Origin of the sequence: Streptomyces sp. NPDC057302 (assembly GCF_042667685.1) — a bacterium.
Lineage (GTDB): Bacteria > Actinomycetota > Actinomycetes > Streptomycetales > Streptomycetaceae > Streptomyces.
Map to the genome: position 1 here is coordinate 112,946 of NZ_JBHUZJ010000012.1, position 45,589 is coordinate 158,534.

Annotated in this window: 44 protein-coding genes and 1 pseudogene (1 of these 45 only partly in view); 29 read left to right on the forward strand and 16 right to left on the reverse strand. The window is 70.9% G+C overall.

Features of this window, described 5'->3' with window-relative positions:
* A protein-coding gene (locus tag ACFUPX_RS12105) for an NAD(P)/FAD-dependent oxidoreductase (RefSeq protein WP_383320048.1) crosses the window boundary here: on the reverse strand, positions 1-145 show its start. Its footprint begins 1,010 nt before the window's first position; 145 of the gene's 1,155 nt are visible here — the first part of the coding sequence; its start codon is at positions 143-145; its stop codon lies beyond the left edge, outside the window.
* Positions 146-423: 278 nt separating this feature from the next.
* On the opposite strand from ACFUPX_RS12105, the gene ACFUPX_RS12110 reads away from it, so the two are divergent.
* On the forward strand, positions 424-1,338 hold the full coding sequence (locus tag ACFUPX_RS12110) for a LysR substrate-binding domain-containing protein (protein WP_383319964.1): 915 nt from the start codon (positions 424-426) through the stop codon (positions 1,336-1,338).
* A gap of 24 nt (positions 1,339-1,362) precedes the next feature.
* Here the strand turns inward: ACFUPX_RS12110 and ACFUPX_RS12115 are convergent, their stop codons facing one another.
* From ACFUPX_RS12115 to ACFUPX_RS12125, 3 genes are all read right to left on the reverse strand, one after another.
* Positions 1,363-2,559 carry an alanine--tRNA ligase-related protein gene (locus ACFUPX_RS12115; protein ID WP_383319966.1) on the reverse strand — a complete coding sequence of 399 codons (1,197 nt, stop codon included), beginning with the start codon at positions 2,557-2,559 and terminating at the stop codon, positions 1,363-1,365.
* A gap of 300 nt (positions 2,560-2,859) precedes the next feature.
* Entirely contained in the window at positions 2,860-3,414 is a 555-nt protein-coding gene (locus ACFUPX_RS12120) for a DUF2199 domain-containing protein (protein WP_383319968.1), read from the reverse strand.
* A gap of 96 nt (positions 3,415-3,510) precedes the next feature.
* Positions 3,511-4,326 (reverse strand): methyltransferase domain-containing protein, encoded by an 816-nt coding sequence (locus tag ACFUPX_RS12125; RefSeq protein ID WP_383319970.1) that lies wholly within the window; start codon positions 4,324-4,326, stop codon positions 3,511-3,513.
* A 157-nt stretch (positions 4,327-4,483) separates the two neighbouring features.
* On the opposite strand from ACFUPX_RS12125, the gene ACFUPX_RS12130 reads away from it, so the two are divergent.
* The gene (locus tag ACFUPX_RS12130) at positions 4,484-5,110 is read left to right on the forward strand and encodes a TetR/AcrR family transcriptional regulator (RefSeq protein WP_383319972.1); all 627 of its coding nucleotides are present in this window, start codon (positions 4,484-4,486) and stop codon (positions 5,108-5,110) included.
* 69 nt (positions 5,111-5,179) lie between these two features.
* Here the strand turns inward: ACFUPX_RS12130 and ACFUPX_RS12135 are convergent, their stop codons facing one another.
* The gene (locus ACFUPX_RS12135) at positions 5,180-5,701 is read right to left on the reverse strand and encodes a hypothetical protein (protein WP_383319974.1); all 522 of its coding nucleotides are present in this window, start codon (positions 5,699-5,701) and stop codon (positions 5,180-5,182) included.
* Positions 5,702-5,904: 203 nt separating this feature from the next.
* Positions 5,905-6,768, reverse strand: coding sequence for a calcium-binding protein (locus ACFUPX_RS12140; protein WP_383319976.1), 864 nt, complete (start codon positions 6,766-6,768; stop codon positions 5,905-5,907).
* A gap of 294 nt (positions 6,769-7,062) precedes the next feature.
* Between ACFUPX_RS12140 and ACFUPX_RS12145 the strand changes: the two genes are divergently transcribed.
* Both ACFUPX_RS12145 and ACFUPX_RS12150 read left to right on the forward strand, forming a co-directional pair.
* Positions 7,063-7,356, forward strand: a complete 294-nt coding sequence (locus ACFUPX_RS12145; protein WP_383319978.1) for an Atu4866 domain-containing protein — start codon at positions 7,063-7,065, stop codon at positions 7,354-7,356.
* Between the two features lie 20 nt (positions 7,357-7,376).
* Positions 7,377-7,676: pseudogene (locus ACFUPX_RS12150) on the forward strand (SDR family oxidoreductase); the annotation flags it as partial.
* A gap of 12 nt (positions 7,677-7,688) precedes the next feature.
* Here ACFUPX_RS12150 and ACFUPX_RS12155 read toward each other — a convergent pair.
* From ACFUPX_RS12155 to ACFUPX_RS12165, 3 genes are all read right to left on the reverse strand, one after another.
* A complete protein-coding gene (locus tag ACFUPX_RS12155) occupies positions 7,689-8,081 on the reverse strand; it encodes a VOC family protein (protein ID WP_383319980.1) in 393 nt (130 codons plus the stop codon).
* Positions 8,078-8,380 (reverse strand): ArsR/SmtB family transcription factor, encoded by a 303-nt coding sequence (locus tag ACFUPX_RS12160; protein ID WP_383319982.1) that lies wholly within the window; start codon positions 8,378-8,380, stop codon positions 8,078-8,080. Before ACFUPX_RS12160 ends, ACFUPX_RS12155 begins: the two co-directional genes overlap by 4 nt.
* 85 nt (positions 8,381-8,465) lie before the next feature.
* Complete coding sequence (locus tag ACFUPX_RS12165) at positions 8,466-9,548, reverse strand: NAD(P)-dependent alcohol dehydrogenase (protein WP_383319984.1); 1,083 nt, start codon at positions 9,546-9,548, stop codon at positions 8,466-8,468.
* A gap of 97 nt (positions 9,549-9,645) precedes the next feature.
* On the opposite strand from ACFUPX_RS12165, the gene ACFUPX_RS12170 reads away from it, so the two are divergent.
* On the forward strand, positions 9,646-10,233 hold the full coding sequence (locus tag ACFUPX_RS12170) for a TetR family transcriptional regulator (RefSeq protein WP_383319986.1): 588 nt from the start codon (positions 9,646-9,648) through the stop codon (positions 10,231-10,233).
* A 189-nt stretch (positions 10,234-10,422) separates the two neighbouring features.
* On the forward strand, positions 10,423-11,562 hold the full coding sequence (locus tag ACFUPX_RS12175) for an FAD-dependent oxidoreductase (RefSeq protein ID WP_383319988.1): 1,140 nt from the start codon (positions 10,423-10,425) through the stop codon (positions 11,560-11,562).
* Positions 11,563-11,586: 24 nt separating this feature from the next.
* Here the strand turns inward: ACFUPX_RS12175 and ACFUPX_RS12180 are convergent, their stop codons facing one another.
* On the reverse strand, positions 11,587-13,728 hold the full coding sequence (locus ACFUPX_RS12180; RefSeq protein WP_383319990.1) for an alpha-galactosidase: 2,142 nt from the start codon (positions 13,726-13,728) through the stop codon (positions 11,587-11,589).
* A gap of 178 nt (positions 13,729-13,906) precedes the next feature.
* On the opposite strand from ACFUPX_RS12180, the gene ACFUPX_RS12185 reads away from it, so the two are divergent.
* The 10 genes from ACFUPX_RS12185 (at position 13,907) to ACFUPX_RS12230 (ending at position 26,264) form a co-directional block, all read left to right on the forward strand.
* Positions 13,907-15,097: an ROK family protein gene (locus tag ACFUPX_RS12185; RefSeq protein WP_383319992.1), complete on the forward strand. Its 1,191-nt coding sequence runs from the start codon at positions 13,907-13,909 to the stop codon at positions 15,095-15,097.
* Entirely contained in the window at positions 15,094-16,434 is a 1,341-nt protein-coding gene (locus ACFUPX_RS12190) for an ABC transporter substrate-binding protein (protein WP_383319994.1), read from the forward strand. Before ACFUPX_RS12185 ends, ACFUPX_RS12190 begins: the two co-directional genes overlap by 4 nt.
* A gap of 47 nt (positions 16,435-16,481) precedes the next feature.
* Positions 16,482-17,438 (forward strand): carbohydrate ABC transporter permease, encoded by a 957-nt coding sequence (locus ACFUPX_RS12195; protein ID WP_383319996.1) that lies wholly within the window; start codon positions 16,482-16,484, stop codon positions 17,436-17,438.
* 44 nt (positions 17,439-17,482) lie between these two features.
* Positions 17,483-18,361, forward strand: a complete 879-nt coding sequence (locus ACFUPX_RS12200; protein WP_383320050.1) for a carbohydrate ABC transporter permease — start codon at positions 17,483-17,485, stop codon at positions 18,359-18,361.
* 66 nt (positions 18,362-18,427) lie between these two features.
* Positions 18,428-20,212 carry an alpha-galactosidase D gene (locus ACFUPX_RS12205; RefSeq protein WP_383319998.1) on the forward strand — a complete coding sequence of 595 codons (1,785 nt, stop codon included), beginning with the start codon at positions 18,428-18,430 and terminating at the stop codon, positions 20,210-20,212.
* 60 nt (positions 20,213-20,272) lie between these two features.
* On the forward strand, positions 20,273-22,693 hold the full coding sequence (locus ACFUPX_RS12210) for a glycoside hydrolase N-terminal domain-containing protein (protein ID WP_383319999.1): 2,421 nt from the start codon (positions 20,273-20,275) through the stop codon (positions 22,691-22,693).
* The gene (locus ACFUPX_RS12215; protein ID WP_383320001.1) at positions 22,690-23,883 is read left to right on the forward strand and encodes an SGNH/GDSL hydrolase family protein; all 1,194 of its coding nucleotides are present in this window, start codon (positions 22,690-22,692) and stop codon (positions 23,881-23,883) included. The genes ACFUPX_RS12210 and ACFUPX_RS12215 overlap by 4 nt, the downstream gene beginning before the upstream one ends.
* An 80-nt stretch (positions 23,884-23,963) precedes the next feature.
* Positions 23,964-25,076: an NAD(P)/FAD-dependent oxidoreductase gene (locus ACFUPX_RS12220; protein WP_383320003.1), complete on the forward strand. Its 1,113-nt coding sequence runs from the start codon at positions 23,964-23,966 to the stop codon at positions 25,074-25,076.
* 154 nt (positions 25,077-25,230) lie between these two features.
* Positions 25,231-25,647, forward strand: a complete 417-nt coding sequence (locus tag ACFUPX_RS12225) for a DUF6010 family protein (RefSeq protein WP_383320005.1) — start codon at positions 25,231-25,233, stop codon at positions 25,645-25,647.
* 191 nt (positions 25,648-25,838) lie between these two features.
* On the forward strand, positions 25,839-26,264 hold the full coding sequence (locus tag ACFUPX_RS12230) for a hypothetical protein (RefSeq protein ID WP_383320007.1): 426 nt from the start codon (positions 25,839-25,841) through the stop codon (positions 26,262-26,264).
* A 40-nt stretch (positions 26,265-26,304) separates the two neighbouring features.
* On the opposite strand, the gene ACFUPX_RS12235 is transcribed toward ACFUPX_RS12230, so the two are convergent.
* Entirely contained in the window at positions 26,305-26,595 is a 291-nt protein-coding gene (locus tag ACFUPX_RS12235) for a hypothetical protein (RefSeq protein ID WP_383320009.1), read from the reverse strand.
* A 53-nt stretch (positions 26,596-26,648) separates the two neighbouring features.
* Positions 26,649-27,059, reverse strand: a complete 411-nt coding sequence (locus tag ACFUPX_RS12240) for a hypothetical protein (RefSeq protein ID WP_383320010.1) — start codon at positions 27,057-27,059, stop codon at positions 26,649-26,651.
* A gap of 300 nt (positions 27,060-27,359) precedes the next feature.
* Here ACFUPX_RS12240 and ACFUPX_RS12245 point away from each other — a divergent pair, with 300 nt between their 5' ends.
* Positions 27,360-28,772 (forward strand): PepSY-associated TM helix domain-containing protein, encoded by a 1,413-nt coding sequence (locus ACFUPX_RS12245; RefSeq protein ID WP_383320012.1) that lies wholly within the window; start codon positions 27,360-27,362, stop codon positions 28,770-28,772.
* A 7-nt stretch (positions 28,773-28,779) separates the two neighbouring features.
* Here ACFUPX_RS12245 and ACFUPX_RS12250 read toward each other — a convergent pair whose 3' ends face one another.
* Positions 28,780-29,124, reverse strand: a complete 345-nt coding sequence (locus ACFUPX_RS12250) for an ArsR/SmtB family transcription factor (protein ID WP_383320014.1) — start codon at positions 29,122-29,124, stop codon at positions 28,780-28,782.
* 78 nt (positions 29,125-29,202) lie between these two features.
* Between ACFUPX_RS12250 and ACFUPX_RS12255 the strand changes: the two genes are divergently transcribed.
* From ACFUPX_RS12255 to ACFUPX_RS12275, 5 genes are all read left to right on the forward strand, one after another.
* Positions 29,203-30,291, forward strand: coding sequence for a cation diffusion facilitator family transporter (locus tag ACFUPX_RS12255; protein ID WP_383320016.1), 1,089 nt, complete (start codon positions 29,203-29,205; stop codon positions 30,289-30,291).
* 52 nt (positions 30,292-30,343) lie between these two features.
* On the forward strand, positions 30,344-30,760 hold the full coding sequence (locus tag ACFUPX_RS12260) for a hypothetical protein (protein WP_383320018.1): 417 nt from the start codon (positions 30,344-30,346) through the stop codon (positions 30,758-30,760).
* 134 nt (positions 30,761-30,894) lie between these two features.
* Positions 30,895-31,605: a DUF3105 domain-containing protein gene (locus ACFUPX_RS12265; RefSeq protein WP_383320020.1), complete on the forward strand. Its 711-nt coding sequence runs from the start codon at positions 30,895-30,897 to the stop codon at positions 31,603-31,605.
* 106 nt (positions 31,606-31,711) lie between these two features.
* Positions 31,712-32,485 (forward strand): hypothetical protein, encoded by a 774-nt coding sequence (locus ACFUPX_RS12270; protein ID WP_383320022.1) that lies wholly within the window; start codon positions 31,712-31,714, stop codon positions 32,483-32,485.
* Between the two features lie 165 nt (positions 32,486-32,650).
* Complete coding sequence (locus ACFUPX_RS12275; protein WP_383320024.1) at positions 32,651-33,610, forward strand: DNA-binding protein; 960 nt, start codon at positions 32,651-32,653, stop codon at positions 33,608-33,610.
* On the opposite strand, the gene ACFUPX_RS12280 is transcribed toward ACFUPX_RS12275, so the two are convergent.
* Positions 33,587-34,576 (reverse strand): NAD(P)-dependent alcohol dehydrogenase, encoded by a 990-nt coding sequence (locus ACFUPX_RS12280; protein ID WP_383320052.1) that lies wholly within the window; start codon positions 34,574-34,576, stop codon positions 33,587-33,589. The two genes, ACFUPX_RS12275 and ACFUPX_RS12280, sit on opposite strands and share 24 nt — an antisense overlap.
* 106 nt (positions 34,577-34,682) lie before the next feature.
* Here ACFUPX_RS12280 and ACFUPX_RS12285 point away from each other — a divergent pair, with 106 nt between their 5' ends.
* Positions 34,683-35,417, forward strand: coding sequence for a TetR/AcrR family transcriptional regulator (locus tag ACFUPX_RS12285; protein ID WP_383320026.1), 735 nt, complete (start codon positions 34,683-34,685; stop codon positions 35,415-35,417).
* A 132-nt stretch (positions 35,418-35,549) separates the two neighbouring features.
* Positions 35,550-36,032 (forward strand): hypothetical protein, encoded by a 483-nt coding sequence (locus ACFUPX_RS12290; RefSeq protein WP_383320028.1) that lies wholly within the window; start codon positions 35,550-35,552, stop codon positions 36,030-36,032.
* Here the strand turns inward: ACFUPX_RS12290 and ACFUPX_RS12295 are convergent, their stop codons facing one another.
* Positions 36,033-38,312 (reverse strand): FUSC family protein, encoded by a 2,280-nt coding sequence (locus ACFUPX_RS12295; RefSeq protein WP_383320030.1) that lies wholly within the window; start codon positions 38,310-38,312, stop codon positions 36,033-36,035.
* Positions 38,313-38,454: 142 nt separating this feature from the next.
* On the opposite strand from ACFUPX_RS12295, the gene ACFUPX_RS12300 reads away from it, so the two are divergent.
* Positions 38,455-39,969, forward strand: a complete 1,515-nt coding sequence (locus ACFUPX_RS12300) for an MFS transporter (protein ID WP_383320032.1) — start codon at positions 38,455-38,457, stop codon at positions 39,967-39,969.
* Here the strand turns inward: ACFUPX_RS12300 and ACFUPX_RS12305 are convergent.
* On the reverse strand, positions 39,935-40,510 hold the full coding sequence (locus ACFUPX_RS12305) for a TetR/AcrR family transcriptional regulator (protein ID WP_383320034.1): 576 nt from the start codon (positions 40,508-40,510) through the stop codon (positions 39,935-39,937). The two genes, ACFUPX_RS12300 and ACFUPX_RS12305, sit on opposite strands and share 35 nt — an antisense overlap.
* A 231-nt stretch (positions 40,511-40,741) precedes the next feature.
* Between ACFUPX_RS12305 and ACFUPX_RS12310 the strand changes: the two genes are divergently transcribed.
* The 4 genes from ACFUPX_RS12310 to ACFUPX_RS12325 are packed head-to-tail and all read left to right on the forward strand — an operon-like array spanning position 40,742 to position 45,546.
* Positions 40,742-41,296 (forward strand): (2Fe-2S)-binding protein, encoded by a 555-nt coding sequence (locus tag ACFUPX_RS12310; protein WP_383320036.1) that lies wholly within the window; start codon positions 40,742-40,744, stop codon positions 41,294-41,296.
* Complete coding sequence (locus tag ACFUPX_RS12315; protein WP_383320038.1) at positions 41,293-42,285, forward strand: FAD binding domain-containing protein; 993 nt, start codon at positions 41,293-41,295, stop codon at positions 42,283-42,285. Before ACFUPX_RS12310 ends, ACFUPX_RS12315 begins: the two co-directional genes overlap by 4 nt.
* Positions 42,282-44,408 (forward strand): xanthine dehydrogenase family protein molybdopterin-binding subunit, encoded by a 2,127-nt coding sequence (locus ACFUPX_RS12320; RefSeq protein ID WP_383320040.1) that lies wholly within the window; start codon positions 42,282-42,284, stop codon positions 44,406-44,408. The genes ACFUPX_RS12315 and ACFUPX_RS12320 overlap by 4 nt, the downstream gene beginning before the upstream one ends.
* Complete coding sequence (locus ACFUPX_RS12325; RefSeq protein ID WP_383320042.1) at positions 44,401-45,546, forward strand: XdhC family protein; 1,146 nt, start codon at positions 44,401-44,403, stop codon at positions 45,544-45,546. Before ACFUPX_RS12320 ends, ACFUPX_RS12325 begins: the two co-directional genes overlap by 8 nt.
* Positions 45,547-45,589 lie beyond the last annotated feature (43 nt).

Genomic DNA, 45,589 nt, shown 5'->3' on the forward strand with positions numbered 1-45,589 from the left:
CGATGGGCTTTCCCGAGCTGCCGCAGGCGAGCTCGCCGCGTTCGACGACGACGATGTCGCGCACCCCCGCCTCGGCGAGGTGGAAGGCGATGGACGCACCCATCACACCCCCGCCGACGATCACGACATCGGCGGTCGGCGGCAGGTCGTGGAAGGCGGGGCCGGTGGTGGGACGCGAGCCGGGAGACGGATGCGAGCCGGTGGCCGGACGCGGTGAGGAGGACAAGAGGCCGATCCCTTCCAGAGGCCGGCGCCCCGGACCGAGGGGCCTGAAGAGGCGTCAGTTCACGGGTGCGGCACGGACCGTCAGTAAGTCGCGGGACTCTGATCAGCTAGCTGCCCGTCATCGTGACGCAACCCGACCGTTGACGTCCATGAACAGTTTCTGCTCCTGATCTTTGACGGTCTCTATACGGTCGACGCATGGACTGGACGAGTTCGCAGCTGCGGTCCCTGGTCGAGCTGACCCGGCGCGGCACCATCACCGCTGTGGCACAGGCCCTGGGCTACACCCCGGGCGGCGTCTCGCAGCAGATCGCCGCGCTGGAGAAGGCCGCGGGGACCCCGCTGCTGCGCCGGGCGGGCCGCCGGGTGGAGCTCACCGAGGCCGGGGCGACGCTGGCCCGGCACGCCGAGCGGATCCTGGCCACGGAGGCCGAGGCCGTCGAGGAGCTGGAGCGCGGCTGCGGGGAGGTCTCCGGGACCCTGGTGGTCGGCCTGTTCGCCACGGCCGCCGCCGAGATCCTGCCGCCCGCCCTGCGTCAGATGTCCGCGGCCCACGGTGAACTGGCAGTGCACAGCCGTGACATGGACGTGGACGAGGTGTACGACGCCGTCGCATCGGGAGGCGTGGACCTGGCGCTCGGTCTCGACTACCCGGACGTGCCGATCCCGCGCGACGCGTCGCTGCGGGTGACCCGCTTCTGCCGGGAGCGCTTCGCCCTCGCGGTGCCGACCGGCTGGATGGACGGCCGCGACCGGGCCGCCCTCGCCGACACCCGTGACCTGCCGTGGATCCTGCCGTCCGCCGACAGCTACTACGGCCGCGCGGTGCGCACCGCCTGCCGCCGCGCGGGGATCGAACCGGACGTGCGGCACGAAGTCACCGACACGGCGGCGACCCTGGCCCTGGTGGAAGCGGGCATCGGTGTGAGCACGGTGACCGAGCTGATGCTCGGCCTTCGCGCCTCGCGCTTCGACGTGGTGCGGCTGCGCGAGCGGATCGAGCGGCACGTCGTCGTGGTGTGCCGCGCCTGCGCCGAACGCCGTCCGGCGGTCGCGGCCCTGGTCGAGGTCTTGCGGACGGTGGCCGACCAGCGCCGCGACCCACGCGCCTGAGCCCGCACACCGCGGGCCGGGACATCACCCCTGGCGCAGGGCCAGGACCAGGTCGCGCGGCAGACCGTGGGTGTCGTGGAGATAGTGCAGGTCCTCCTCGTCCAGCGGCCCCTGGAACCGGGGCCGGGCCAGCACCTGCCGGCCCCGCTCCAGGAGCTTCCTGAACCGCCGCTCCTCCTCGATCAGCACCCGGCGCACATCATCGGGATCCACGTCCTGGCGGAAGTGGTCCAGCGTGTGCTCGGCCAACTCGTTCGGCAGATCGACGAGTTCACGCGAAGGGTCACCCCGCCACAGGACGGTGAGCATCCGGCGCACGAGTCGGCGCAGCACATAGCCGCGGCCGGTGTTGGCCGGGCGCACCCCGTCGCCGATCACCACCATGGCCGACCGCAGATGGTCGCAGACGAGCCGCAGGGACGGCTCGTCCATCCGCCACAGGGTCGGTACGAGTCGGCGCCAGGGGTCGAAGAGGTCGCCTTCGAACACCGACGTACGTCCCTGAAGCAGCGAGGCCAGCCGCTCAAGGCCGAGCCCGGTGTCGATGTTGCGCTGGGGGAGCGGTACGAGCGACCCGTCGGTGAGCCGGCGGTGGCGCATCATGACGTGGTTCCACACCTCCACCCAGCGGTCGTCGCCGGTCGGCGTCGATTCCGGCGGGCTGTCGCCCATCCACAGAAAGATCTCCGAGTCGGGGCCGCAGGGACCGGTGGGCCCGTTCGACCACCAGTTGTCCTCGACGGTGAGCTCCACCGGCACACCGCGTTCCTGCCACAGCTCGAGCGAGTCGGTGTCGGGCCCCACCTGGTCGTCACCGCCGAACACGGTGGCGTGCAGCAGCCGCGGGTCGATGCCGAACCCGTCGGTGAGCAGCCGGTAACCCCAGTCGAGACTGCGCGGGCCTTCGTAGTCGCCGAGCGACCAGGTGCCGAGCATCTCGAAGACGGTCAGATGGGTGGAGTCGCCGACCTCCTCCAGATCCGTGGTGCGCAGACAGCGCTGCACATTGACGAGCCGTTTGCCCAGGGGATGAGGCTGCCCCTCCAGGTACGGGGTGAGCGGATGCATGCCCGAGGTGGTGAACAGCACCGGGTCCCCGGGCGGCGGCAGCAGGGTCGAGCCTGTGATGCGGCGGTGTCCGCGCTCCTCGTAGTACTCGACGAACGTGCGGCTGACGTCCTCGGTGGTCAGCTTCCGGGTGGGCGTCTTCTCGGTGTACATGGGTGGCTCCTTCGCGTACGTAGCGGGAGGCACCGGACAGCGGGTCCGTACACCGGGACCGGGCGGGGGAGCCACGGAAAAACCACCGGGGACCGTGTCCGGTCGCCGGTGGAAAGGGGGAATACGTCAGGCGGCGGCAACCGGCGAGCTGGTCGCTCGCGCGGTCGCGGTGGAGTGTGAGCCGGTGACGTTCATAGGGCCGAGGGTAACGCGCGCAGATCCGGGGAGCACATGATTTTCCGCCGTGCGGTTTCCGGTCCCCGCACGGTCCGCCACGGCCACCCCTGTCGCTTCACCTGTTCAGTGGTTGTGCCGCTGCGGTGGGCCCGGCGTGTTCCGGTCGTACTCCACGGCCCAGGCCATACCGCCCGTGAGCACCTCGGCAGCGGGCCATCGCCTGCTGAGGATTTCGGTGAGCAGCGGGTCCGGGCTGGACTTGATGTGGGGCGTGCGGCGTTTGCCGTACGTCGGCACGTCGACGCCCGCGAGTAGCGGCAGGCGCAGGAGTCGACTGCCCCATGGATCGAGCTCACTCGCCAGACGGCCCTCGAACTGCATCTGGTCGAAGGGCAGCTTGCCGGACCCCACGGCCATGAAGTGCCTGAAGACCTCCGGGTCCAGCGAGACCCACACACCGATGGTGGTCGTTCGCCCGTCGACAAGGCCGATCGGCAACAGCGCGCGGGCAAAGCCGCCGATGTTGTCGGTGATCACGACCGCGTCCGAAGCGAACCGGACGTGACGGCGGTAGTCCTCGCCGTCCATCTCCAGGACGGGCTGCGGAAGCTCCAGGTCGAATCGCGGGTCCGAGACGTCCAACTCGCCGCTGCAGCAGGCGCACGGCGGCGGACTCATGTCGGCCGATCCGCTCCTCTTCGTCCTGCGCCATATCCCCATGAGGGCACAGTCAAGCAGGTGCCCTCCACACAGGTCGATGTGGAGCTGGACCCCTCAGGGGCGGCGCCCCCACGCGGAGATCAGCGGGGACGTGGTGAGGTCGAGGCGGCCCGCGGTGACGTTCGCGAGGTGCCGGTCGATCTCCTCGTCGGTCGCGAGCCCCGCCCCGACCAGCCGGTCGCGCACCTGGCGGACCGTCGCCGCCTCAAGGACGTCGCAGGCCGGTGACGTGACGGGGAAGTAGGCATCGGCGGCCACATCGGTCAGCCCCGCCTCCCGCAGTAGCCGGGGGACCTTGCGTCCGTACGCCAGGTCGGCACCACGAGCCGCCAGCAGCGAGCGGAAACCGGTCCGCAGCCTGTTGGCCAGGGCCTGCTCGGGCCCGTACTCGTCCAGGCAGATCAGCGGCTGCGATGCGGGATCGGCGTCTTCCACCAGCAGCCACCCGCCCGGCCGCAGCGCGGCGACCATCGCGCGCAGGGCCCGCTCCCTGTCGGTCACGTGCACCAGCACCAACCGGGCGTGGACGAAGTCGAAGCCGCTCACCGGCGGCTCGTCCCGGCCCACGTCGTGCCGCAGCACCTCGATGACTCCTCCCGCCGCTCGGGAGGCCCAGGAGGTGTCGATGTCGGTGGCCAGTACGCGCCCGGCCGGCCCGACCCTGTCGGCCAGCCACGTCACCACCGAGGGGCCGCCCGCACCGACCTCCCAGCACTGCCATCCCGAGGTGATGCCCAGGGCCTCGATGTGCCGGAACGTGGTGGGGTCGAAGAGCTCGCCGAGCGCGTCGAAACGGGTGCCCGCCTCGGACTGCGCGTTGTCGAGGAGGTAGCCGCCGTTGTCGTGGGGGTCCGGTGCGGAGCGCGTCATGAGGTGATTGTCCTCCTCCTGTACGGCCCTTTGGAGCCGCACACCCGTCACTCCTCCACGTCACCTAGTGACATACTGGCGCTTGAAGACACCAACCGAGGACGGGTGACAAGACACCATGGCGACGGAGGCGACGGAGAAGCGCAGTGGGGGAGGGATGAGCGAGCAGCGGCGTGCGCGGCTGCGGCTCGAGATCTCCCGGGAGGCGGCGCGCCTGTTCTGGGAGCAGGGGGTCGCGGCCACGAGCGGCGATCAGATCGCGGAGGCCGTGGGCCTGTCCACGCGTACGATCTGGCGGCACTTCCGCAGCAAGGAGAGCTGCGCCGAGCCGATCGTGATGCGCGGCGTCGTCACCCTGCTGAGCGTGTTGCGCAGCTGGCCCCCGCAGAGCTCCCTCGAGGACCACCTGGCCACCGCGTTGGCCGGGCTCGGCGACAAGGCGCCCGTCGATCTCGCCGACGAGATGCTCGCGATGAAGATGATCCGGCTCGCCGACACCGAGCCGCCGCTGCGCACGGCGTGGCTGATGGCCTGTGACCGGACCGAACAGGAAATGTGCGTGATCATCGGTGGCCGCCTCGGGCGGCCGGTCGATGATCTGGAGGTGCGGATGCATGCCGCGGCAGCCGCCGGGGTTGTGCGGGTCCTCGACGAGCACATCGGAGCCGCCATCCTCGCCGACGCCGATCTCACGGAGTTCGCGGACCTGCGGGCCGTCTCGCGGCGCTACGCCCACGCGATCCGCACGGCGACCGGCGGAGTCGTCGGCGACCCCGTCGCCTGAGACGTCCGGCCCCGAGCCGAGCGGTGCCCGAGCCGGGCCGAGGCGAACCGAACCGACGACGCGGCGGCCTCAGCTCTGCAAGGAGGTGTGCATGTGGCGAAACCGGTCGAGGGAACGGCGGCGCATCCACAGTGCCCAGAGGCAGAGCCCGATCAAGCCGCCGGCGGAGACCAGTGGAATGGCCAAGGAGCCGGTGGTCGCGCCGAGGACGAGCATGCCGACGGCGAGCAGGAGCATGGAGCCCAGCCAGAAGGGCAGCCACCGGCGTCCGCGCTCGATCTGCCCCAACTGCTGGGCGACGAGCCGCCGCATGGTCGCCCTCTCCGCGGGCTCCCTCGGCACCTCACGGTGACGGATCTTGCGGTTGAGCTCGACGATCCCGCGCGCGTCGGTGCCGGCCGCGCGGCTGGCCCTGCGCCGCTGCACGGCCACGAACGTGATGATGGCGGCGGTGTAGAGCACGCCCTGAATCACCCACACGACCGGATGCTCGTTCCGGCGGAACAGCGCGGCGAAACCGACACCCAGTGGGAAGAGCAGGATGGCCTGTGCGGTCAGACTTCGGTCGAACCAGCGCTTGAAGGCGCGCACGGCACGTACCTCCTCGGAATCGACGAATACCGCAGTCGCCCCTCCGAGTACCCCGCAACAGCCGCGCCATGAACGCTACTTGGCATGCCCGCACCGCACGCCCGTGAACTGACGACGTGATCCACAGCGACACAACTGCGCCTACCGCGAAGCTCGGGCCGGGGGTATCGCGCGGACGGTACCCCCGGCGACATGAGCGGGCGTCAGTCCTGGTGGACGACGTTCGTGCCCGGACCACCGGAGAGGGTGTCCTGGCCGGCGCCGCCGTACAGCTTGTCGTCGCCGCTGTTTCCGTAGATCGTGTCGTTGCCGCTGTCGCCGTACAGGGTGTCGTTGCCCTTGCCGCCGTAGAGGTAGTCGTCGCCGGCCCCGCCGCGGATCGTGTCGTTGCCGTCGCCGCCGGACAGGCTCTGCCTCTCCGCGCCGCCCTGGATCACGTCGTTGCCCGCGCCGCCGTCGACTGCGCTCTCGGCGCCGTTCGAGTAGATCGTGTCGTTGTTGTTGCCGCCCTGCGCGATGCTGCCCTCGCCGGCGTGGATGGTGTCGTTGCCGTCGCCTCCGAGCGCCACCCCGGCCACACCCACCGAGAGGCTGTCGTCGCCCTCTCCTCCGCTGACGGAGTTGCCGTCGACGTCCCCGGTGTGGGTCCAGGTGTCCTTGCCGAGACCCAGGTCGGCCGAGGCGAAGTAGTACGCCTGGTCGGTGGTGTTGTCGTAGGCGACGGTGTCGTCGCCGTCGCCGAGGGCCAACTTCAGCGTCGCGTACGGGTCCTGGGTCTCCAGAGTGGCGACCGCGCAGGAGACCTTGGTGCGGTCAGCGCTGTCGGGGTAGGAGCAGCCGTCTCCCGCACGGACCGGAACGGCATCGTCGATCACGTAGGTGATCTTCTCGGTTCCGGCGGACTTCGACGCGGTGACGGTCACCTTGTTGGTCTGGCCGGAGGCTGCCGTGTAGAGAATCCCGTGATCGCTCTCACTGAACGCGGCACTCGCCTCCGGCACCGCGGCAGCGGCGGCCCCCGCCAGAAGGAACGGACCGGCCAGCCCGGCGCCGAGAGCCAGCGTCACCGCCGAAGCGGTTCGGAGGACCCGGCGGCTGATGAGGTGAGAGGGCTGAGAGGGCATTGCATTACCTCCGTGCGATGTATGTGGTCCTTGCAATTACGTGTGACCGCCGGAGTTTGCCGTTGGTTGTAATCATCCTTTTGAGAAAGGCGTCGGCGAATTAGTGAAGCGTCGGGGCCAAGTGCCCGCTGACCAGCGGCGTTTGACGGCGCATCCGCGGCCCGCCAATTCCCTTTAAGGCGCGGTTGGGCTGAAATTCATGAGGGTGAATCAGCAGGAAGAGGAGTTGAGTTGGGCATGGGTGGCACCGACAGCACTCGGAGCATCGCTGGAGCCGCCGATGACGATGCCGCCGACGACGTCGGGATGTGGGTGACCGCCGACGGTCACATCCGCCAAGAGCTGTTGGCCAACGGCCGCTACGACGAGGCACGCGGCGACCGGCGCAGCGCGTACACCGGCCGGTACACGGTGACCGGCAGTCACCTGGACTACGTCGACGACGCCGGGTTCACCGCGACCGGCGACATCCGGGACGGCGTGCTCCACCAGAAGCACCTCGTGCTGTACCGGGAAGGGGCGTCGCTGTGACGCGGGCCGCCCACCCCTGGTGGCTCGGCATGAAGGCGGCCATGCCGCTCCTGCGCGCCACCGGCAGGACCGCCGCGGTCGAGTACGCGCGGCAGGGCGTGTGCGTCAACTCGCAGCACCCAGGGGCGATCGCCACGCCGATGATCCAGGAAGTCCTGGACGAGCAGGGTGATTCGCAGCCGGACATCCGGCGTACCCCGATGCGCCGGGCCGGTCGCGCCGACGAGATCGCACCGGCCGTCCTCTTCCCCGCCCGCGACGACTCCTCGTCCGTCACCGGCTCTGAACTCGTCGTCGACGGAAGGCTCACCGCGTACTGAGCAGCCGATCGCCTACTGCGGCTTGGTCGCGATCTGGATCAGGTTGCCGCAGGTGTCGTCGAAGACGGCGGTGGAGATGGTGCCCATGTCCAGGGGCTCCTGGGTGAAGTGGACGCCGAGGTCGCGCAGGCGCTCGTACTCCGCCTGCACGTCGTCGACGGCGAACTGGGCGAGAGGGATGCCGTCCTTGGCGAGCATGTCGCGGTAGGGCTTGACGGCCGGGTGGCCGGCGGGCTCGAGGAGGAGCTCCGTGCCGCCGAGCTCGTCGGGCGAGACGACGGTCAGCCACCGGTCCGTCCCGGCGATCGGGACGTCGTGCTTCGTCACGAAGCCGAGGATCTCGGTGTAGAAGGCCAGGGCCTTGACCTGGTCGTCGACGAAGACGCTGGTCAGATGGATCTTCATGGGGTGCTCTCCTCCGGTGGGGGTGTGCCGGGCACGGGCCATCGCTCGACGATCTGCCGCAGCGGGGCCGTGTTCAGGTCGTGGAACTTGTAGCGGCCCTCCCGCCTGGTCTCGACGAGCCCGGCGGCCTCCAGTACGGCCAGATGCTGGGAGACCCCCTGTCGGGAGATGCCGAGCTGATGCCGCATGCTCAGCCGCGAGCAGATCTCGAACAGTGTCTGCCCGGACTTCTCCGTGAGCTCGTCGAGGATGATGCGGCGGGTGGAATCGGCCAGGGCTTTGAAGAGTTCGTCGGCCACGGCCCCATGATAGGCAAACGTTCACTTGCCTATCAAGTCGAGCGTCGCCTTCCGCTTCTCCCGTGGTGGGAGTGGCGGCCGTACCTCAGTCCAGGTCGGACATGTCCAGTACGAAGCGGTAGCGCACGTCGTTGCGCCGCAGGCGGTCGAGGGCCTCGTTCACGCGGGATGACGGGAGCAGTTCGATGTCGGCGGTGATGCCGTGCTCGGCGCAGAAGGCCAGCATGGCGGCGGTCGCGGGCCTGCCGCCGCTCCCCGCGGAGCTCAGTCGCTTGCGGCCGATGAGCAGGTCGGTGGTCTCCAGGGTGATGGGTCCGAGGTGCCCGAGGTGGCTGAGTGTTCCGTCCATCGCGACCAGGCGCAGGTAGGGCCCCAGGTCGTGCGGGACGGCGATGGTGTCGATGACGACGTCGAACCGGTCGCGGGCGGCGGCCATGTGGTCCTCGTCGGTGGAGACGATCACATCGTGCGCGCCGAGGCGGCGCGCGTCGTCGGCCTTGTCCGGTGAGCGGCTGATGACCGAGGTCTCGGCGCCCAGCGCCACGGCGATCTTGACGGCGAGGTGGCCGAGTCCGCCGAGGCCCGCCACGGCGACGCGGGTACCCGGCCCCACACCGAGGGCGTGCAGCGGTTCCCAGACGGTGATCCCGGCGCAGAGCAGGGGAGCGGCGGCGGCCGGGTCGAGGCCAGGGGGAAGGTGGTAGGCGAACTCCGATCGGACGACGTACTCGCGGGAGTAGCCGCCCTGGGTGGTCGAGCCGTCGTGGCGGTCGGCCCCGCCGTAGGTCAGCGTCGGGAACGCGTGGCAGAAGTTCTCCTGACCGGCCCGGCACATGGCGCAGGTGCCGCACGAATCGACGATGTTGCCCACCGCCACCGCGTCGCCCACGGCGAAGCCCGTGCCCTCGGAGGCCTCGGAGCGCCCGGGGACCTCGGAGCCCGTCTCGGTCACCACGCCCGTGAACTCGTGCCCCGGCACCAGAGGCTCGCCCGCCTCGCCGTCCTCGCGGGATTCACGCGCTTGGACGGCGTGCAGATCGGTGTGGCAGACCCCGCAGTAGTCCACCCGGATCGCGAGGTCGTCGGGCCGCAGGTCGCGACGCTTCAGCGGAGCCCGGCGCAGCGCCGTCGCCGCGCCGTCGGCCTGCCAGCTCACGGTGGTCCTCATGGGATATCTCCTTAGACAGACTGTTCGGTCTATTTGGAGAGTAGGCGCCTGCGGCTCGCCAGGCAAACCAACTGTTCTGTTTGGTAGCCTGACCGGCATGGCCGACCAGCCCTTGACCACCCGCGGAGCAGCGACCTACCAGCGCATCCTCGACGTGGCGACCCAGGAATTCGCCGAACACGGGATCGCGGGAGCGCGCATCGAGCGGATCGTGGCCGCCGCGCGCACCAACAAGGCGCAGCTCTACGCCTACTTCGGGAACAAGGAAGGGCTCTTCGACGCCATCTTCTTCGGCTCGCTCGAGCGGATCGTGAACGTCGTACCGATCGACGCCACGGACCTCGCGGACTGGGCGGTGCGTCTCTACGACGAATACCTGCGGCGTCCCGATCTCATCCGGCTCGCCACCTGGGCGCGTCTTGAGCGACGCCCCACGGGCCACCTGGTCGACGACCCCGACCGCCTCGACGACCGCAAGCTGCGCGCCATCGCCGAGGCACAGGCCGCCGGTCTCGTGCGCGCGGGTGACCCGTTCGACGTGATGGCCATGGTCATCGCCATGTCCATGGCGTGGTCACCGGTCAGCAACGTCTACGCGGCGACCGCCCAAGAGCCGCCCCAAGTGCACGAGCGGCGCCGGGCCCTGCTCCTTGAGAGCGTCCGCCGCGCCTTGGCGAGCGACTAGGGCTCGGATGGCCACGCGGCCATCCGGTCATGCGCCACGTGGCCATGTGGGTGTCTGCCGTAGGGCTGTTGTCGGTTGTCGATTGTCGGGGGCTGTCGGACCGCTGTCGGTGGCCTGTCGGCGGGGCCTGACACCTTCCGGGAACGGCCGCCGGACATCACTGGGCGGCCCTGATCCGAAGGAGCCACCATGCCCACCCCCGTCACGATCATCGGCGCCGGACTCGGCGGCCTCACGCTGGCCCGCGTCCTGCACGTCCACGGAATCCCGGTCACGGTCTACGAGGCCGAGTCCTCCCCGACGGCACGCACCCAGGGCGGGATGCTCGACATCCACGGCTACAACGGGCAACTCGCGCTCGAAGCGGCCGACTTGATGGACGAGTTCCGCGGCATCATCCTGGAGGGCCGCCAGGCCATGCGGGTCTTCGACCCGGACGGCACCCTCCTGCACGAGATGGCCGACGACGGCACGGGCGCACGCCCCGAGGTGCAGCGAGGCGAGCTGCGACAGATTCTGCTCGACTCGCTCCCCGCCGGTACCGTCCGGTGGGGGCACAAGGTCAGCGGCACCCGCACCCTCGGCGGTGGCCGCCACGAGGTGACGTTCGCCGACGGCGCCACCGTCGTCACCAACCTGCTGGTCGGCGCCGACGGCGCGTGGTCACGGGTCCGGCCGCTGCTCTCCGCCGCCACACCCGCGTACGTCGGCCAGTCGGTCGTCGACACCTACCTGTTCGACGCCGACAACCGGCACCCGGTCGCCGCGAAAGCGGTGGGCGACGGGGCCCTGATCGCACCCACTCCGGGCAAGGAGATCTTCGCTCACCGCGAGAAGGGCGACACACTGCACGCCTACATCGGGCTGTTCGAGCCGCTGGACTGGTTCGACGCCATCGACTTCGCCGATGCCGCCGCGGCCACCGCGAGGATCGCGCAGGAATTCGACGGCTGGGCGCCGGAGCTCACCGCGCTGATCACCGACACCGACGTCCCGCCGGTCCTGCGCCCCCTCTACGCTCTGCCGGCCGAGCACCGCTGGGACCGGACCCCGGGAGTGACGCTGCTCGGCGATGCCGCCCACCTCACGGCCCCGAACGGCGAAGGCGCCAACCTGGCCATGTACGACGGCGCCGAACTCGGTAAGGCCATCGCCGCGCACCCCGACGGCATCGAGCCCGCGCTCGCCGCGTACGAACAGGCCATGTTCGCCCGCGGCGGTGAGCCCGTCACCTTCGAAGGAGTCGAGCTCCACGGGATGGACTCCGAGGACAACACGGCGCAGGCCATGCTCAAGATGCTCAGCGAGCTTGGCCGACAGGCGACTTGAGCCGTGACGGGGGTGCTGCCGTTGTCAGGGGATCCGGACCAGGTGCACCGCCGTGCTCGCCCAGTCGCCGGACGGCAGCTCGGGCAGCAGGCCGTAGTCGCTCAGCACCGCCGCGGAATGCACCGCACCCGTGCGGGTGTCACGGTAACGGGCGCGGGGATCGAGGCCGGTGAGGCGCAGCGGCGGCCGTGGGGAGCCGTGCCGGGGAGCCCGCTGCCACACGAGGAGCAGGGCCTCGCCGCCATCCGTCGCCGTGTACTGCACCGCTGCCGGACCGTCGTCGACCGGCCCGCGCGGCCGGTGCAGGGTCCCGTGCTGCACGAGGTGGCGCACGCGCTTGTACTCGGCCACCAAGGCCGCTCCCTCGGCCAGTTCCTCCTCGGTCCAGCGGGTCAGGTCGCCGCCGAGACCGAGGACCCCGGCCATGGCGACATGGAAGCGGTAGCGCAGCGGCATCGACCGGCCGGTGAGGGGGTTGGGCACGTCGGTCACCCAGGCGGCCATGGTCCGGGCCGGATAGATCTGGCCGTAGCCGTGCTGGATGAACACGCGGTCCGCCGCGTCGGTGTTGTCCGAGGCCCACGCCTGGTCGGTGCGGGAAAGGATGCCCAGATCGACCCGGCCGCCACCGCCGCCGCACGCCTCGATCCGCAGGCCGGGGTGGTCGGCGCGGAGCCGGTCGACGACGTCGTAGAGGTTGTGCACGTACGCCGTCCACACGCTCTCCGTACCGTCGCCGTCACCCTCACCGTCGGCCCGGTCCGGCCAGCCCGCCTCGCTGAACGCGCGGTTCATGTCCCACTTGAGGAAGTCGATGCCGTGGTCGCCCACCAGGCGGGTCAGCCAGCCGTACGCCCAGTCCGCGACGTCACGGCGCGCGAAGTTGAGCACCAGCTGGCTGCGCAGCTCGGTGCGGGTGCGGTGCGGGAAGTGCAGCACCCAGTCCGGGTGCCGGCGGTAGAGGTCGCTGTCCGGATTGACGCTCTCGGGCTCCACCCACAGCCCGAACCCCATCCCGAGCCGGTGCACCTCGCCCACCAGCGGCGCGAGCCCCTTGGGGAAGCGGTCCGCTGACGGCGTCCAGTCGCCCAGCCCGGCGCCCTCGCCGCGGCGTGCGCCGAACCAGCCGTCGTCCATGACGTAGAGCTCCGCGCCGAGCGCAGCCGCGCGGGCCGCCAGGTCCATTTGACCGGCCTCGTCGACGTCGAAGCCGGTGGCCTCCCACGAGTTGTAGAGGACCGGCCGTATCTCCTCGGGGTGGGGCAGGACGTGGGCGAGGACGTACGCGTGCCAGGCGCGGCTCGTCGCGCCGAAACCGCCGTCCGCGTAGAGACCCGCGTGCCGTGGCGTGGTGAACTCCGCACCAGGGGCCAGGGGTTGAGCCATGCCGTCGTGCCCGGCGCCGCCGGTGAAGCCCGCCCGGCCGTCGGGGGTGCGCTGCACGGTCACGCGCCAGCTGCCGCTCCAGGCCAGGGCCCCGCTCCACACCTGGCCGTGGTCCTCGGTCGCGTCGCCCGCGTCCAGCATCACCCAGGGGTTGGCGTGATGGCTGGTGATGCCCCTGCGGCTGGTGAGCACCGTCTCGCCGAACGGGACGCGGTCCCGGTGCAGTTGGGTCTCCGCGGACCACTGGCCCGTGACATGACTGAGCCGGTAGTCGTCCCGCGCCGGAAGCGTCCACGCGGCGGAGTCGGCGCGCAGCAGCGTCACGGCCTCCTCGCCGGTGTTGCGCAGCACGGACCAGCGCTCGATGACGTCGCTGTCGTCGTGGACGCGGTAGTGGAGGGTGATCCCCAGGGGGTAGTGCCGGTCGCGGAACTCCAGGGCCAGTTCGGCCGATCCGGGCGCCGGTTCGTGGACGCGGTGGCCCGACGCCTCCCATTCGAAGGCGCGGGTGCCGTCGGCAAAGCGGACCTGGAGCGATGGGGTCCCGTACCGTGCCCCGCCGTCGACGGGCAGTTCCTCGCCGACCGGGGAACGCCCCTCGAAACTGCTGGCGGGCGGGGCCGGGGGAGTGACGAGCTCCTGCGCCTCCTCCAGGGTCAGCCGTGGTCCCCACGCGAGGTGGCAGGGCGCTGCGGACTCGTCGATCCGGAGCGCGTACGACGTGCGCGGAGTGCAGAGCAGCCAGACCCCGGTCTCAGGGGCGAAGGAGATCACAGGCATGGATCCTCACGTTCAGAGAGCGCCTTGAGAACATGCGGCAGCCAACACTCCCTTCGATCAGCTGTCAACACCTCCCGAAGAACACACATTTGAAAGCTCCAACTGCTCTAAGGAGGCTCCTTGGAAGGCTCCTGCTTCTTTCATTGACAGAGGAAAAGAAGACCCCTACGTTTCGGCCATGCGCTCGACGACCCCTCGGATCGACGTGGTCCCGGCAGCCACACCTGCCGCTTCCCAGGTCTTCACCACTGTTCTCTCCCACGGCCCGCTCACGCGGATCGAGATCTCCCGGCGGACCGCACTCTCCTCGGCCGCGGTCACCAAAGCGGTACGTCCGCTGATGGCGGCCGGCTACCTCGTCGAAGGCGTGGACGAGGAGGCGCGGCCCTCCCTCGGGAGGCCCGCCACCCTCGTACGGGTCGACGGCGGCCGGGCCCTGTTCATCGGCGTCAAGGTGACCGGCGACGAGATCATCGCGGTCCTGACCGACCTGTGCTGCCGCATCCGCGTCGCCCGCCACCTCCCGGTCGCCGACCGCGACCCCGGCGCCGTGCTCGCCTCGATCTCCGGACTCGTCCAGGAACTCCTCACGGAGGCCGAGGGGTTCGGCGTGGAGGTGCGCGGGCTCGGGCTCGCCGTCTCCGGCGACGTGGACCGTGCCGCCGGAGTGGTGCGGTACTCGCCCTTCCTGGACTGGCGGGACGTGCCCCTTGCCGAACTCGCCTCCACCGTCACCGGACTGCCTGTCACCGTCGACAACGACGTCCGCGCGCTGACCGTCGCCGAGCAGTGGTTCGGCGCAGGGGCGGGGATCTCCGACTTCGCCCTGGTGACCGTCGGAGCAGGCATCGGCTGCGGGCTCGTCGTGCACGGCAAGGTGGTCTCCGGGGCACACGGCGTGGCCGGTGAGATCGGCCACCTGCCCATCGACCCGCTGGGCCCGCCCTGCCACTGCGGCAACACCGGCTGCGTGGAGGCGATCGCCGGGGACGCCGCCATCATCCGCCGCGTCCGCGAGGTGACCGGCGCCCCGGTCGCCGACTCCGCCGCAGCCCTGGATCTCGCGCACCGGGGTGATCCCGGCGCACGCGAGGCCTACGCGCGAGCCGGGGAGGCGATCGGCCGTGCCATCGGAGCCGTCGTCAATGTCCTCGGACCGCAGCGAGTGATCATCTCGGGCGAGGGCCTCGCGGCGTACGACCTGTTCGCCGAGCAGATCCGCGACGCGTTCACCGCGTCCGCCTTCGGCACCGCCGCGCAGTGCGACGTGATGACACGTCCGCTGCCTTTCGAGGAGTGGGCGCGCGGGGCCGCGGCCACCGCGATCCAGTCCTTCATCGGCATAGACACGTACAAGGAGTTGCGATGACGCAGCAGAGCCGCAGACCCTTCCCCAGCCGTGAGGCCCGCGAGACCCACGTGCTTCGCGACCCCAGCCGCCGCACCGTGGTCCGCGGATCCCTCGGGGTCGGCGCCGCCGCCGTTGCCGCGCCGCTGCTGAGCGCCTGCGGCGGGGGTCCTGCCGCCGATCCGAAGACGGTGACCTTCGGGTCGAACGGCGCCGATGCCACGCCCGAGAAGGCCTATGCGTCCGTCACCAATGCCTTCACCGAGGACAGCGGTCTCAAGGTCAAGACGAACACCGTCGACCACGACACGTTCCAGAAGAGCATCTCGACCTATCTCCAGGGCACCCCGGACGATGTCTTCACCTGGTTCGCGGGCTATCGCATGCAGTACTTCGCCAAAAAGAAGCTGGCCCATCCCATCGACGACGTATGGGAGAAAATAGGCTCCGGATTCAGCGACGCCGCCAAGCAGCTGTCCAAGGGTGAGGACGGGAAGTACTACTTCGTCCCGCTGTACAACTATCCGTGGGCCGTCTTCTACCGCAAGAGCGTGTTCAAGGAGAAGGGATACGAAGTCCCGCGCACCTGGAGCCAGTTCACCGCGCTCGCCAAGAAGATGAAGAAGGACGGGCTCTCCCCGATCGCTTCTGGCTACGGCGGCGGCGACAGCTGGTCCATCCTCGGGGCCTTCGACTATCTGAACCTGCGCGCCAACGGCTACGACTTCCACAGGGACCTGATGCGGGGCGAGGTCGCGTGGACCGACCGCCGCACCACCAAGACCCTGGACCTGTGGCGCGAGTTGAGCGGCTTCTACCAGCAGGGCGCGGGCGGCCGCTCCTGGCAGGACGCCGCACAGTCGCTGCTCGACAAGAAGTCGGGCATGGCCGTCATCGGACTCTTCCTCGGTCAGCAGATCACCGACGAGAAGCTGCGCGCGGACATCGACTTCTTCCCCTTCCCGGAGGTCGACCCGTCCTACGGCCAGGAGTCCGTCGAGGCCCCCACCGACGGCTTCATGCTCAGCCGCAAGCCGAAGAACCTCAAAGGCGCCACCAAGATGCTCCAATACCTCGGCGGCGCCGAGGCCGAGAACCTCTACATGGGTGTCGACCCGAGCAACGTGGCCGTCAACTCCCGTGCGGACACCGGCAAGTACAACGCCTTGCAGAAGAAGTCCGCCGACCTCATCGCGTCGGCCAAGCACATCACCCAGTTCGCTGACCGCGACAGCGACCCGGGCTTCATCTCCACCGTCGTCCTGCCCGGATTCACCCAATGGCTCGGTCACCCGGACGACGGCACGGCCCTGCTGAAGAAGATCGAGTCCCAGCGTTCGCGCTTTTTCACGGCCTGATGCGGCCGTACGGCCCTACGGCCTGATCAGGACCGGGAAGGTTCACCATGCCCTCTGTGCGCTCAGCGCCCGCGTCCAAGCGTGCCCGGCTCCGGCCCCAAAAAATGCGGCCCCGGCGGCTCGGCACCGGTGACCGCGTCTTCCTCACCGTCATCGTCGGCATTCCGCTGCTCGCCCTGCTGGTCTTCGTCTGGCTTCCCGCGCTCGCCTCCGTGGGCCTGTCCTTCACCGACTGGGACGGCATCGCGCTCTCCGACATCCGCTGGACGGGGCTCGACAACTACAGGGAAATCTTCACCAACTACCCGCCGTTCTGGCCGGCCGTCCAACACAACGTCGTCTGGCTGCTGTTCACGGCGCTCCTCCCCACCCCGTTCGGCATCTTCCTCGCCTACCAGCTCGACCGGAAGATCCGCTTCACGCGGGTCTACCAGACAGCGATCTTCTTGCCGATGGTGCTCTCGCTCGCCGTCGTCGGCTTCATCTGGGAGATCATCTACAACCCCGACAACGGACTGCTGGGCGGCATCCTGAGCGGGGCGGGCTCCGGTCAGCCCATCGACTGGCTCGGAGATCCGGACCTCAACCTCTGGGCCGTGCTCGTCGCCTCCGCGTGGCGGCACACCGGCTACATCATGATCCTCTACCTGGCGGGCCTGAAGGGCTTCGACCCCGCGCTGAAGGAGGCCGCCGCCCTCGACGGCGCCAACGGACGCCAGACGTTCCTGCGGGTGGTCTTCCCCGCGCTCAAGCCGGTCAACATCATCATCCTCGTCGTGACCGTCATGGAGTCGCTGCGGGCGTTCGACATCGTCTACGTACTCGGCGGCGGCACCGGCAGCAAACCCGGCATGGAGCTCCTCTCGCTCCTGATCACCGACAACATCATCGGCGAGTCCAGCCACATCGGTTACGGCTCCGCGCTCGCGGTCGTCCTGCTCGTCGTCTCCCTGCTCGCCATCTGCGCCTTCCTCGTACAGACCTTCCGCAAGGAGGACCAGTGACCGCGACCGTCACCCCGCCGGCCGCCGGGCCACGAACCCGCCGCGTGCCCCCGTCGGGCGACGGCCCGCCGCGCCCCAAGCGGCAGACCGGCCGGCACTTCCTCCTCGGCGGGATCGCCCTCCTGTGGCTCGTCCCGCTGCTGTGGGCGGTCTACACCTCGCTGCGGCCCTACGAGGACACCGCGAAGCACGGCTATCTGTCCTGGCCGCACGGCATCAGCCTGGAGAACTTCTCCGACGCCTGGGGCCAGTCCGGGATGCCGCACTTCTTCTGGAACTCCGTCCTCATCACCGTCCCGGCGGTGCTGGGCACCCTGCTGTTCTCGGCCGCCGTCGCCTTCTTCGTGTCGCGCTTCGACTTCCGGTGGAACATCGCCCTGCTGATGTTCTTCACCGCGGGCAACCTGCTGCCCGCGCAGGTGCTCATCACCCCGCTGTACCGGCTCTACCTCCAGATCCCGCTGCCCGGGTGGATGAGCGACTCGTTCCTGCTCTACGACTCCGTCTGGGGCATCATCGCGATCCACATCGCCTACCAGTGCGGCTTCTGTACCTTCGTCCTCAGCAACTACATGAGGACGATCCCCAAGGAGATCACCGAGGCGTCCCTGGTGGACGGCGCTCCCGTGTGGCGGCAGTTCTTCCAGATCGTCCTGCCGCTGTGCCGGCCCGCGTTCGCGGCGCTCGCCACCCTCGAATCGATCTGGATCTACAACGACTTCTTCTGGTCGCTCGCCCTGATCGACACCGGCGACAAGCGGCCGATCACCTCCGCCCTCGCCAATCTCCAGGGCCAGTACTTCACCAACCCCAACCTCATCGCGGCCGGTGCGCTGCTGACCGCGATCCCCACGCTGCTCGTGTATTTCGCGCTCCAGCGCCAGTTCATCAGCGGACTGACCATCGGTTCCGGCAAGGGCTGACCCGCACAGCCGCGCGTACGTCCCGCACCCCCGACACGCTGCCCCCGACTTCAGGAGGTCCGGCCCATGCGGTCGTCCCTGTACTCCTCCCTGCTCGTCCTCGCCCTCGCCGCCGGCCTGACGACGGCCGTGCCCGCCGCAGCCACCCCCGCAGCCGAGCCGGCGCCCGCCGCGGATCCGGCCCAGAAGCCCTACATGGGCTGGACCAGCTGGAGCATGCAGTCCTCGAAGTACCCCGGGCTCAATCCCGACGGCGACTACAGCTACCTGACCGAGAAGAACGTCCTCAAGCAGACCGGCGCCATGGCGTCCAAGCTCAAGAAGTACGGCTACGAGTACGTCAACATCGACGCGGGCTGGTGGCGCGACATGGCGTGGAAGCCGGAGTTCGACGCCTATGCCCGCCAGGCACCCGACGCGGGCCGCTTCCCGCGCGGCATGAAGCCGGTCGCCGACGACATCCATGCCAAGGGTCTCAAGGCGGGCATCTATCTGCCGGTGGGTCTGGAGAAGGAGGCGTACGGCGAGGGCAAGGTGCCCATCTGGCACGGGGAGGGCTGCACCACCGCCGACATCGTGTACGACGACCTGCGCACCACCAACGGCTGGGACAGCGCCTACAAGCTGGACTTCTCCCGGCCCTGCGCGCAGAAGTACATCGACTCGCAGGCCCAGCTCTTCGCCGACTGGGGCTATGACTTCCTCAAGCTGGACGGCGTCGGCCCCGGCTCGTCCAAGAGCGGCGACAACTACAACAACGTCGCCGACGTGGCCGCCTGGAAGAAGGCCATCGCCAAGGCCGGACGCCCCATCCACCTGGAAATCTCCTGGGCGCTGGACATCAATCACGTGGCCGACTGGAAGCAGTACTCCAACGGCTGGCGCATCGACACCGACGTCGAGTGCTACTGCAACACCCTGGTGTCGTGGGAGAACTCCGTCGACGACCGCTGGGACGACGCCCCCGGCTGGACCCGGCACGCGGGACCCGGCGGCTGGAACGACCTGGACTCCCTGAATGTGGGCAACGGCGAGATGGACGGCCTGACCAAGGCCGAGCGGCAGAGCTACGCGACGCTGTGGGCCATCGCCAAGTCGCCCCTCTACACCGGCGACGACCTCACCCGCCTCGACGACTACGGAGTCTCCCTCCTCACCAACCACGAGGTCATCGCCCTCAACCAGGGCAGCACGCCACCCGCCAGGCCCATCACCGCCTCCGGCAACCGGCAGGTCTGGAGCGCGAAGAACGCCGACGGCAGCCACACCGTCGCCCTGTTCAACCTCGGCGACTCGCCCGCCGCCGTCACCGCGGACTTCTCCACGCTCGGCTTCTCGGGCCGGGGCAAGGTCCGCGACCTGTGGAACCGCGAGGACCTCGGCACGTACAAGGACAAGGTGACGCAGACCCTGCCCGCGCACGGCTCGCGACTGTTCACCGTCGCGCCCCGCGGCCCCGAGCAGCAGATGACGGCGTACGAGGCCGAGTCCGACGCCAATACCCTCAGCGGCAACGCGACGGTCGGCGACTGCGCCGCCTGCTCGGGCGGCAGCAAGGTCGGCAATCTCTACCAGGGCGGAAAGCTCCGCTTCAACGACGTCGTGGTGCCCAAGGCCGGCCGGTACGTGATCGACGTCGCGTACGTCAGCGGTGACCCGCGCACGGTCCAGGTCGCCGCCAACGGCAACGGCTCCACCGCCCTGAAGTTCCCCTCCACCGGGGACTGGGGGACCGCCGAGACGATCGGCGTGCCGGTGACCCTCAGGGCCGGAAGCAACACGGTCACCTTCGACAGCGCGGACGGCTACGCCCCCGACGTCGACCGGATCGACGTACCCAAGCGTTCCTGACGCCGGTCGGATCCCACCCGTACCTCCCGCACGCACCGTCCTGCCGAAATGGAGTGCCTCGTGGACGACGACCAGCACACCGACTCACCCCGCCCCAGACCGAGCCGCCGCGACATCCTCTCCGTGGCCGCCGCCGCGGGCGCCCTCACCGCACTGGGGGGCCTGCCCGCCTTCGCGGCTCCCGCCCCGGTGACCCGCGAGACAAGCTCGCCCCTGCTGGCCGAGGCGGAGACGACCCGCTTCTGGTACCAGGCGCCCGCGTCGGAGCGGGCGATGATCGAACAGGGCCTGCCCGTGGGCAACGGACGCCTGGGCGCCCTCACCGGCAACGACCCCGCCCGCGAACTGCTCCTCATCACCGATGCGACCATGTGGACCGGCGGCCTCAACGCCACCCTCGACGGCGACGGCCAATTTCCCTACGGACGCGACGACTTCGGCTCCTTCACGCTGCTGGCCCGGCTGGCCGTCGACATACCCGACCACGACCTCTCCGCGGTCTCCGACTACCGCCGCGACCTGGACATCAGCCAGGGGATCGTCACCACCTCGTACGTCCGCTCAGGGGTGATGTACCGGCGCCGGATCTTCGCGAGCCACCCCGACGACGCCATCGTCCTGCACTTCTCCCAGCAGGGCGGCGGCCGCTACACCGGAACGGTCACCCTCGCGGGCACCCATGGCGAGACCACCGCCGCGCACGGCCCCCGTGCCGCCTCGTTCGGTGCCGCCTTCCCCGACGGCGGTCTTCGCTACGGAGCCGCGGTGACCGCGTACAGCACCACCGGCACGGTGGCCGTCGACGGCCCGCGGATCTCCTTCGCCGGCTGCAAGGAGCTCACGGTCGTGGTCAGCGGCGGCACGAACTACGCCTCTGACGCGGCCGCGGGCTTCCGCGACCCCACCCTCGACCCGCAGCGCCTGGCGAGGACCAAGGTCCTCGCGGCGGCCCGCCATCCGGCGGCCACGCTCCTGCACTCCCATGTCGCCGACCACCGGCGCCTGTTCGAGCGGATGGACGTCTCGCTGGGCACCTCGTCCAGGGAACAGCGCGGCCTCGACACCTGGGAGCGCGTACAGGCGCGCGCCCAGAGCGACGAGCCGGACCCCGAACTCGAAGCGTCCTACCTCCAGTTCGGCCGCTACCTCACGATCGCCGGATCCCGCGACAGTCTGCCGCTCAACCTCCAGGGACTGTGGCTGGACGGCAACGACCCGGACTGGATGGGGGATTACCACACCGACATCAACATCCAGATGAACTACTGGCTGGCCGACCGGGCGGCACTGTCCACCTGCTTCGACGCCTACGCCGACTACTGCCTGGCGCAGCTTCCCTCCTGGACCGAGCTGACCCGGACCCTGTTCAACGACCCGCGCAACCGCTACCGCAACTCCAGCGGGAAGATCGCGGGCTGGACCGTGGCCATCTCGACCAACATCCACGGCGGGAACGGCTGGTGGTGGCACCCCGCGGGCAACGCCTGGCTGTCCAACTCCCTCTTCGAGCACTACGAGTTCACCCAGGACCGTGCTTATCTCGCCAGGATCCACCCGCTGCTCAAGGGGGCCTGCGAGTTCTGGCAGTCGCGCCTGCTCACGACGACCGTCACCGACGAGGCGACCGGCAAGAGCCGCGAGGTCCTGATCGCCGACAGCGACTGGTCCCCCGAGCACGGCCCTCTCGACGCCAAGGGCATCACGTACGCACAGGAACTGGTCTGGGCGCTCTTCGGCAACTACCGCACCGCCTGCTCGGTCCTGGGCAAGGACACCGCCCACGGCAAGACGGTCGGCGAGCTGCGGAAGCGCCTCTACCTCCCCCAAGTAAGTCCGAAGACGGGCTGGTTGGAGGAGTGGATGTCACCCGACAACCTCGGCGAGACGACCCACAGGCACCTCTCCCCGCTGGTCCAGCTCTTCCCCGGCGACAGGATCCGCCCCGACGATTCGACCCCCAAGGCCCTGGTCGACGGGGCGGCGGCGCTGCTCACCGCGCGCGGTATGGAGAGCTTCGGCTGGGCGAACGCCTGGCGGAGCCTGTGCTGGGCGCGGCTGAAGGACGCGGACAAGGCGTACCAACTGGTCGTGAACAATCTGCGGCCGTCCATCGGCGGGAGCAACGGCACCGCGATGAACCTCTTCGACATCTACGAGGTGGAGAAGGGCCGCGGCATCTTCCAGATCGAGTCCAACTTCGGCACCGCGGCGGCGATGCTGGAGATGCTGGTCTATTCACGCCCGGGACACGTCGAGCTGCTCCCCGCCCTGCCCGAGGCCTGGGCGCGCTCCGGCTCGGTCACCGGTGTCGGCGTGCGCGGCGGCTTCGTCGTCGACCTGCGCTGGCGGGCGGGAAAGGTCACCGAGGCGCGGCTGCGCAGTGTCGGCGGACGCGGCACCACGGTGTCGTACGGGGGAGTGACCCGGAAGGTCGCCGTCGAGCCGGGCGGCTCCATCACACTGCGGGGAGAAGGCAGGTGAGGCGGGCTGCCGGCATCATCTGCGGGCTCCTGCTCGCCCTGTGCTCACCGGCAACGGTGGCGTCGGCGGCGGCAGAGACGTCCCGGCATCAGGTCGTCACGTGGGGAGCGAGCGCCGACCGGCTCGGTCAGGCGGTGGCCGACCGCAGCTACCGCCTCGTCGTCCGCACGAGCGTCGGCGGCGCCCATGCGCGCATCAGGCTGTCCAACGCGTTCGGCGACCAGCCGGTGACCTTCGGGAGCGCCTACGCGGGAGCACGCGAGGAAGGGGCGCGGCTCGTGCCCGGCAGCAACCGGCGGATCACCTTCGGGGGCGCGCGTTCCGTCACGGTGGCGCCGGGCGGGAGCGTGACCAGCGACCCGTTGCCCGGACGGCTGGCGGCACAGAGCGATCTGGTCGTCAGCCTGTACGTGGCCGAGGCCGCGGGCCAGGCGACGGGGCACGGCATGGCCATGCAGACGTCATACGGGGCAGGTGGCGACCACGCCGGTGAGGAGGGCGAGGTGGGCTGGAGCGAGCGGATCGGCTCGTGGTTCTACCTCGACGCGGTGAGCGTGGAGAGCGGGGCGGACACGGGCGCCGTGGTCGCGCTCGGCGACTCCATCACCGACGGCTGGCAGTCCACCGGTGACACGAACCGCCGTTGGCCCGACTACCTCTCCCGGCGGCTCCAGGCTGCGTCCAAAAGCGGCATCAAGGGCGTCGCCAACGAGGGCATCTCCGGCAACAAGGTGCTCGCCGACGGTGCGGGGCAGAGCGCCCTGGTCCGGCTGCAGCGAGACGTCCTGTCCCAACCGGGCGTGCGCACGGTGTTCTTGTTCGAGGGCATCAACGACATCAAGGCGCACACCGGCGTCACGGCTGCCCAACTCATCGCCGGATACCGGCAGATCATCGAGCGGTCGCACGCGGCGGGCAAGTGTGTCGTGGGCGGCACCGTGCTGCCCTTCAAGGGCTGGTCGGAGTTCGACCCAGCGGGCGAGGCGGTGCGCCAGGAGGTCAACGACTTCATCAGGAACAGCGGTGAGCTGGACGCCGTCACCGACTTCGACAAGGCGCTGCGCAGCCCGTACGACCAGGAGCGTCTGCTCCCGGTCTTCGACGGCGGGGATCACCTCCACCCCAACGACAAGGGCATGCGGGTGATGGCCGACGCGGTCGACCTGGGAACTCTGGGGTGCGAGCGGTGAACGCCGGACGGGGGTCTTGGTCTTTGCCGTAACGGCAAAGAAGCTTGCCGTTCCATTGAGGTCGGGCGCACGGTGTCCTCATGACTGAGACGAATGAACGAGACGCCGCCACCGACCTCCAGGCGGACGTCGACGCGGAGGTGGACGTGTTGGTGGTCGGGGGCGGCGCGGCCGGTCTCTCGGCCGCGCTGACCCTGGCCCGCGCCAGGCGCTCGGTGCTGGTGGTCGACTCCGGAGAGCCGCGCAACGCACCCGCCGACGCGGTGCACGGATTCCTCTCCCGCGAGGGCCTCGCACCGGGCGAACTGCTGAAGATCGGCCGGGAGGAGATCGCCGGGTACGGCGGGCGGACCGTGGCGGACCGGGTCACCGGCGTCCGCCGGTCCGGCGAGCGCTTCGTCGTGGAGACCGCGAGCGGCCGGAGCCACCACGCGCGGCGCCTGCTGGTGACGACCGGGCTCGTCGACGAGCTGCCCGATGTCCCCGGCGTACGCGAGCGGTGGGGCCGTGACGTCCTGCACTGCCCGTACTGCCATGGCTGGGAGGTGCGCGACGAGCCCATCGGCGTCCTGGCGACCGGTCCGATGGCGGTGCACCAGGCGCTGCTGTTCCGTCAGTGGACGCCGGAAGTGACCTTGTTCCTGCACACCGCGGGCGAGCTGACCGAGGAGCAGTGGGAGCAGCTGGCCGCCCGTGGCATCGCGGTGGTCGACGGCGAGGTGGCCTCTCTCGATGTCGATGAGGACCGGCTCTCCGGCGTCCGGCTGGCCTCGGGCAAGCGTGTCCCGGTGCGGGCTCTCGCCGTGGCCCCGCGGTTCGAGGCGCGCGGGGCGGTGCTCGCGGAACTCGGCCTGACGCGCGTGAACCACCCCATGGGTGTGGGAAGTTACGTGGAGTCGGACGCGACCGGCCGCACGGGCGTCGAGGGGGTGTGGGTCGCGGGCAACGTCACCGATCTCGTGGCCGGAGTCATGGTGTCCGCAGCCGCCGGCATGACGGCCGCGACAGCGATCAACGCCGACCTCGTGGCCGCCGACACCGCGCGGGCGGTGGCGGCGCGGCGCGCTCAGCAGGCCTTCGGCCCGGCAGCGGAAGCAGCCAACTGCCAGCAGGTGATGGGGGAGCGGCGGCACGGGATCGAGACAGTCCTGACCGGCGGCGAGGCCGTCGGCCGCGAGATCAAGGGGCAGTGAAAGGCCGGGCTCGGGGCCCGCATCGCTGGTGGCGCAATTCCGTTGGGAGCTGTCATTAATGCCACTGGGAGGCGGCCCCCGGGCCGGATAACTTCGGCGGTGATCCCGGAAAAGACCGGACGCGCACCACCACTGAAGGAACTCCATGCAGGTCATGACCTATGTCGCACCGGTACTGATCGGCGTTCTCTACGCCCTCGCCATGTCCCTGATCCGCGAACCCCACCGGCGCCGCTTCAACGCGATCATGCTGGCGGGGGCAGGTGCGGCCTATCTGAGCGGCGGCGGCCTGGGAGGCTGGGAGTTCCTCTTCACCGCCGCCGTGGCCTACTGCGCCTACCGCGGCCTGGAATCCTGGACGTTCATCGGCATCGGCTGGCTGCTGCACACCGGCTGGGACCTGCTCCACCACGTCAAGGGCAACCCGATCATCCCCTTCGCCCACGACTCGTCCCTGGGGTGCGCCATCTGCGATCCCGTCATCGCGCTCTGGTGCCTGCGCGGCGGTCCCTCGCTGATCGGCCTCGTCCGCGGCCGGGCCGCGGACGCGCACGTGACACGAACGCACTGACCCCTCGCGCCGCCACCAGTGGCGCCCTCGCCGGCGGGCAGTTGCGGCGTTGCGGCCGGTTTTATCGGATTCCGTTACGCGCTCTCCGGGTGATCGCAATGTCGGGTGCATACGTTTATGTTCCTCGTTGTGGGGCTCGTCGCACGACGAGGGCCGCGTACTGACCGACACCCAAGGGGATCACTGCCGTTATGCGAAACACCCGCCGCCACAGCCTTCTGCGCACCGCCGCCGTCTCCGCGCTCGCCGGATCGGTGCTGGTGATTCCCGCCACCGCCGCGCTCGCCGCCGGGTCCGGTCCTGAGCCTGTCCCCACGCAGTCAGCGGCCAAGCCCGCCCCCGTCCCCGCCACGCTCACGGCGAAGGCGTCCCTCTCCCACGTCCGCGCGTGGCAGGAGCTGCGCATCACGGGCAAGGCGACCGGTCTCAAGCCCGGAAGCAAGGTGACTCTGCAGCAGAAGCAGCACGGGGCGTGGAAGGCCCTGCCCGCCAGTACGGTCACCAACACGTCCGGGAGCTACGGCCTGCGCGCCAAGCTCGGCCTCAAGGGCAAGAACGAACTGCGCGTCGCCAGCGGCGCCACCGTCTCCCCGGTCGTCACGGTGACCGTGAGCTGACCCGACGGTCCCCTCAGCCCGCCCCCGTACGTACGGCTCGTCACGCCTCGGGGGCGCGCTCGGCCGCCGAGGCGGAACCCTCGGCCTCGGCATGCGCGTCGACCTGCCGCCCCACCTCACGCGCCTCGTCGGTCAGCATCCGCAGTCGTGCCTCGGCCTGATCCGCGCGGGCCTGGAGGCGGGCGGTGTCGTCGGCGATGACCTGGCAGGCCAGATCCGTCGCGGCGTCCACGTCCTCGGGAGATCCGCGCTCGGCCAGTTCCTCCAGCGCGCTCTTGACCGCGGGGATGCCGCCGCGGTGGTGGATGTCGTTCCAGAACTCATAGTCCATCCGGGCAGTTTGCCGGATCGGGGGACCGCGGAGCGAACCGCGGCCGTGCCGCGCTAGGCCCGCAGGCTCCGCATGACCTCACGGCAGGCGGTCGCCGCGCCGTCGGTGGCCTCGGAGCAGAGGCGGCAGTGCTCGTGGTGCGGCGCGTGCCGGGCGCACAGCTCGTGACTGTGCTCGCAGGCCATCACGCATGCCTGCAACTGCGCGGCCAGCAGCGCGTGATCGGAGTCCGTGCCGCGCGTCAGGACGCGCCGTGTGGTGGAGGCGACGTCGGCGCAGTTGAGATCGCGGTTGATGGAGGTCCGCAGTTCGTCGGCCTCCTTCTCGGCGAGCATGCCGACCGCGCAGGCGGTCACCGCCTGTTCGCACGCCGAGAGGGCGTCCACGGCGGTGGCGAGGGTCTGGTTGTCGAGGTGGTCGCCGCGCGGGGCGAGGCTGTCGAACAACTCGCGCGTCTGGAGCATCGTGTCTCCAACGGAGTCTTGAGGGGCCCCGGTTCCGGGGGTTCCCGGTCCTGAGGATGCCCGGTCTCCCGACGCTAGTCCCGCCCCCGCCAACGGTGAAGGGCGCGGGGGCCACCGATCGCAGCCCACGGCCGTCCACCGCGTCTTCTCCCCCGGGAAGCGGACCCCGTTCACCCGGCCGTGTGACGCGCATCATGCGATTCCTGGAGATCGCCGGGAACTTCTGGGCCTCTTCGGCCGACTCCTGCACCGGCCCGCTACGGCTGTTTCGCGCCATCCCTTCCTCCAGGAGAGCAGCTCATGTCCGCCGAACCCACACTCCTCGCCCCGGACGACGGGCAGGAGACCCAGGGGGCGCCGCCCTCCGCAGGACGGTCCGGATGGGCGTCGCTGCGTCCGCTCGTGCTGCGCCTGCACTTCTACGCCGGGGTGCTCATCGCGCCCTTCCTGCTCGTCGCCGCCACCACGGGACTTCTGTACGCCTGCTCGTACCAGGCCGAGAAGATCATGTACTCCCACGAACTGCGTGTCCCCGTAGGCGAGAACAAGACCGAACTGCCGCTCTCGAAACAGGTGTCCGCCGCCCGCAAGGCACACCCCCAGGGCACGGTCAGCGCGGTGCGGCCCTCGCCGGAGGAAGGCGCGACCACCCGCGTACTGCTGTCCGGAACGCCGGGCGTGGACGCCGACCACACCCTCGCCGTGTTCGTGAACCCGTACAACGGCGAAGTGCGCGGCGCCCTGGAGCAGTACGGCTCCACCGGCGCACTGCCGCTGCGCACCTGGATCGACGAGCTCCACCGCGATCTGCACCTGGGGGAGAGCGGGCGGCTCTACAGCGAACTCGCCGCCAGCTGGCTGTGGGTGATCGCGGGCGGCGGTCTGGTGCTGTGGTTCGCACGGCGAAGGTCCCGGCGCAAGCTGCGCGGCGCCACCGGCCGCCGTCGCACCCTCTCGCTGCACGGCTCGGTGGGCGTGTGGGCCGCCGGAGGGCTGATCTTCCTGTCGGCGACGGGTCTGACCTGGTCGACGTACGCGGGAGAGAGCGTCGGCGATCTGCGCGAGGCCATCGGGCAGACGACACCGGCGCTGACGGCGACCGTCGGAGGCGGCGGGGAACACGCGGGGCACGGTGGATCGGGTGCGTCCGGGGCCGCCGGTGGCGACGGCGCGGGGCTCGACGCCGTTCTGAAGGCGGCCCGCGCGGAGGGGCTCTCCAACCCGGTCGAGGTCGTGCCGCCCGCCGACGCGTCGTCCGCCTACGTCGTCCGGCAGATACAGCGCAGCTGGCCCGAGAAGCAGGACTCCGTCGCCGTCGACCCGGCCACGGGCGAGGTCACCGAAGTACTGCGGTTCGCCGACTACCCCGTGCTCGCCAAGCTGACCCGCTGGGGCATCGACGCGCACACCGGCACGCTGTTCGGGATCGTCAACCAGATCGCCCTGGCCGTTCTCGCCCTCGGCCTGATCCTGATGATCGTGTGGGGATACCGCATGTGGTGGCAGCGCGGACGCGGCAGTTCCTTCGGACGCCCGCTGCCGCGCGGGGCGTGGCAGAACGTACCGGCCTACGTCCTGGTCCCGTTGATGGCGGCGATCGCCGTGCTCGGCTACTTCGTGCCGCTGCTGGGAATCCCGTTGGCGGCTTTCCTCGCCGCGGACGTCGTGCTGGGGGAGATCGCCTACCGGCGCGGCAGGCGCAGCTACGCCTGAGGCCCGCTCAGTCGTGGGTGGCCGCGCCGCGGTGGTGGTCGGCGAGGTTCAGGACCTCGTCGACCACCCGGCGCAGGTGCCCGTCGGGCGGGCCGTAGATCATCCTTCGCCCCTCCTTGCGTACGGACACGAGCCCGGCCAGGCGCAGTTTGGCCAGGTGCTGGCTGACCGCCGGTCGAGCCGCGCCGCAGGCGGCGGTGAGGGTGGTGACGTCCGCCTCGCCGGTGCCGAGGGTGTGCAGCAGGGCCAGCCGGGTGCGGTCGGCGAGGAGGCCGAGGACCTCGGCCGCATGGGCGAAGTGCTCGGTGCCCGGATCTTGCGGGTGCGCATCGTGCGCAGGTGATAGGTGCATGCGTGCGCTCATACGCACATAATGGGCGCGGGCGCCTCGCGGTGTCCACTCTCCGTCCCGCGTCGGAAGGCCGTACTCGTGAGTGAACAGCACGGACACCCGCACCCTCCGCACGAGCACCACGAGCACCACGAGCACCACGAGCCCGGACATGGCCACGGGTCCGGTGGCGCGGGGTGGTCGGCCCGGTGGCGGCACAAGGCCGGGCACCTGCTGAAGCCGCACTCGCACGAGGCCGCGGACAAGGTCGACCCCGCGCTGGAATCGTCCGCCCGCGGCATGCGCGCGCTGTGGATCTCACTGGCCGTCCTGGGCGTGACGGCCGCGGCCCAGGCGGTGATCGTGGTGCTCACCGGTTCCGTCGCTCTCCTCGGCGACACCGTGCACAACGCGGCGGACGCGCTGACCGCGATCCCCCTGGGCATCGCCTTCGTCCTGGGCCGGCGGGCCGCCACGCGCCGCTTCACCTACGGCTACGGCCGCGCCGAGGACCTCGCGGGCATCGTCATCCTCCTGACGATCGCCGGATCCGCGGCTTTCGCCGCCTGGGCCGCGGTCGACCGGCTGCTCAACCCCCGCGCCCTGGAACACGTCTGGGTGGTGGCCGCCGCCGCGGTCATCGGTTTCATCGGCAACGAATGGGTCGCCCGCTACCGCATCCGCGTCGGCCGCGAGATCGGCTCGGCCGCCCTGGTGGCCGACGGCCTGCATGCCCGCACGGACGGATTCACCTCTCTCGCCGTCCTGTTGAGCGCGGGCGGCGCCGCCCTGGGCTGGCGGCTCGCCGACCCGATCGTGGGCCTGCTGATCACCGCGGCCATCCTGCTGGTCCTGCGGGACGCGGCGCGCGAGGTGTTCCGCAGGGTGATGGACGCCGTCGACCCCGCACTGGTGGACGCGGCGGAGGAAACGCTCCTCGCGGTACCGGGCGTACGCGGTGTCGGCGAGCTGCGCCTTCGCTGGATCGGCCACCGGCTGCGCGCGGAGGTGGCGGTCGTGGTGGACGGAGAGTTGACCGTGCGGGAGGCGCACGAGGTCGCGGTGGACGCGGAGCACGCCCTGCTGCACGCGGTGCCCAAGCTGACCGCGGCGCTGGTGCACGCCGACCCGGCGGCCGTGCCCGGCACCCAGGACCCGCACCTGGTCCTCGCGCACCACGGGGTGTGAGCGGGAAGGCGGGGGCGCGGCACCGGACCGGCGGCGGCTACTATCTGCGGCCATGAGGTCAGGGCCGCGGGACACGGCGCACGGAGAGCGGCGCACGGCCGCGCGTTGCGCCGCGCTCGGGGTCAGCCTGGCCACCCTGCTGGCCGTCCTGTGCGTGTGCTTCGGCCATGCGGCTCATGACGACGAGACCCCCGCTCGTGGCCTGGTCTCGGTCTCCGCCGAGGGTGCCACGGAGGCAACAACAGAGACGGAAGAAGCCGCGCTCGGCCACAGCTGCCCGCCCGGCGACCGGTGCGCCTCCGCCACGCACGCCGCCGCGACCGCGCTTCCGGCCCCCGAGCCCTCGGTGCCGACGACGCTGGAGGCGGCGGGACTGCCCGCCGCCCCCGCCACCTCACATCCCGTACCGCGGGCGCCCATTCACCGGAACGCCCCGGATCTCCACGTCCTTCAGGTGCAGAGGACCTAGGCCGCACCCCCGCGCACCGACCCGTCCCGTCCCGTTCCGGACGGTCTCACGGTCGCGCGCTCGCGCCGCCCACCTTCACCCACCATCACCACCGCCGCGCCCCGGGCACGGCGGGGACAAGGACATCCCCGGACATGGGCACTTCCAGAACAGGCAACTCCAAGACGAGCACCGCCAAGACGAGCACCGCCAAGACAGGCAAGAAGGCCGCGACGACCGCCGCACGCAAGGCCCACATTCAGGAGCTGCGCCGCGCCGAGCAGGCGCGCGACCGCCGCAATCGCGTCATCGCCATCACGGCGGGCGTGGCCGTGCTGGCCGGGGTCGCCGGATTCGGCTCGTACCTCCTGCTCGACGCGTCGGAGAAGAAGGACAAGGAAAAGGCCGTCGCACAGGCCCCGGTGAAGGGCGAGAAGTCCTGGGACGCGAAGAAGCTCGGGCGCAACCACGTCACGAAGAAGGTCGACTACCCGATGACCCCGGCAGCGGGCGGCGACCACAGCCAGGCATGGGCCAACTGCCAAGGCGATGTCTACGACAAGCCGTTGGGCGAGGAGAACGCCGTCCACTCGCTGGAGCACGGCGCCGTCTGGATCACGTACAACGACAAGGCGGCCAACGGCGACATAAAGACGTTGAGCCAGAAGGTCAGGACGACCCCCTACACGTTGATGAGCCCGGTCAAGGAGCAGAAGGGCGCACTCACCCTCACCGCGTGGGGTCGCCAGCTCACCGTGGACAAGGCATCCGACCCCAGGGTCGAGCAGTTCCTGGGCAAGTACGTCCAGGGCGAGCAGACTCCGGAGCCAGGCGCGGCCTGCACGGGCGGGGTCGGACCGGCGTGAGGTAGCGAACTCGGGGAAGGCGGCGGGCGGGCGGTGAGCCGCTGCCCGTCCGTCCGCCCGTGCCTGTCGGGTGCCATCGAGGAGCGGTACGCATAGTCTCTGTGGTGTGCTGAGCATCCTTGATGATCTGGCCGGGTTCGGACCGCTGCGGATGTGCGCCCACGCGCCGTCGGCCGATGACCCCGGGGACCTGACCGGTCTGCGCGTGCTGCTCGCCGCGGACGTCCTGGCCCGCGTCGCCGAACTGCGCGGCCGGACCGTACTCATCGGGTGGACCTGCCCACCGGCGGCGTCGGCCGACGCCGTCAATATCCGCCCGGCCGACGCCCACGGCACCCCCGACGAGCTCGCCGAAGCCCTCGGCGGCCCGCCGGCGGTGCACCTCACCAGCCGTACGTACGAAGCCGTGGGCGGTCTCTCCCTGCACATCGGCGAAGCCACCGCGGGCGCGGACCAAGGCGCGGACCAGGACGCGGAAAGCGAGTCGCGCCGGGAGCCGGAGACGGAGCGGGACGCGGGCCGGGACGCGCTCGCCCTGCGGCTGCTCCTGCTGGGTCACCCGCACCACGAAGCCGTCGATGTCACCGCGCAAGCCCTGGACGCGGCCGACGAGAAGCTGGCCAACTGGCGTAAAGCCGTGGCCACATGGGCCGAGGAGCCGTCCAAGGCGATGCCGGCCGACCTCGTGGACAGGGCCCGATCCGCCCTGGAGAACGGTCTGGACACCCCGGCGGTGCTGCGGCTTCTGGGCAAGCTGGAGGCGGCCGTAGACGTACCGGGCGGCGCCAAGTTCGAGACGTTCGCGTACCTCGATCGCGTGCTCGGCCTTGAGGTCGTCCGCGATGTCGGCCGCTCGCATTCCGCCGAGGTGTACCGGTGAAGAACTGTGTGCGCACAGCGCCTTGAGTAGCAGCAACGGCCCCTGAGGCACACCACCGAGAAGATCGGTTCCGTACCGGGCAGTCGCTGCACCATCGACACGGTCCGGGGGCTCTGCTGCCGCCTGGAATCGTTAAGGCGTTGACGGGTGGCGGATCATGGCAAGGTGATCCCGCCGATCTCACCGATCCCCCCGATCTCTCCGATCCCTCAGGCCTCCCTGATCCCCGAGGCCGTACGCACCATCGAGCGCCTCGTGGCCCTAGACGCCACGTCCGGCGCGACCACCGCGCTGCCCGTCGTGCGCGAGGCCATGAGACGCATCCCGGAACTCTCGGCCGACCCCGGGACCCTCCGCGCCCAGGGCAGTGACCGGCTCGCAGTCCTCGCCGAACTGTGCGAAGTCATCGGCTGGATCCTCTTCGACGCGGGCCTCCACCGCCAGGCCCACCGGATGAACGCACGCGCGCTGGCCCTGGCCGAGCTGTGCGGCGACCGCTGGACGACCCGCTTCGTCCTGTTGAACGACAGCATGCTCAAGACCCATACCGGGGCGCCGCGCACCGCTCTGGAGGCCGCGGGCCGCGTGCAGGGGAGGCGAGCGCTGCCCGCCAGGGTCGGCAGCCTCGTCCTGATCCGCCAGGCCCACGCGATCGCCGTGCTGGGCGGCCACCGGGAGGCCCTGGAGCTGATGGCCCGCGCCCACAGCCGGTTCCTGGACGGCATCTCGCGCCATGACCCGCCCTGGGCCTGGTGGATCGACCGGACCGAGCTCGTCGGCCACCAGGGCTGGGTCCAGGCCCGGCTGCGCCGGTGGGACCGGGCCATCCCCCTCCTGCACGAGGCGGCCACCGCGCCCGGCCCCGCCTACCGCGACCTGTTCACCGCCCAGCTCCTGGCGTCCCTGGCCCGCGCCGGAGCCTGGAGAGAGTCACAGGACCTCATCGCCGAGCTGGCTCCCCGCGCCGCCCGCATCGGGTCCGTACGCACGACCCGGACGCTCGGAGGCACGGCGGCCCACCTGCTCGGCGCGCCCGGCACCCCACCGCCGCTGCGGGAAGCGGCAGCGTTCCTCCTGGAGTCCCTGCCGCCCCGGACGCCATCAGCCGGAGCCCACGTCCTGTGAGGACGCCCTGACGTCGACCACAAGCTTCCCGCGGATGCTGCCCGCTTCGAGCGCGCGGTGCGCACCGGCGATGTCGGCCAGCGGGTACACCGTGTCCACGACGGGCCGCACCGCACCGCTCTGCGTCAACCGGGTCAGTTCCGCGAAGAGTTGATGGCCGGGGTTGCCGCTGAAGAACCGCACGCGTCGTCGGCCGAACACCGTGGAGGCGACGATGTAGGAGAGCGACGCGGCCATGCGCCGGGAGTCGAAGGTGACCGACACCATGCGGCCTCCCGGCGACAGAAGTCGGCGGTACGCACCGACATCCGTGCCGACCGTGTCGAGCACGACGTCGAAGGGACCGAGGTCGGCCGCCCCCGTGGTCGCGTAGTCGAAGGCCTCATCGGCCCCGAGATCCCGTACGAAGTCGAGGTTCCTCGCCCCGGCGAGCGCCGTGACATGCGCGCCGTACGCCCGACCGAGCTGCACGGCCACGCTGCCCACGCCGCCGCTCCCGCCCCGCACGAGGAGCCGCTCACCTGCCGCGAGCCGTGCCTTGTCCCGCAGCGCCGTGATCACCGTGGTGCCGACACCGGGCAGGGCCGCGGCCTGCACCAGATCAAGACCCGCCGGTGCGAGGGCCAGCTGCCGGGGGCGCACGACCACGAACTCCGCCGCGCTGCCGAAGCCCTGGGAACGCGCCATGGCCCCCCACACCCGGTCGCCCGTCGAGAGGCCGGGCATGGGCGAGCCGAGGGCCGCCACCTCACCGGCGAAGTCGACCCCCGTGCGCTTGGGCCAGCCACGCCCGGCCAGCCCCGTCACCAGCCGTACCTTCCCTGCCCGGCCGATCAGCTCGCCGCCGTTCACGCTGGCGGCGTGCACGCGCACCAAGACCTCGCCCGGCCCGGGGACGGGCTTGGGCAACGCACCTTCGTAGAGGACTTCCGGAGAGCCGTACCCGTCGTACAGAGCCGCGCGCATGTCACTCATCGTTCTCATATCCCTGTCTGTGGCTGCCGGATGTCACTGACAGCGACGCTAACGCGCTAAACGGAGAGGGGCGTCCACTTGAGCTAATGTGAGAAGCATGCCTGCTGATTCCTCTCGGATGCGGTCGACGGCGGAGCTCGCACCGGCCGCGCGTGCCGGGCTGCGCGCCGACGCGCTCCACAACCGCGGGCGCATCCTCGAAGCCGCCCGTGATCTGTTCGCCGCGCGTGGCCTGGACGTGCCGATGGCCGCCATCGCCCGCCGGGCCGACGTCGGCGTGGCCACGCTCTACCGCCGTTTTCCGACGAGGGACTCCCTGGTCACGGAGGTCTTCGAGGACCAGCTCGCCGCCTGCGGGGCGGCCGTCGACGACGCCCTCGCCGACCCCGACCCATGGCGGGGATTTCGCACCGTCATCGAGAAGGTGTGCGCCATGCACGTGGTGGACCGCGGATTCACTGCGGCGTTCCTGACGGCGTTCCCGGACGCGGTCGCTTTCGAGCGCGAACGCGAGTGTGCCGAGCGGGGTTTCGCGCAGCTGGTGCGCCGCGCGAAGGAGGCGGGCCGGCTGCGTGCCGATTTCGCCCCGTCGGACCTCCCGCTCCTCCTCATGGCCAACAGCGGCATCACGGCGGATTCCACCGAGGCGGCACTGGCCGCGTCCCGGCGATTCGTCGCCTACCTCCTGGACTCCTTCCGCGCCGACCGCGCCGCTCCGCCGGAGCCCCTGCCCGAGCCGGTTCCTCTGGGCTTCCACCACCTGGGGGCGACATTCAGCCCTCCGCCGCAGCCGCCCCGCGGCGTATTGCGCCCGGCCCCCGGCCGTACTTAAGTCAAAGTACCCTCGGCGGCCGCGAGTCGACGCCTCGCCCGCGGAGGCTCCGCCGCCCCGGACCCCGGCGATGGACTCACCTGTGACGTGAACCCTGCCCGCCGAGCGGGCATCCCGCTGGGGAGCCGGGACATGGACCTACGCGAACGCAGTGTGCTGACCGATCAGGAGTGCCGTGAGCTGCTGGCCCGTACGCAGGCCGCACGATTGTCCTTCGTCCACCGCGGGCTTCCGCACATCGAACTGGTCGGCCTGATCGACCTCGACGGCGACCCGGTGGCCCTGCTGGCCGACGACAGCGACATCGCCCGCGCCCTCTCGGCCGTCATCTCACCGCGCAGACTCATCGCCGTGCAGATCGACGACCTGACCGAGGCGGAGGCCGGGCGCTGGGTGCGCTCCGTCACCGTCGTGGCCCGGCCCCGCTGGATCGTCGGCGTCGACGGACTGCGCGCGTGCCGTCACACCGCCGCGGTCCGCGGCCTGCACGCGGCCCCGGACGCCTGGTTCCTGGCCCTGACCCACCCCACGCTCGCCGGCCGGCGCACCGCACTGCGCGCCGGACACCCCCGGCTCGCGGCGGCGCAGGCCCCCAAGAACGCCGTAGCGAGGTGATCAGATCCGCGGAGCCCTGCTCGCCGACCGGCCCCGGCCCGCGACCGGCACGTCGAGAGGGCGGGCCAGACCCACCACTCCCTCGTCGAGGCGCTGCAGATGGCGCAGGACCCGGTAGGTCACCGTTCCCGAGCGGGGAGCGCCGGAGCCCTCGGCCTCCAGCATCGAGGCGATGCTCGCACCCGACTCGACCTCACCGGTGGCCTTGTCGTCGTCCACGTACGCGGCGATGACCTCGATGTTGCGGGCGATGCGCAGACCGGCCCGCTCCAGCCGCGGATCGGCCGCGACGTTCTTGCTGTAGGGCACGAGCTCGGCCGTCGCCGCCAGGGAACGGGCGTGATAGGCGCAGGTCTCCAGGAGCGCCACCAGATAGCGGGCCGTCCTGCGGCGGCCCCGCAGCGGGGTGATGGGGTGTGTCAACGGCTGGATCGAGGCCCGTAGGTCGTCGAGCGCGGTGTCCAAGTCCCGCGCCTTGTCCAGGAGATCGGCCGCCGGACCACCACTGAGCTGCTCGACCGACGCCGAGATGACGTCGGCGAGCCGGGTCAGGACCGTGTTCAACAGCTCGTCGGTGCGATGGTCGGTACGCACCGGCAGCACCAGGACCGCCGCGATGATCCCGCAGGCGGCCCCGAGCGCCGTCTCCTCGATGCGCAGCCAGAGCACGGAGAGGCTGTAGGTGTTCAGGAGCGTGTAGAGCAGGCCCAGCATCGCCGTGACGAAGAAGGACATGAGCGCGTACGACAGGGGAGCGGTGAAGAACATCGCGAAGATGAAGACCAGGACGAGCGCGAACGCGACCCAGGTGTGATTGCCGACAAGACCCGCGAGCGCCACACCGGCGACCACCCCGAGCACCGTGCCGAGCAGCCGTCGATAGCCCTTGACCAGGATCTCGCCCGTGGACGCGGTGTTGAGGAACACCACCCAGCAGGTGAGTACCGCCCAGTACCAGCGCTGGGTGGAGAGGAACTCGCCGCCGATGATGGCCAGGGTCGAGCCCACCGAGACCTGGAAGGCGGCTCTGGTGGTGGGGCGCCGCAGGCCGGTGCGGTCGTCCTCGTCGGGTTCGGCGGCCTCCTCGGCGCCGGCGATCGAGATGTCCTCGGCGTCGAACTCCTCACGGGAGCGCGTGGTCGCCGGTGAGTCGTCGGACTCGTCCTGGGGACCGTCGAGCGCGAGCCGCAGACCGAGGATGGCTCGGGCGGCCTCACCGATGCCGCGGAAGACGTCCTGGACGGCCAGTGAGGCCCGCGGCAGATTGTCCTCGTCGCGGTAGCCGAGCAGCCTGTTGCGTACGTGGGCCAGGCCCGTGCCCCGGTCGTCGGCGACGGGGCGGCCGACCAGCAGGTGCAGCGCGTTCAGATCGCGGCGCAGGGTGAGCGTCGCGTCGTCCTCGGCGCGGATGCGCGTGCCCGTCGCCGGGACGGGCGCGTGCGGCAGATGCAGGGTGAGGGTGTCCGCGCGTTCGGCGCTGCGCGCGTTCAGGAGCAGTACGCCAAGACGCTCGGCGGCGATCTCCGCGTCCGCCACACGGCGTTGGACCAGCGTCGCCGTGGCCGCGTCGGGGGTGCCCTCCGCGAGGCGGCCCTGGATCATCAGGGCGGTCTCGTGCAGCCGCGCGGTGCCCCGCCGCAGCTCGCCGAGGACCTTCTCCAACTGCTCGGGCGAGGCGTCCAGGAGCTCGATCTGCGTGGCCACCAGCTGCGCGAGCCGCGCCCTGAAGGCGACGCGCAGCCGCCCCAGATCACGCCCGGGAGTCTCCGGCACGACGGCGAACCGCACGACGGCACTGCACACGAAGGCCACCGCCAGCGCCAGGTACAGGCTGGGCAGCGCGGGCGTGGTGGCGCCCACGAACAGCGAGACGAAGTAGACCTGAAAGCCGATCAGGCCAAGGGCCGTGCCCCGGTCGCCGAACCGGCGGCTGTAGACGGCGCCGAAGATCAGCGCGACGAAGAAGATGTCACCCGCGACGACCTGGTCGTGCAGCAGCGCACCCAGGGAGATCGCCGTCATCGCGACGGGCAGGCCGAGACCGAGCGTGATCGCCTGGCCGCGCACCTCCTTCTCCTTGATGGCGAAGGTGGAGACCATCGCGGTCATCGCGCCCGCGACCATGTGCGTGACATCCGTGCCGAGCAGCGCGAGGACGACGAGAGTGAGCGCGATCGCGCCGACCGTCCGCAGCCCCGCCATCAACCGCAGAAGCCCGGGATCCGACGCCACAAAGCGGTCCCATGTGCCGGTCCTGGTCCGCCGTGTCACTGCGCTCACACCCTCATCGCCGCTGTTCAAGGCGAGATTCTGTCATGGCGGGTGCAACCGGGGCTTGAGGGTTCACAGCGTGATACGCCCAGGGCGCCGACCTGAAGTGGGCCCAAGTCTCCGGGGCGAGTTCAACGAAACACTTGAATTCATGAATCCAGCGGACAACCACATGACTCAGGCGGACGGCGAATCGACCGGGGCAGGGCCACGCGCCGACGCCCCGCAGTCCCACGACACGGCGCCGGGCCCCGCCGCCGACTCCGCCCGGCGGCGCTGGTGGACGCTCCTCGCGGTGAGCGCCGCCCAGCTCCTCGTGGTCCTGGACGGGACCATCGTGAACATCGCGCTGCCCTCCGCGCAGAGCGCGCTGGGCATGTCCGACGCGAGCCGGCAGTGGGCCGTCACCGCGTACGCGCTGGCCTTCGGCGGGCTGCTGCTGATCGGCGGCCGGGTCAGCGGCGCGCTCGGCCACCGGCGTACGTTCCTCATCGGCCTGACCGGCTTCGCCGCCGCCTCCGCACTCGGCGGGGCCGCCGTGAGCCCCGAGATGCTCTTCGGGGCGCGGGCCCTGCAAGGGGCGTTCGCCGCGTTGCTCGCGCCCGCGGGCCTCTCCTTGCTGACGATCACCTTCACCGGGCCGGGCGAACGCGGCCGGGCCTTCGGCGTGTTCGCCGCCGTCGGCGCCGCGGGATCGGCGGTCGGCCTGGTCGCAGGGGGACTCCTGACCGAGTACGCCGGCTGGCGCTGGTGCCTCTACGTCAACGTCCCCGTGGCCCTGCTCGCCGTGCTCGGCGCGACGTTCGTGCCGCGGGACCGGCCGGTCCGGGGCGAGGGGCGCCTCGATGTCGCGGGCGCCCTGCTCAGCGCCACGGGGTTCGCCGCGATCGTGTACGCGTTCAACGAGGCCCAGCCGCTCGGTTGGGGGTCGGCGAAGGTCCTCGCCCTGCTCGCGGGCGGTGTCCTGCTGCTCGCCGCGTTCGCCGCCGTCGAGGCCCGGGCACCGCGACCGCTGCTTCCGATGCGTGTGCTCGTGCGGCGCGCCCGCGCCGGTGCGTTCGCCTCGATCACCCTGCTGTTCGTCGCGATGTTCGGCTTCTACCTGTTCATGAGCTACTACACGCAGACGGCCCTGGGCTACTCGCCCGTCGAGGCGGGCCTGACGCTGATCATCAACGCCGGGGCGGCCCTGGTCGGCGCGACACTGGTCGCCGGGAGGCTCCACGGGCGGGTCGCCCCCGCCGCCCTGATCGTGCCGGGGCTGCTCGCCGCGGCGGCGGGCATGTTCCTCCTGACCCGTCTGACCTCGCAGAGCACGGATGTCTTCGCGCTGTACCTGGTGCCGGCGCTGATCCTGACCGGCCTCGGGCTCGGCTGCGTCCTGCCGCCCACCGCGAGCCTGGCCACCGCGGGCGTGGCGCCCCACGACGTCGGAGCCGCGGCGGCGGCGTACAACGCCTCCCAGCAGTTGGGGGCGGCGCTCGGCACGGCCCTGCTCAACACGGTCGCGGCAAGTGCCGCCGCGTCGTACGCGGCGTCCACCGCGGGCGCCGCCACCACGGCGGCATCCGTGCACGGCTACACCACGGCCCTGACGGTCGCCTTCGTCATCCTGCTCGCCGCGGCAGGGATCAGCGGGGTGCTCCTGCGCGCATCCCGTCCATGACCAGGTCGAGGAGGCGTGCGGAGCGTGTCTGCCAGTCGCCGTGCGGATCGATCTGCCACAGGCCGGCGATGGCGAGCAGGAAGTCGTCGGGGGTGAGGCCGGGGCGGATGGTGCCGGCTTCCTCGTTGGCCTTCAGGAGGAGCTCGACGGCCGAGCTTACGGGGCCGTGACCCACTCCGGCCAGCGTGCCGCTCGTACTGGTGGCCTTGCGCATCGCGTCGGCCAGGCCCGCCTTGGCCATGGCGTACTGCGCGAGGCGGCTCATCCACTCCCGCAGGGCCTGGTCGGGGGCGCGGGTCTGGAGGAGCTGGCAGGCGGTGTCGGCGACCTGCTGGACCTCGTAGCGGTAGACCTCCAGGACGAGGGCCTCGCGGTTGGGGAAGTTGCGGTAGAACGTCCCCTGCCCGACGCACGCCTTCTTGGCGATCGCGCTCAACGGAGCGTCCGCCGAGCGCGTCAACTCGACCAGCGCCACTTCCAGAATGCGCTCGCGATTCCGTTGCGCGTCCGAGCGCAACTGTGGGTCCTTCTTCTGGTGCACTCGCCCTCCTCCGAGAAACGCGGCCCGAACCACTCTTGCTAAGCGGACAGCTGTCCGTTAAATTCTGAAGCTAACGGACAGCTGTCCGCTTAGGGTCACCATACCGGCAGAGTCACCCTGGGCCGACCCCTCACACGCAGTGCCATCTCCTCCCGGACCCCTCGGGATCGCCGTGCACGACGCTCCCGCTCCTTAGTGACAGAAGCTGACAGAAGTGAAAGAAGGCTGATCGTGGCCCTATCGACGTCCAGCGCCATCACGCTGAACATCAACGGCGAAAAGCACACGCTGCCCGTCGACCACCGCACGACCCTGCTCGACGCCCTGCGCGAGCGCCTCGATCTGACCGGCACCAAGAAGGGCTGCGACCAAGGGCAGTGCGGTGCCTGCACCGTGCTGATCGACGGGCGCCGGGCGGTCTCCTGCCTGCAGCTCGCCGTCGCTTCCGAGGGGCGCGAGATCACCACCATCGAAGGCGTGGCGGACGGGGAGCGGCTGCACGCGGTGCAGCAGGCCTTCCTCGACCTCGACGGCTACCAGTGCGGGTACTGCACACCCGGCCAGATCTGTTCGGCCATCGCGGTGATCGAGGAGCACGCGGCGGGCTGGCCCAGCGCCGCGACCACCGACGTACGGCCCGAAGCCGGCGTTCCGGAACTGAGCGCCGACGAGATCCGGGAGCGCATGAGCGGCAACCTGTGCCGCTGCGGCGCGTATGTGTCGATCGTCCAGGCGGTCGCGCAGGCGGCAGCCGCCGAGACCAAGGGTACGGAGGCCGTGGCATGAGGGAATTCGGCTATCGGCGGGCGTCCGACGTCCCCGGCACACTCGCGCTGCTCGGCACCGACCCCGACGCCCGCGTCCTGGGCGGCGGCACGAACCTCGTCGACCTGATGAAGAGCGGCGTGGAGCGGCCCGGACTGCTCATCGACGTACGCGAGTTGCCCCTCGACCGGATCGAGGCCACCGACGGCGGCGGTCTGCGGATCGGCGCGACCGTCACCAACAGCGACCTGGCGGCCCACCCCGAAGTGCGGCGCCGGTACCCGGCATTGGCGGAGGCCGTCCTGGCCGGCGCCTCGGGCCAGCTGAGAAACATGGCCACCGTCGGCGGGAACCTGCTCCAGCGCACCCGCTGCGGCTACTTCGCCGACCTGTCCAAACCCTGCAACAAACGCGAGCCCGGCAGCGGTTGTCCCGCTGTCGGGGGTGAGCACCACAACCACGCCATCCTCGGCGCCACCGAGCACTGCGTGGCCGTCCACCCCTCCGACATGGGGGTGGCGCTCGCTGCCTTCGACGCCGTGATCTCGTACGAAACGGCCGAGGGCACCGGCGAGTTGCCGCTCGCCGACTTCTATCTCTCCGTGGGCAGTACCCCGCACCTGGAGACCGCGCTGCCCTCCGGCGCGCTCATCACCGGCGTCACCCTGCCGCCCGCCCCGGTCGCGGCCCGCTCCCGCTACCGCAAGGTGCGCGAGCGCGCGTCGTACGCCTTCGCGATCGGCTCGATCGCCGCCGCGCTCGAAGTCCAGGACGGCGTCGTACGCGAAGTGCGCCTGGCCTTCGGCGCGGTGGCGTCCCGGCCGTGGCGCGCACGGGAGGCCGAGCGGGCCCTGACCGGGGGCCCGGCGACGGCCGAGGCCTTCGCCGCCGCCGCGGACGCCGAACTGGCCGCCGCCCAGGCACTGCCCGACAACGGCTACAAGGTGACGCTGATGCGCAACCTCGTCGTCGCCCTGCTGACCGAGCTCACCGAGGAGGCTGCCCGATGACGACGGCGACCACGTCCACCGCGGCGACGAACGTCGTCGGCGCTTCGTTCACGCGTGTGGAGGGCCGGGACAAGGTCACCGGCGCGGCCCGGTACGCGGGGGAGATCCCCTTCGCCGAGCTCGCCCACGGCTGGCTCGTCCTTTCCACGATCGCCCGCGGCAGGATCCTGTCCGTGGAGTCGGACGCCGTTCGCACGATGCCCGGCGTGCTGAGCGTCCTGCACCACGGCAACGCGCCGCGCGTCGACGGGGACTACGTCAGCGTCCTCGGCGTGCCCGACCCCATCGTCGAGGTCTTCCAGCACGACCGGGTGCCCTTCGTCGGCTGGCCGGTCGCGCTGGTCGTCGCCGAGACCTCCGAGCAGGCGCGCGAGGCCGCCGAGGCGTTGGTGGTGCGGTACGAGGAGGAGGCGCACGACGTCGCGTTCTCCGCCGGGCACCCCGGCACGTACACGCCCGACGGCGACGGCATGCTGGTGGAGAAGGGCGACCTGGAGGCCGAACTCGCCGCGTCCGCACACGTCGTGGACGCGGAGTACACCACGCCGGAAGAGCACCACGGCTCGATGGAACCGCATGCGGCGATGGCGCGCTGGGACAACGGACGCCTCGAAGTCGTCGACTCCAACCAGGGCAGCACCTGGGTCGCGGACGAGCTGGCGAAACTGTTCTCGCTCGACCCGGCCTCGGTGCGGGTGCGGTCCGAACACGTCGGCGGTGCCTTCGGGTCCAAGGGCCTGCGCGTCCACCAGATCCTCGCCGTGATGGCGGCGACGCTGCTCGACCGCCCCGTCAGGGTCGTCCTCAGCCGCCGCCAGCTGTTCTCGCTCACCGGCTACCGCAGCCCCACCGCCCAGCGGGTGCGGCTCGGCGCCGACGCCGACGGACGGCTGCGCGCCGTCGACCACCAGTCGCACAGCCTGACCTCGACCGTCCACGAGTTCGTCGAGGCGAGCGCCGGGTTCGGACGCCCCATGTACGCCTCCGACGCCCATCGCAGCGTCAACCGCGTGGTGCGCCTGGACGTGCCGACGCCGACCTACGTGCGCGCGCCCGGCGAGGCTCCGGGGTCCTTCGCCCTGGAGTCCGCGCTCGACGAACTCGCCGAGCGGTGCGGTGTCGACCCGATCGCGCTGCGCGCCCGCAACGAACCGGACGTGGGCCCCGTCTCCGGGCTGCCGTTCGCGAGCCGCAACATCCTGTCCGCCTTCCAGGAGGGTGCCCGCAGGTTCGGCTGGGCGGACCGTGACCCGCGTCCCGGGCTGCGGCGCGAGGGGCGCTGGCTGCTCGGCACCGGCACGGCCGCTGCCACCTTCCCCGTGATCGTCGCGCCGTCCACGGCGGCCGTCACGGCGGAGGCCGACGGCACCTTCACGGTGCGGATCACCGCGGCGGACGTCGGGACGGGCGCGCGGACCGCGCTGACCCTGATCGCTGCGGACGCCCTCGAAGTGCCCCAGGATCGCGTCCATGTGCGCATCGGCGACAGCGACTTCGGCGCAGCGGCGATCTCCGGCGGCTCGATGGGCACCCGCTCCTGGGGCTGGGCTGTCACGGCCGCCGTGCGGGAGCTGCGGGAGCAACTGGCCCTGGGCGGCGACATTCCGCCGCAGGGGATCACGGTGCGCTCCGACACCAAGGCGGCCATCGGCGCCCTCCCGGAGAGGGAGCGGCACTCGTACGGCGCGCAGTTCGCCGAGGTCGCCGTCGACGTCACCACCGGTGAGGTGCGCGTACGGCGCATGCTCGGCATGTTCGCCGCGGGCCGCATCATCAACCCGCTGACCGCACGGAGCCAGTTCGTCGGCGGGATGATCTGGGGCCTTTCCATGGCCCTGCACGAGGAGGCCCACCGGGACCAGGCGACGGGCGGCCACGTCGGCGCCGACTTCGCGGGCTACCACTTCGCCGCCAACGCCGATGTGCCGGTCATCGAGGCGGACTGGGTGGAGGACACGGACGCGGACGACCCGATCGGCATCAAGGGCATCGGCGAGATCGGCATCGTGGGCGCCGCGGCGGCGATCGCCAACGCGGTCTGGCACGCCACCGGCGTACGCCACCGGCACCTGCCGATCCGGCCCGACCGCATCCTCGACGCGGGAGGAGCCAGGGGTGCTTGACATCGCCGATGAGCTGAACCGCTGGGCCGAGGAGGGCCGGGAGTTCGCCGTCGCCACCGTGGTGACGGTGGGCGGCAGCGCGCCGCGCGCGCCCGGCGCCGCCCTCGCCGTGGACAGCGAGGGCACGGCCATCGGTTCGGTCTCCGGCGGCTGCGTGGAAGGGGCGGTGTACGACCTGTGCGTCCAGGCGCTCCAGGACGGCACGGCCGTGCGCGAGCGGTTCGGATACAGCGACGAGGACGCCTTCGCGGTCGGCCTGACCTGCGGCGGCGTCATCGAGGTCCTGGTCACGCCGCTCGGCGCGGACGCACCGGACCGGCAGGTCTTCGCGGCGGCGCTCATCGCCGCCGCCGGAGGGCGGGCGGCGGCGATCGCCCGCGTGGCCCGGGGCCCGGCCGAACTCCTGGGCAAGGTCGTGCTCGTCCACCCCGACGGGTCGTACGAAGGGGGCCTTGACGGTCACCCGGACCTCGACCGGACGGTGGTGGGGGAGACCCGGGCGATGCTGGACGCGGGCCGCACCGGCGAGTTCGAGGTCTCGGAGAGCGGCTCGCGCTGCGGGGCGCCCCTGACCCTGTTCGTCGAGTCGAGCGTGCCACCGCCCCGCATGATCGTCTTCGGTGCGATCGACTTCGCTGCGGCCCTGGTGCGCACGGGCAAGTTCCTCGGTTACCACGTGACCGTGTGCGACGCCCGTCCCGTCTTCGCCACGCGGACCCGCTTCCCCGAGGCCGACGACATCGTGGTCGACTGGCCGCACCGCTACCTCCGGGACACCGGGACCGACGCCCGCACGGTCTTGTGCGTACTCACCCATGACGCCAAGTTCGACATCCCCCTGCTGGAGGTGGCCCTGCGGCTTCCCGTCGCGTTCGTCGGGGCGATGGGCTCGCGCCGCACCCACGAGGACCGCAACCGGCGCCTGCGTGAAGTCGGCGTAACGGAGGGGGAGTTGGGCCGTCTGCACTCCCCGATCGGGCTCGACCTCGGGGCCCGCACGCCGGAGGAGACCGCCCTGTCCATCGCGGCCGAGATCGTCGCGGCGCGCAGGGGCGGGTCGGGTGTTCCGCTGACCGGCTCCGGGACGTCGATCCACCACGAAACCGCGGGGGCGGACGGCTCCCACGCGGCCGCCTGACATGACCGGGCGCTGGGCGGCCGTGGTGCTCGTGCACCACGGC

Excerpts from the sequence above, each read along its gene's own strand:
- ACFUPX_RS12130 (WP_383319972.1), top strand. The coding sequence starts at position 4,484 with ATGAGCGAGCAGCGGCGTGCGCGGCTGCGGCTCGAGATCTCCCGGGAG.
- ACFUPX_RS12190 (WP_383319994.1), top strand. The coding sequence starts at position 15,094 with ATGACGCAGCAGAGCCGCAGACCCTTCCCCAGCCGTGAGGCCCGCGAG.
- ACFUPX_RS12180 (WP_383319990.1), bottom strand. The coding sequence starts at position 13,728 with ATGCCTGTGATCTCCTTCGCCCCTGAGACCGGGGTCTGGCTGCTCTGC.
- ACFUPX_RS12205 (WP_383319998.1), top strand. The coding sequence starts at position 18,428 with ATGCGGTCGTCCCTGTACTCCTCCCTGCTCGTCCTCGCCCTCGCCGCC.
- ACFUPX_RS12175 (WP_383319988.1), top strand. The coding sequence starts at position 10,423 with ATGCCCACCCCCGTCACGATCATCGGCGCCGGACTCGGCGGCCTCACG.
- ACFUPX_RS12260 (WP_383320018.1), top strand. The coding sequence starts at position 30,344 with ATGAGGTCAGGGCCGCGGGACACGGCGCACGGAGAGCGGCGCACGGCC.
- ACFUPX_RS12115 (WP_383319966.1), bottom strand. The coding sequence starts at position 2,559 with ATGTACACCGAGAAGACGCCCACCCGGAAGCTGACCACCGAGGACGTC.
- ACFUPX_RS12125 (WP_383319970.1), bottom strand. The coding sequence starts at position 4,326 with ATGACGCGCTCCGCACCGGACCCCCACGACAACGGCGGCTACCTCCTC.
- ACFUPX_RS12185 (WP_383319992.1), top strand. The coding sequence starts at position 13,907 with ATGCGCTCGACGACCCCTCGGATCGACGTGGTCCCGGCAGCCACACCT.
- ACFUPX_RS12225 (WP_383320005.1), top strand. The coding sequence starts at position 25,231 with ATGACCTATGTCGCACCGGTACTGATCGGCGTTCTCTACGCCCTCGCC.
- ACFUPX_RS12300 (WP_383320032.1), top strand. The coding sequence starts at position 38,455 with ATGAATCCAGCGGACAACCACATGACTCAGGCGGACGGCGAATCGACC.
- ACFUPX_RS12145 (WP_383319978.1), top strand. The coding sequence starts at position 7,063 with ATGGGTGGCACCGACAGCACTCGGAGCATCGCTGGAGCCGCCGATGAC.
- ACFUPX_RS12165 (WP_383319984.1), bottom strand. The coding sequence starts at position 9,548 with ATGAGGACCACCGTGAGCTGGCAGGCCGACGGCGCGGCGACGGCGCTG.
- ACFUPX_RS12195 (WP_383319996.1), top strand. The coding sequence starts at position 16,482 with ATGCCCTCTGTGCGCTCAGCGCCCGCGTCCAAGCGTGCCCGGCTCCGG.
- ACFUPX_RS12320 (WP_383320040.1), top strand. The coding sequence starts at position 42,282 with ATGACGACGGCGACCACGTCCACCGCGGCGACGAACGTCGTCGGCGCT.
- ACFUPX_RS12235 (WP_383320009.1), bottom strand. The coding sequence starts at position 26,595 with ATGGACTATGAGTTCTGGAACGACATCCACCACCGCGGCGGCATCCCC.
- ACFUPX_RS12220 (WP_383320003.1), top strand. The coding sequence starts at position 23,964 with ATGACTGAGACGAATGAACGAGACGCCGCCACCGACCTCCAGGCGGAC.
- ACFUPX_RS12110 (WP_383319964.1), top strand. The coding sequence starts at position 424 with ATGGACTGGACGAGTTCGCAGCTGCGGTCCCTGGTCGAGCTGACCCGG.
- ACFUPX_RS12155 (WP_383319980.1), bottom strand. The coding sequence starts at position 8,081 with ATGAAGATCCATCTGACCAGCGTCTTCGTCGACGACCAGGTCAAGGCC.
- ACFUPX_RS12240 (WP_383320010.1), bottom strand. The coding sequence starts at position 27,059 with ATGCTCCAGACGCGCGAGTTGTTCGACAGCCTCGCCCCGCGCGGCGAC.
- ACFUPX_RS12245 (WP_383320012.1), top strand. The coding sequence starts at position 27,360 with ATGTCCGCCGAACCCACACTCCTCGCCCCGGACGACGGGCAGGAGACC.
- ACFUPX_RS12290 (WP_383320028.1), top strand. The coding sequence starts at position 35,550 with ATGGACCTACGCGAACGCAGTGTGCTGACCGATCAGGAGTGCCGTGAG.
- ACFUPX_RS12120 (WP_383319968.1), bottom strand. The coding sequence starts at position 3,414 with ATGAGTCCGCCGCCGTGCGCCTGCTGCAGCGGCGAGTTGGACGTCTCG.
- ACFUPX_RS12315 (WP_383320038.1), top strand. The coding sequence starts at position 41,293 with ATGAGGGAATTCGGCTATCGGCGGGCGTCCGACGTCCCCGGCACACTC.
- ACFUPX_RS12230 (WP_383320007.1), top strand. The coding sequence starts at position 25,839 with ATGCGAAACACCCGCCGCCACAGCCTTCTGCGCACCGCCGCCGTCTCC.
- ACFUPX_RS12280 (WP_383320052.1), bottom strand. The coding sequence starts at position 34,576 with ATGCGCGCGGCTCTGTACGACGGGTACGGCTCTCCGGAAGTCCTCTAC.
- ACFUPX_RS12285 (WP_383320026.1), top strand. The coding sequence starts at position 34,683 with ATGCCTGCTGATTCCTCTCGGATGCGGTCGACGGCGGAGCTCGCACCG.
- ACFUPX_RS12265 (WP_383320020.1), top strand. The coding sequence starts at position 30,895 with ATGGGCACTTCCAGAACAGGCAACTCCAAGACGAGCACCGCCAAGACG.
- ACFUPX_RS12170 (WP_383319986.1), top strand. The coding sequence starts at position 9,646 with ATGGCCGACCAGCCCTTGACCACCCGCGGAGCAGCGACCTACCAGCGC.
- ACFUPX_RS12250 (WP_383320014.1), bottom strand. The coding sequence starts at position 29,124 with ATGCACCTATCACCTGCGCACGATGCGCACCCGCAAGATCCGGGCACC.